Below are 57671 nucleotides of genomic sequence, written 5' to 3'. Positions count from 1 at the left end.
GTATTTTTCCAAAGTAAAAAAGCATCATGCGCATTTTCAATTGCTTGCTTTACCTCTGAGTCGCTTGCATCTGGGAACGTTACCAGAAGATCACCAGTGTAAGGATTGCGTGTTTCATATGTCATAATATTTACCTTTTTTGGGTAATGTACCAACAGGAGACGGGTATTTAACAACCGGCCCCCGGTGTTGTTTTGCAAAAGCTATCGCCCGAGGGCGAAGTCAGAACCATCAAGATGGTAAAATATTGACCTGTTACTTTTGACCAACATGGATTGTACGTTTGCCGAAGTTTTCGCCATTAAGAAGGCCTATAAATGCATGAGGAGCATTTTCGAGCCCTGTGATAATCTCTTCTCGGTATTTAATCTTGCCGCTTTTAACCCAACCAGTCATCTCGGCGGCGAAGTCGGGATACAGATGGCCAAAGTCATCAAAAATAATAAAACCTTGCAGCTTAATTTTCTTACGCAGGATCTGGCCCATCAGCCAGTTCATTCTATCTGGCCCTTCTGGCAATTCGGTTGCGTTATATTGTGACACCAGCCCGCAAAGTGGGATCCGAGCGTTCGGATTTAATAGCGGGATGACGGCATCAAGGACCTTACCACCGACACTTTCAAAATAGACATCGATGCCGTTTGAGTTCACCTTGGCAAGTTGGTCTGCAAAGTCAGCAACCTTATGGTCGATGCACGCGTCAAAGCCTAACTCATCTACTGCATAGGCACATTTTTCCGCGCCGCCTGCAATTCCAACCACACGACAGCCCAGCAGCTTGCCGATTTGGCCAACAGTGGCCCCGACCGGGCCGGTCGCAGCTGCCACAACAATGGTCTCGCCAGCTTTAGGGGCACCAATATGCTTCAGGCCAGCCCAAGCAGTAAAGCCAGGCATGCCTAAAATACCAAGCGCCCATGAAAGATGGGTCGAAGACTTACCGAGGTTAGTGAGCCCGGTGCCATCGGAAACAGCATAGTCTTGCCAACCATTAAAACTAAGCACGAAGTCGCCTGGAGCAAAGCCATCGATATTGGAATCAACAACTTGAGACACAGTACCGCCTATCATCACCGCGCCTATTTCGACAGGGTCTGCATAAGATGGTGCATCGCTCATCCGCCCGCGCATATAGGGGTCGAGCGAAAGGAATTCAGTCCGCAGTAGCATTTGTTTGTCGTTAGCAACAGGGATAGCGGTCTCAATCAAAGTTAACGTGTCTAGCGTAGGTTCGCCTTTAGGACGTTCTGCAAGAACCCATTGTCGATTAGTTGTGTTTGTTTGTGTCATATTCAATCTCCTTTAAAGTGACGCTTCAAGAATGCGACGGACATCAGTTGGGGTGATGTCTTTGTGTTCGCCAAGGGCTGTCATGCCATGTTCCTCCAAGGCGCGAACAATAAGTTCAATTTCTGCTGCGGCAATACCGTAGTCGCTCAATCGAGTCTTGATCCCTAATTGCTCGAAAAACGCCCGCGTGGCGTCTATTGCAGCGTCAATTCGCACAGCATCTGTGCCTTCGGTGATGCCCCAGACATTACTAGCATATTGGAGTAATTTTTCGTGCTTGTGGCCACGCTGATCATTCAATAGTGACGGTAACACGACAGCAAGAGTACGGGCGTGGTCTGTATCATTGAGCGCAGTAATCTCATGTCCGATCATGTGAGAAGCCCAATCTTGTGGCACTCCGGCACCGATTAAGCCATTCAAAGCCAGTGTGGCGGTCCACATCAGACTTGCACGAATGTCATAATCTTCTGGTGTCTTTAGCGCTTTAGGGCCAAGCTCAATAATGGTGCGTAGCAGAGACTCGGCAAAACCATCCTGCACGTGTGCGCCACTGGGGTAAGTTAGATACTGCTCGATAATATGGACAAAGGCATCTGCAGCGCCATTGGCAATCTGACGCGCAGGCAGCGTATAGGTAAGTTCAGGATCGAGGACCGAAAAAATTGGGTAGCAATGCGGACTTCTAAAAGGAAGCTTGGCTATCTTCTCAGGGTTGGTTATCACCCCACCATTGTTCATTTCAGATCCTGTAGCAGGCAATGTAAGCACCGTTCCGAACGGCATCGCCGCGGTCACTTTTTCCGTGCCGTCAGTAAGGATCTCCCAGGGGTCACCAGCATAAAGCGCCGCCATCGCGATAAATTTAGTCGCATCAATGACAGATCCGCCACCCACGGCAAGCAAAAAGGTGATGTTATTATCAGCGATTACTTTGACGGCATTAAGGGTCGTTGCATAACGAGGATTTGGTTCTATGCCACCAAACTCGACCAATGTGCGACCAGAAAGTGCTGTTCTCACTTGCCCTAATACACCGGTTCGTTCCGCGCTACCACCGCCATAGATAATCAATACTTTTGCATCTACTGGAATATGATCGTTAAGGTCTTCGATGCGGCCTTTACCAAAGAGGATTTTTGTCGGATTGTGCAAGTCAAAGTTGTTCATATTCTATGTTTCCTTCTGTTTCAATGTGAAGGCGTACGTTTATGCTGACATACGTCGATTTTTCTGTGTCTAGTATTCGAATATAGGCAGACCTGATGAACACATATACTGCGACAACTTGTAACTGCGGCGATAAAAAAGAGACTTAACAACAGCATCGCCAATATCGCTATTTTGCCGTTCATGGCAATTGCCTAGATGGAATAAAATGCGTTGATCATATTCACTTGCTTGATATCTACATTGTTATTCTTTACTAAATGGTCAACTATAATTAAATGAGTAAACCACCTAAAGTAACCACTTGAATATGTCAATACGATATTTAAATATAAAACTCGTTATTATCTCTGATTTAAGACATTTATATTTAGATATAATATTAAAATATATTTTCAGCTTGACGCTAACCATATTAAAACCAGATGATTAAAAAGAGATGATTAAAATCACTGTTAGTGCGGTGCTTTAAATAAACTAAATTATATTTTACTGTTTAGTTACACTAACATACCAATGTTAGCCTTTCCAATTAGACCAATAAATCTTAATAATTGTAAACAGTTCAGACTAAAATGATGTAATTGAGTACATCCTTTTAACAATACTAACGATTGGGATTAAGTTTTGTTTAAGTATAAAAATGATGATAGGGACTAACAATAATCAGCGTATGTTATTAGCCACATAAGATTAACTTAATAACAATTCTGAAATGTATAAATAGTTAGATAAATAGTTAGATAAATAGATAAGCATCTACGTTTTTAAATAAATCCTAACGCGCGTGACAATCAACAGTTTCAATACTGCTTATTTCATCATCCATACAGAAATGTGGGCAACCCAACACGCGGCCATGTTTCTCGATAGCTTCAACTAGTGTTTGTTGTATGTCGTCAAGGTAGGCTTTAAGTCGTTCTAAAGGTGGCCTAGTTAGTGAAAAAGGTGTTCATTTTCGGCTTTTTTATCTCCGATCCGTCGAGGATGGCCTCAGTAGTATGTTCTGATTTAGATTTGAAAAAATAGTAGCAGCCCTTCTTCACGCCGGCTCGCTCACATATAGCATCAATAGTGAGAGTGCCATAGCTGCTCTGCCACATTAAATCTAATGTTGCTTGTTGCAAACGTTCTTTACCATCACTGTTGGCCCATTTCCAGTACCTATTAATACGTTGACATTATTGACGTTAACATTATTGACGTTGACATTATTGAAATTGACTATTATCTATTCGTCTCGATACGCTAATTGGGGCTAACTAATTTAACTTAATCATCAGAAACCAAAAACAATATAGTAGCCCCTATTATCCCGGCTAATAATGAACCGAAAAGGATACCCAGCTTAGCTTGTTCGATTAAAGCGGGCTGCCCCTCAAATGCTAAGGCTGATATAAACAATGACATTGTAAAGCCTACACCCGCTAAAAATCCGATACCTATGATATGAGGAAATGTCACCCCATTAGGTAACCTTACCGCACCCACTTTTAACCCTAACCAAGCAAAAAGGCTAATACCAATGCCTTTTCCCAACACCAATGCGAGTATTATTGCTAGTGTGACCACAGTATCTTTAAATTCAGGAATCATTGTGGGTAACATTACACCTGCGTTCAAAAAAGCAAACAAAGGTAAAATAATAAGGCTAACGGGTTTGTCTAGTGTATAGCCCCAACGTAATATCGGCGCTGTACTTTGCTTGGCAATATCTTCGGCCTTTACAGCAAGTGCGTGTTGTTTTTCATTCTCAAGGATAGGAGTGTCTACACTGTCTACGTCCTTAAATTCTTGAATGACATTTTGCATTTTACGACGAAACCAAACTTTATTGGTATAAGGACGCGTCGGTACCATCATTGCAGCTAAAAGACCGGCCGTGGTTGCATGTACGCCTGATTGAAGAATAAACCACCAAAGAAAAAAACCGCCCATTAAATAGAAAATAGGTTTTCTTATGCCCAGAATGTTGATAAAAAATAACACTAATAACGTCAGAGCAGCCCACAATAATGACAGAACTTCGATTTGTTGAGTATAAAATAATCCAATAACAGCAACGGCTCCCATGTCATCTACAATGGCTAAACCCGTAAGAATAATGTAAGCAGCCCGAGGTGCTTTAGCGCCTAACAGTGTTAAAATACCTATAGCAAATGCCGTGTCTGTGGCCATAGGAACACCCCAACCTTGATACGCATTGGACGAGTCACTAATCCAAATAATGCTTGAATATATCAGTGCTGGGAGCACCATGCCCCCTAATGCCATAACAATAACTAATGCAGCATCTTTTAAATCGCTAAGAGCGCCGACCAAACATTCATATTTTATTTCTAACCCTAAAATGAAAAAAAACAACACCATCAAGCCATCATTGATCCAATAATGTAAGGAATGACTTATTGACCAATCGCCAAGAGAAATAGTTAATTTAAGTGTACTGAGTGCTTCATAACTGTGTTGCCATCCTAAGTTAACCATAAGAATTGCGGCTATTGCCGAAACCAGTAACACGATTCCAGCTACGATCTGGCTATCGATGAATGACTCTACAGGTAATGAAAACTTAAGAAAACCACGCTCTAACGGAGCATGATCACGATTTTCTTCCTTTATTTCGTAACCCATAACTTGTCTCCATCACGTTATTGCATGATTTTTAACCGAATAATGTATCCAGAACCCTTTAAAATCAATACATTAAACATCGAGTAAATACGATACCATCTTTGCTAACAAAACGGCTTTATATCCTGTCAATCGCGCTGAGATTTAATGCAAACCTAGCATCACGTTTGCCAAACCAGCGGAGCTAAGCGATTAACATTGCTGATAAACTGTCAAGACACGCCTGAGAATATGACTGTAATCGGTTTAATCAACTGACTATGTATTCTGGTCTGTTTCGGTATATTTACCATCACTATGATTGCAACATACACGGTTATATTGTTAGTGTGGTAACCCGCTATGACATAAATATCGAACAATTAACGGAGCGAAACTAATGGGATCTAACAATACTGATCAACATAAACACAGTATCGCGACTTTTGCAGCTTTGAAAACCGCCATTGCAAATGATGAAGAGCAGTTAGTAAAGGAATTATTGGCAGATGAACCGATGCAAGAGCTTGAGAAAAGCTACCTCCTTGACCTAGCCCATCTAAACAATAATCGTACTATCATAAAATTACTTGAAGATATTCCTGAAAAATAGCTAAACAAAGAAATATAGTGTGTTGATGTCCTCTCTATTTAGCTAGCCATTTTCCCTTAAGAGAATCGCCGCTTATAGCGGCGAATAAATACTTATCTAAGCGATACATAAAAACCATTGTTCACAAATGACTATATACTTTCCTCTTCTCTTTTTTCTATAGTAGCGCTTAATTTTTGATATATACCAAGTGCGACAATTAAGATAGCTGATACCATAATAAGTAAGGCTGGATAGAGCAAAAGGCTAAGGTCTTTCGTTCCTGCTTTAAATATAAAAACCAGTCCTTCAATGCTGACTGCTATAGTAATAATGACAATAATTTTTGTAATTGTTCGTCTTGCCTCTTTGGGATCTCGCAACTCTTTGTCCTTAAAAACCTCTTCTTCCATCATATACTGTGCTACATCAATAATGGCTGCTGCAATAATGATAGCAGCGACAGATTGAAGCATTAATGGAATAAATCCAGAATCATACTGTATGCCAGAAATGACCTCATAAATGGACCACAGCATAATTATCAAAGATAAGATGATAAGCACTACAGCTGCGAACAAATGAACTCCAGCGAAAATCTTATTAAACAGTTTTTTCATATTTTTTCCCTCTAAGAATTTATCAACCAACGTGGCCCATTCAGCTAATAATGTGTACACACATTTGAAGTGATGGTGTTCATCCAATATTGATACTTGCTTGTATCATTTAATGCATAAACTCATTAATGATTGGCCGCCATAATGTAGGGATACTATTAACTCGAGTTTCTATTATGTAGCATGCTTATTTGAATCTTGACGTCGCAGACTTAAATGCCGAACCAAGCGAATCCCAGGCGCTGTCAATACCGACTTTTATGTCTTCCCAAGCATCGTCACCGGCCTTTTTAAGCTCAGTAAGCTTTTTATTGGCAGTGTCCTTCATAGACTGAAGTTGCTCTATTTGTTTGTAGTATTCAAGCTGCTCATCAGCTGCGGCCGCATCAGCTTTTGCTTTAAGTTTGTCGATATCAGCGCTCCACTCGTCGAGCTGCGCTTGCAATTTCTTTTCGTATGCTTGTTTCTTACTCATAATGATTGTCCTTTTAAATACATTGGATACGCTATACATTTTAAGTGTTTCTAGTTTATTTGAATCACTGGGCCTCAGCATATTTGATTATTTACCGGCATAAATTTACCAGCCTAAATTTACGTTACCACGCAAGGCGGCATATTGCTCACTTCTGCCTCATTATTGCTTGTTCATGTAATATCGTTATGAAGATATGTTAATGGATCTATTTGCTACCTTTGCTCGTAAAAAAGCCTGCGATTAAAAAATTTAAGCTGTTATATGAGATACATGAGATACATGATGGTTATTTATCAAGGCAATTGACCACTGCGCAGTATCGAAATACAGTAGCTAGAAACAAACTAACATGAATAAATCATACTAGAGGTATATTGGTTTGATTTATTTAGCATTAATATCAATGAATTATAACCATAAAGCTAATGAGTCATTTACAAGCAAAAACACACTCAGATGCAATAATTTATGGCCTAGATATCATATAATGCAAATTGACGAACAATATCCCAGATGTAGCGTTAATTGGTGAAGCAGCCAATTTTGATTGATAAGGTTGCACTAGTTAGTGTTAAGGACTTTTAATGCATTTTACTAAAGAGCGCTTAGACGCGCTTGAAAAACACACCCGTAGCCATTTAATCAATTCACTGTCAGGATTTAAAAGCGCTAATTTAATAGGTACACAAGATTTACAGGGCAACACTAATTTGTCGATTGTCAGTTCGGTTATTCACCTAGGTGCCAATCCGCCGCTGGTTGGTATGATAATCCGCCCTCACAGTGTGCCGCGTCATACCTTTGAAAATATTTTACAAACCGGCTTGTATACTATTAATCAAGTCAATCAATCTATTTATGAGCAAGCTCATCAAACATCTGCTCGTTATGATAAAGATGAATCAGAGTTTGAAGCGACGGGATTAACGCCTGAATACCTATCAGACTTTAGCGCGCCTTTTGTAAAAGAAAGCCGCCTAAAATATTCAGTTAAGCTAGTAGAGCATCAACATTTAGCTATCAATGGTACCGAGTTTGTTATTGGTGAAATAGTTGACGTTTATGTAGATGATGATGCGGTTCAAACTGATGGGTTTATAGATTTACACACTATTGATACGGTAGCGATTAGCGGGCTCGATTGTTACTACACAGGCAATAAACTGGCTCGTTTGCCTTATGCTAAAAAATAGCGGTGACATAATTTTATCGTGCTTAAGCTAATTTATAGCATGTGCGGCTGCATAAAATAGCCAGAATACGAGTCGTATTTGATAAATCCCATTTAACTAAATGGGATTTATCAATATCAACGTATTTTACTTTTTAGTTAAAAAGCGTTCTTTAACGGCTTCTGCCATTAAATTGGGTGGAATTAAGCCTTGCTCTAACACAAAGTTATTAAATGCCAAGCGATCAAACTTATCGCCTAGGGCTATTTCGACGTCAGCCCTGATCTCCAATAATCGTGATAAGCCATAAAAGTAACTGCCAGCCTGACCAGGCATTCTCATGGTGTATCGATCCACTTCTTGTTTCACTGCCGCTTCTGAAAATACCACGTCATTGCGTAACAATGCATAGGCGTTTTCTTTTGTTGTTAGACCTAGGTTCAACATCGGATCTAACATGGCGCGAGCATTACGTAATAGTCGATGCTGAAGCGCTATAAGCTGTGCTTCAATAGGAAGATATGGCAACATTTCAGCTTCGGCATACAGTGCCCAACCTTCAACGTTTACGCTGTTAAAAGCATAATAAACACGAGCGAGTGACACGCCCTGCTCCAACATGACAGCAAATTGTAATTCATGGCCAGGTCTGCCTTCATGAGCACTTAATGTATAAGCAACGGCATTAAAATTAAAGTCATCGTAAGCAGCATCCCCGGTTAATGCAGGGTTACCGGTTGTCAGTACAAATTGCCCTTGTTCACCCGTATTACCAATAAACGGTGGCGGTAACATATGAGGCGCTGGACTGCCCGCAGCCTCTGCTTCGCTGGCCAATCGCATAATCATGTCGCGCTCAGGTAAATTGACCACTTTTTTCTGAGTGATTAACGCTTCAAGTTTTTTATTAATGGCTCGATAATGATCTTCAATCTTATCGTTGTCTAAAGAGTCTTTTTTAAGTGCTTTTATCACATCGCGATAATCACTTGATGGCATATTAAACTTTTGCGCAACCAACGGCGCTAACGCCTGCATGTTGGCTTTGGTTATCATATAGCTTGCTTTCGCGCGTTCAATTAACAACTCAGGTTCGATATCAATGCCAACTGTTTTGAGTTTTAAAGCGTAAATTTCTGACGGTAAGCGGAAGTCATCTCGGCTAGTTGGAATAACGGTTTTTTCTGCCCACTGACGGTAATCTGCAATTTGCTGCTTTAGTAGCGACAGATTATCATCGGCTTTTATGAATTCATTTTTCTCAAACAACTGCTGCAAACCTTGCAATAAGGTATCGATTCTTGCCAGGGCTTGGTTTACTTCTTCTTTTGTTGGCCCCATTAATTTTTTGTTGGCTAATGCGGCTTCATACAAGGTTTTTGCTTGTTCAGTTAACGCAGGTTGACCCGTTTTACCGACATAACACGCTAAACGAGTATTAGCCGCTTGTTTACGTGTATCTGACATTTGATCATCTAATAATGCCGACACGCCTCTAAATATAATTAACGGCACGTCCACCCAAGGCAACATGTATTTGTCTTCTAATTTACCCGAGGCAATGGTCTGATCAATATTGTTGATAATAATGTTGAGGTCTTGACGAACCTGCAATGACTTTTCAGTATTAAGCGCTTGTAACAACGACTTTTTACTGGTTTCAAGAGTACGAATATACTTATCTTGTTGTGCCTTAGTAATGCTGCTGCATTGACTATCGGTTTCAGTAATGCCAATTGAACTTGCCATTTCAGGTTGAAATTGACTCGTTACCTGAATTTGCTTGTTGGTGTATGCATTACTGACATCAACCCAGGATTCCGCTGATGATGTCAACGGAATAAGAGCAAGTAGTGGAATCACAGACGTGAGTATTTTGCCTGACATCGGCTTAGTCCTTTTTTTATGATGAAGTGATTACTATAACCGAATAAAGATCTAAAGTGATGAGCGCTGAATTAACTAATCTGTAACGAATAGTGATCAACAAATCAGGTTATAAAGTAGACCCTTTTAAAGTAATGATTAGAAAAACAGTCAGTGCATGAGTTACATCTGTATTGTTACTTCGCAGCCAATAAAAAACCGCAGCGATTGACGCTGCGGCTTGTTCTATCGAGAATATAATCGATTTTAGCGGATGAGATAATTGCTCAATTAAAAAGCAAAGTCTTCGCTATCAAGTGCCATCATAGAATCGACACCATTGGCAATACATGCCGCATGACCTTTAGCCCTTGGCAGCATGCGCTGCATAAAGAACTGAGCTGTTTTGATTTTAGCCTCATAGAACGCTGGCTCGGTGGTGCCTGCAGCCAATTTATCTTGCGCCACTTTCGCCATTTTCGCCCAGAAGAAAGCGAGTGTGACGTAACCGGCATACATCAAGTAATCCACAGACGCCCCGCCGATTTCATCCGGGTTCTTCATCGCCTTGCCACCAATTAACACGGTCAGTTCATGCCACTCTTTAGCATAAGCCATAATCGGTTTAATAAACTCAGCCATGGCTGGGTTATCCATGTTTTGTTGGCAGAATACGGTAACGTCTTTAGAGAAAGGCTTTAATACTTCACCCTGAGTACCAATAATTTTACGAGCCAGTAAGTCTAATGCCTGAATACCGGTAGTACCTTCATATAAACAGCTAATCTTGGTATCGCGCATTAACTGTTCCATGCCCCACTCTTTGATAAAGCCATGACCACCAAAAATTTGCACACCGTGGCTGGTACATTCAAAACCCAGCTCTGAAAGGAATGCTTTAGCAATCGGCGTTAATAAGGCTAACTTTGTTTCAGCATCAGCTTTAATGGCTTCGTCTTTTTCGGCATGGCCAATATCAACTAGCTGGGCAAGATACGAAATTAACGCACGGCCACCTTCAGCAATCGATTTCTGAGTTAACAGCATTCTACGAACATCTGGATGAACAATGATTGGGTCAGCTGGGCCGTTAGGATTTTTAACCCCGCTGATTGAACGCATTTGTAGACGATCTTTTGCGTATGCCAAAGCCCCCTGGAATGACGCTTCAGCAGCCGCAACACCTTCACTAGCAACGCCAATACGGGCAGCATTCATAAAGGTGAACATGCACTTAAGGCCGCGATTCGGTTCACCAATCAAATGCCCAGTTGCACCATCAAAATTAATTACACAGGTCGCGTTACCATTAATGCCCATTTTGTGTTCAATAGAACCACAACTCACGCCGTTTCTATCTGAAATGGTGCCATCTTCATTAACGTTGAATTTAGGTACGATAAATAACGAGATACCTTTATTACCTTCTGGCGCGCCAGGAATACGGGCAATAACGATATGGACAATGTTATCTGACAGGTCGTGTTCACCTGCCGAAATAAAGATTTTAGTGCCGCTCAATGAATAACTGCCATCGGCCTGTAACTCAGCCTTGGTACGCAACATACCTAAATCGGTACCACAATGCGGCTCAGTTAAACACATTGTGCCAGTCCACTTACCTTCAACTAACTTTGGCATAAATTGTTGTTTTTGAGATTCTGTGCCGTGTGCTTCAATGGTGGCTAATGCGCCATGACTTAGCCCTGGATACATGGCAAAACTATGGTTAGCACTGGAAAACATCTCAGCAATACTGATATTTAATGAATGAGGTAATCCTTGGCCACCAAACTCTTCAGACTGAGATAACGTTGGCCAACCACCTTCTACATATTGAGCGTACGCCTCTTTAAAACCATCTGGTGTGGTCACCACACCGTCGTTCCATGTACAACCTTGCTGATCGCCTATTTGGTTTAATGGTGCAACAACCTGTTCGGTTAATTTTGCCGCTTCAGCAATAATCGCATCAACCATATCGATACTGGCATCCTGGTAACCCAAACGCTGATAGTGCCCTTCACAATCTAGCAGTTCTTGCATAACAAATTTTACGTCACGAATGGGGGCTTTATATTCAGGCATTGTTACTCTCCATGTCATTATCAATCTATATCTAGTTAGTGATTATTTGGATGAATTTTTCCATGCAAATAATATTTGTTACTACCGATGCTAAGTTAACTACAAGTATTATCCAAATGCATAATAATTATATGTATACATTCGTTTGAATTATAGTTTGTCGGTATTGTTAGACTTTCAGCAACAACTTCGCAACAAAACCGCCTCAGCCCTCGACGATTATTCATCCTACGCATAACTAAAAACACTCAGACGGTGAAATTTCTCAGTGCATTATTCGTTATATGAATAGTTGCTTATCAAAATAATTGATTTGTTTAATTATAAAACACCCCCTAGCATGATTTGGCGGTTAATTGTTCACTAAAGTGGTAATGACGTATTTTCAGGATAAATTTTCAACATAGAAAATTAAGCTGATTGATCCCCCCTTGATGTTATTGAATAACGCTAATTTTACAACGCTATATATTTACAGGTTACAAATAAGAACGCTTAAGCGTCATACATATCTTTTGTAAATCAATGTATTGGCAAGCTTGTTTAATAACGATTAGTCATCGTCTGGGGAAATAAATGAATAATAATAAATCAACATATTTTAAGCATTCTTTACTCGCATTTGCGATTATGGGAGTAATGAGCTCAGCTGCAAATGCTGAAGATGAAAAACCAAAAGCACAAAAAAGTGCAGACGATATAGAAAGAATCGTCGTAACGGCATCTAAACGTGCCAAAGGATTACAGGAATCTCCTGTGGCCATTACGGTAGTGAGTAGCAAAGCAATAGAGCAAGCTAAAGTAATGGACATAACAGACTTACAAACTCTGGTACCAACTCTACGCGTCACCCCACTACAACGTTCAACTAACACCAACTTCTCAATTCGTGGCTTTGGTAATGGCACCAACAATACGGGTATTGAACCTTCTGTTGGGGTATTTATTGATGGTGTGTATCGCTCTCGTGCGGCATCTCAAATAGGTGACTTACCAAGACTGCAGCAAATTGAAGTGCTAAGTGGACCACAAAGTACCTTGTTTGGTAAAAATGCTTCCGCTGGGGTCATTAGCGTCACCACGCGAGAACCCGCTTATTATCAAGAAGGTAAAATTGAAGTTGGCGTAGGTAATTTCAACCAAAAAGAAATTAAAGGTTATTACACCAATGGCATAACCGATAATTTAGCATTCAGTGTTTCTGGTGGATTGAACAAACGAGATGGTTACACTGAAAGTGTGGTGGGATTAGACGATATTAACGACCGTGACCGTTGGAATATTCGAGGTCAGGCACTGTACGAACCAACTGAAGACGTAAAACTTCGATTAATTGCTGACTATAGTAAAATTGAAGAAGCATGCTGTACCGTAGAGAATTCAATTAATGGCCCTACTACTGGCGCTGTGCGTGCGCTCGGGGGCATGGACCTTGATGAAACAGATTCATTTGCTTATCAATCTACTCTTAATTCCAATCCCGATAACAACGTCAAAGATGGTGGAGTATCACTGCAGCTAGATGTTGATTTTGATGGTTATTCATTTACCTCAATCAGTGCACTTCGTACCAACGATTCTGATTTTATGAATGATGTCGATTACACTTCTCTCGATATTTTGAACGAAGGCGGCTACACCGATATCGAAACAATTACCCAAGAGTTTCGCTTAACCTCTACCGGTGAACGTCAGCTCGAATGGATGTTTGGCGCATTCATTTTTCATGAAGAAGTGACCACTGGCGATACCTTGTATTATGGTAACGACATTAGAAATTACTTTGATGTGTTGATGGCGGCTGGTGGTGCTCCGGGTTTATTAGCGGGTGTTGAAGGAGTATATGGCTTGGATCCCGGCACATTTTTCTCAGGTGACTCGGCAGTAAGTTCTGAGTTTGAACAAGAAAATGATGCTTACTCGATATTTGCCAGTTTTGATTACCATATCAGCGACGATTTTACCGCCATATTTGGCGTGAGTTACACCAATGACCAAAAAGAAATCAACATCACTCAACAACATTCCGATGTCCTTTCTGCACTCGATTTAGACACAGTGCCAACATTGTATGGCGTGCCTATTGGCAGTATTCCTCAGTTGGCACCTGCGGTACCAGTGATTAAAAGTTTGCAGTTTTTACCCCCTATGCTGGGGTTGGCAAATGCTGTTGAAAACAATCAATCAGATGATAGTAAAACCACGTGGTCACTACGCTTAGCTTACGAAATTAATGACAATGTCAATATATTCGCTACAGCAGCAACAGGTTTTAAAGCAACGTCTTGGAACTTATCGCGTTATTCAAGCCCTTTCGCAGCGGATCAATCTGCATTAGAAACGGCAGGCTTAGCACTTCCCAATCAGGTTTATGGCGGCCGTTATGCCTCACCTGAAGAAGCAATGGTGTACGAGCTGGGCATTAAGACTCAATTCGAACACGGATCATTTAGCGCAACCATATTTGATCAAACCATTGAAGGGTTTCAGTCATCTATTTTCATTGGCACAGGTTATGTACTGGCCAATGCGGGTAAACAAAGTACCCAAGGTATTGAGTTTGACTCTAATTATAACCTCACTGAAGATTGGTCATTTACCTTAGCGGGTACCTTCCTCGACCCTGTTTACGACTCGTTTGTTGGTGCATCAGGTTTAAACGGACCGGTTGATTTATCTGGCGAGAAACCGGCTGGTATTCATGAAGTTAGTATCACTGCCGGTATTGTGTATAACTTTGAAGTATTTAATGGTGCCGATGGCTATGTTCGTACCGATTACCTTTTCGAAAGTGATACTAAGCTGGCTGAAAACACCCCTGAATCATTATCTCGCGAGGTAAACACCTTCAACGCAAGTACGGGACTGGCATTTGATAATGGCGTCAGTTTACAGCTTTGGGTGCGTAACTTAACCAATGATGAATATCTGTTGTCGGCATTCCCACCTCCAATTCAAGCGGGCAGTTTTAATGGTTATCCAAATCAACCACGTACCTTTGGAGCCAATATTTCGTACCAATTTTAACTAGCTAAACAGTCTGCAGTGACGGTAATAGCGCTTTACTGCCACTGTAGGATTTTTTATTAACATCAAGATTAAGCAACTGATTTATATCGCCAATAACGCTATAAACTCACTATCAATAAAACAATAAGAGTGTCCTATATGTCTATAGAATCAATATTAAAAAACCGTTACTCAGCACGCGCCTTTCTCGACAAACCGGTTGCCAAGGAAACCTTGGATTTGATTTTTGCCCATGCACAGCTTTCTCCTTCCAATTGTAATGTGCAGCCATGGCAAACTTGTGTGGTTTCGGGTCAGACAAAAGACACATTGAAACAAAAGTTTATGGAAACACTCATGAGCGGCGCCTCGCCAAATCCTGACTTTAATTGGCTACCGCAATATCAAGGTATTCATCGTGATCGTCAATTTGGCTCAGCGAATGCGTTGTATAGTGCAATCGGTGTAGCACGAGAAGACAAAAAAGCCCGTCAAATGGCGATGGTACGTAACTGGCAGTTCTTTGATGCGCCACATGCGGTGTTTTTCACTATGGATAAATACTTAGACATTATGGGCGCTGTTGATTTAGGTATATATGCTCAAACACTGTCATTGATTATGGCAGATCACGGCATATCAAATTGCATGCAAGGTGCATTAGGGCAATTCCCCGACCCAGTAAGAGAAATATTAAACCTCCCTGCCGAGCGCGGTATTTTATTTGGGATGTCTTTTGGTTACGCCGATGACAGTGCAGCGGTAAACAATACCCGTACCGATCGTGAATCCATTGAAAACGCTGTGGCATATTTCGATTAACCAGTCATGACTAATGAGATTGAATATGAAACTAGAGCATAAAAATATTTTAGTGGATAACGTCAATATTCATTATGTTGAATCAGGGCAATCTACCGAAGCAAATAACGTATTTGCTGTAGCTGACATCACTGCACTCAAACCGACAATAATATTTTTGCATGGATTTCCTGAATATTGGGGTACATGGTCAGCTCAACTGAGTTTTTTCTCACCACATTATCGTGTTATCGCACCCGATTTGCCGGGATATAATCTAAGCGATAAACCAGACGATGTTAGTTTTTATGCGGTACCCAATCTTATCGGCTTTATGGCCAAGTTTATTGCTGCAATTAGCCCTACTCAGCCTGTTATTTTAGTCGCCCATGATTGGGGCGGCGCTATTGCTTGGCCATTAGCAGCGTTTCATGCTCAGTTAATCAGTAAGCTGATAATTGTTAATGCGGCTCACCCAAGTACCTTCACTCGAGAAATGATTAACAATCCACTACAACGCAAAAAAAGTGCTTATATACATCAATTAATCAGCGAATTGGGGGAGTCATTATTAACGCAAGATGATTATCGCTATTTAAGCGAAGACATCATGGTTAGTACCAACCCAAGCGTGTTTACCGCCGCTGTAAAAGCGCAATATAAACAAGTTTGGAGCCAAGCAGGCGCAATTAATGGCATGTTGCAATATTATCGCGCTATGCCCCAACTGGCAGAAAATGACACAGATAATCAACGTTGTAATTCAACAACGGCATCATCCCTAGACACAACATCGACTCAAAATGACACAACTAAATCGAGTCCCGTTAAACAAGCATCGCAGCTTAAAGTACCCAATATACGGATCAATGTTCCCACATTGATTTTATGGGGCGAACAAGACCTTGCCTTCGTTAATGAGAATCTCGATAACATTCATCACTATGTGCCTAACTGCACCATAAAGCGTTTTCAAGACACCAGTCATTGGCTACAACATGAAAGGCCAGACGAAGTGAATGTCGCCATTAATAATTTTATAAACGATTAATATTAATTTAAATACATTTGAAAACAAAAAGTTAATTGCATCCTTAGTTAAAGGCTTGTTGTAAAACAAACTCAATATAGTGCGCTAAATAACAAACGAAATAATAATAACGATAAAGGGATTTTATGACGATATTAACATCACAAGCTCAGCCGACACTTGTATTTGAAGTGGCTAAAAATGACTTGTCACAAACACGTGTTGTTGAGCTGAATATTGAGCAGCCATTGGCTGACAATGAAGTATTGCTTAAGGTGAGTAAGTTCGCGTTAACCGCAAATAACATCAGCTATGGCATCACTGGGGATGCATTAGGTTATTGGCAATTCTTTCCTGTTAACAATGTCCCTTCAGATACAGCTTCAAATTCGATTACGTCTACGTCTACAACGAATACTGCTCAACAAACTCAATGGGGACGATTACCTGTCATGGGGTTTGCCGATGTGGTGTCGTCAAATAACAAAGATATCAACGTCGGTGAACGAGTGTGGGGATTTATGCCAATGGCGACCCATCTCAAAATCATTGCTGGTAAAGTTAACCCAAGCGGGTTTTCAGATATCAATCCATGCAGAGAAGGCTTATCTCCGGTTTATGCGCGCTTTGATCGGGTTAGCACCAATCCTTTTTATCAGCTAAAAAATGAAGACTACGACATCTTATTACGCGGACTGTTCACCACATCTTGGTTAGTGGATGACTTTATGTTCGACAATAATTATTTCGATGCCACGCAATATCTGATTACCAGTGCATCCAGTAAAACCAGTATCGCCCTCGCCTTTGCCATCAAGCAAAGAGGCCAACGTAGCACGGTTGGCATTACCTCAATGGCCAATCTCAGTTTTGTTGAATCATTAGGTTGTTACGATCACGTTATTAGCTATAACGACATCACCACCCTAGATGCCAATGTGGCATCCATCTTAGTAGACATGGCCGGAGGTAAAAAAACCTTAGCCGCCATTCATCATCACTTTACCCAACAACTGCGTTATTCATGCCGGATCGGTGCAACCCACCATGGTGATATCGACATAACAGACACACAAAGTGACAGCCTGTTACCTGGTGCACCTCCAACATTCTTCTTTGCGCCAACACAATTGAAAAAACGCAGTCTTGAATGGGGGGTTGGCGAAACCATGAAACAAATGAATCAATCGTTACTCCATTATATAGACTTTTGTAGATCCATTATCACCATTTCCCACACCCATGATCTTCACCACGTTAATGATATTTACCAACAGGTTTTAGCCGGAACAGCTGATGCATCTGTTGGACAAATCATATCGTTAGACCCAAATACACTCCAACCAAGTAAGCAATAGGCAAACTCTCAATCAACAAGCTCGTGTTTAAAAATAAAAATGGACGTTATCGGCCCAATAAAGGTCATATCTGAATGAGGTTATTATGGAAGATATTGAATTAGTGACATTTGTTAATTCGCAAGTTATCCCAGTGTGCATCTTTTTAATTATGATGGGCATGGGGCTATCTTTAGTGACAGACGATTTTAAACGCGTGCTTAAATACCCTAAAGCAGTGGCAATTGGATTAACTAACCAGCTACTTTTGTTACCTATTATTGGCTTTGCATTAGCCAATATCATGCCATTAGAACCAGAATACGCAGTAGGAGTCATGTTACTGGTACTGTGTCCAGGTGGCACAACATCCAATATGTTTTCTCATTTAGCGAAAGGTGATGTGGCACTGTCGGTCACCATGACGGCGGTGGCCAGTTTAATCACAGTGTTTACTATTCCCGTGGTGCTTAATTACTCATTAATTCACTTCATGGGGCAAGGCAATGAATTCCAGTTACCAATACTGGCAACCATGTTCAGCTTAATGAAGCTGACCATTGTGCCTATTTTGCTGGGCATGTTGATCAGACGTTACGCTCCCAAAATTGCTGAAAGTACTCAAGTCCATGTATCACGCTTTGGCATATTGTTTTTGACGTTGTTAATTATATTTTTAACGTATATTCAGCAAGATATTGTTATCCCTGCACTTATCGCCGCAGGACCGGTATCGATTATTCTTAATATTTCAACCATGCTACTTGGATATTATTCAAGTAAATGGTTTGGATTAAATCTTGCTCAAAGAACGTCCATTACCATTGAAGTCGGCTTACAAAACAGTACCTTATCCATGTTTATGGCGTTAACATTATTGGCTAATTACAAGATGTCATTCACGCCGGCGATTTACACTCTCACAATGCTCTTTACCGCAGGGATTCTAGCGGGTATGTTAAATTCCAAGTATTTTAAATCGAAAAATAATGGCGAAGTGATTGCCGATAACGCCTAGACGAAAACTAATCATTAAAATAACAAAGGTAAACAATGGAACTGATCACCGTAGTAATTGAAAACAATGTGCATGTTATTACCCTTAGCAATGGCAAAGTTAACGCAATATCGCCTGAAGTCATCGCCCAAATCAACAGTGCATTGGACCATGCAGAGCAGCAAAATGCAGTGGTAATAATAACTGGCCAACCCGGAATTCTATCTGGCGGCTATGACCTTAAAACCATGAAGCAAAGCGCTGAAGCGGCAATTGCTTTGGTCTCTGCAGGCTCAACGTTAGCCCGCAGAATGCTCGCATTCCCAACGCCTATTATCGGTGCCTGTTCAGGCCATGCAATCGCCAAAGGCGCATTTTTACTACTCAGCTGCGACTACCGTATTGGCAGCGCAGGTCCGTTTAAAATTGGCCTTAACGAAGTGGCTATTGGCATGACTATGCATCAGGCAGGCATTGAAATCGCGCGTAATCGTATTCCGCAAAATTATCTGTCGCGCGCGGTAATCAATGCTGAGTTATTTACACCAGAACAAGCAGTAATGGCAGGTTTTCTCGATCAAGTGGTTGAGCCAGAACAACTCATGGACACTGCACATACCGTGGCTAAACACATGCAAACGCTGAATATGGCTGCGCATTTAGGCACAAAATTGAAAGAGCGTAAGACTATTCTCGCCTCATTGGATGCAGCCATCGAGCAAGATAAGCAAATTTCATTGAAATTATAAGGATATAAATATGATATCGCAAAAGACCTATCAAACGCTCACTGTCAACATTACCGATAAAGTGGCTCACATTATCCTTAATCGTCCTGATGCGTTAAATTCAATGAACGTCGACTTTTGGCATGAATTTCCAAGCGTAATACACGATATCAATAATCAATCGGCGGCTCGCGCCATTGTCATTTCTTCAACTGGCAAGCATTTTAGTGCCGGTATGGACTTAGCCGTATTCAGTGCGAGTAACCGCGACGAGAATATCGAATTAGGCCGTAAACACGACCAATTACGCCGCTTGGTGCTCAAGCTACAAGATTGCTTTAACGTGCTTGAGACGGCACGTATGCCTGTACTCATGGCCATTCAAGGTGGCTGTATTGGTGGTGCTGTAGATATGGTCACCGCGGCAGATTGCCGTTATTGCACCAGCGACGCTTTTTTTAGCATCGAAGAAACCAAACTCGGCATGACTGCCGACGTGGGTACGTTACAGCGTTTACCTAAATTGATTTCAATCGGATTAGTTAAAGAGTTAGCCTACACGGGCCGAAGAATGCCTGCAGCAGAAGCCAAAGCAGCCGGATTAGTCAATCATGTATATGAAGACCAAGCATCAATGCTAACTGCTGTATTAGGCATTGCTGCAGACATTGCCGCCCGCTCGCCTTTAGCCGTTACCGGTTGCAAAGAGATGATCAACTATGCACGTGACCACAGTGTCGCCGACAGTTTACATTACATGTCGGTATGGCAAAGCGGCATGTTCCAACCCCAAAACGACATGATGGAAATCTTCAAAGCAAAAGCGCAAAACCGTGAACCAGAATTTGAAGAGTTAACTCAAATTGATCCTTTAAAAATATTCTAAGCATTGGGCATCATTGCACTATTTGCTATAGACCAAAATTATGAGTGAAATAATTTAATCACAAATAGTGCTAACCCTTTAGAGTGAACTATGACAAAACCTTTGATAAACCTCGTGCATGCCAATGGCTTCCCCGCTGGCAGCTATAAAACATTTCTACATGAATTTGATAACGACTACCGTACCGTTGCCCACAATCAATTTGGCCATAATGTTCTGTATCCAATACACAATAACTGGCAACACCTTGTTACTGAACTTGTTGAATTTATTAAGAAGCAAGATGAGAAAGTGATTTGCGTGGGGCATTCGTTCGGCGGCGTAATTTCATTTATTGCCGCTTGCCAACATCCTGAGCTTTTTCGGGGTTTGGTGATGTTAGATCCGCCAGTTGTCACCGGTGCGTTCTCGCATTTACTGAGATTTATTAAGCGAACACCTTATATTGATAAGCTTTCTCCTGCAGGAAAAGCCAACACACGCCAAAATAATTGGCCACAAAATACTAACTTAGTTGATTATTTTTCACAGAAAACATTGTTTAAAAACTTTGATTCTCGTTGCTTACAAGACTATGCCACCTCTGCCGTAATACAGCGCAATAAGCGTTTAGAGCTCACTTTCTCACCCGCCGTAGAAGCCGATATCTTTAGGCACTTACCGACTAATTTAATAAAGTATAAAAACAAGTTAACCATACCGGCTAAACTGGTTTACGGTGAAAATACCAATATATTCCCGATTAAACATTTTGTTCGATTTGCAAAGCTGAATGACATTGAGTTAATGACACTCCCCAATGGCGGACACATGTTTCCATTAGAACAACCAGAAAACACCGCCAATATGGTCAAACAGATCATTAAAGACTGGTAATGACCTTAGTACTGGCTCAACAATAGCTAGTAATAAATCTACATAAGAGGCACCAATATGATGAAACCAATTAGTTTATGTTCAACCTTAATCATAGCTATGGGTGTCTCTTATCCATCATTTGCATTACCACTGGATAAGATCCAATTACCAGCAGGGTTTACCATTGATGTGTATGCCGAAAATGTTGAAAATGCGCGCCAGATGGCACTTGGTGACAACGGAACTGTTTTTGTAGGCAGTCGTAAAGCAGGCAATGTTTATGCGCTTATAGACAGTGATAATGATTTTAAAGCCGATAAGAAAATCATTATCGCAACGGATTTGTTTATGCCATCCGGTCTTGCTTACCATAATGGCAGTTTGTATGTCGCTGAAGTCGATAAAATCTGGCGTTATCCTGATATTGAACAATCATTACCCAAGATCCCTAAACCAGAATTGGTGTACGACAAGTTACCTAACAAATCCCATCACGGCTGGAAATTTATCTCTTTTGGCCCAGATGGAAAACTGTACATTCCCGTCGGCGCACCTTGTAATGTGTGTGAAAGTGAGCAGCCCTTTGCCAGTATTTTACAATTAGATCTTGAAACAAAACAAACCACTATCGTCGCTCAAGGTGTACGCAACAGTGTCGGATTTGATTTCCACCCACAAACAGGTGAGTTATGGTTTACCGATAATGGCCGCGACATGATGGGCGATGATTTACCCGATGATGAACTTAATCGTGTGAGCAAAATAGGCCAACACTTTGGTTTTCCTTATATTCACAACACAGATATTGCCGATGCAGATTTTACTAACCCCAAAATCGCCAAACTCAACACGCCTCCGGTATTAGCTTTGGGTCCACATGTTGCTGCATTAGGCATGGAGTTTTATCAAGGTAGTCAATTCCCAGCGGCTTATAAGCAATCAATCTTAATTGCCCAGCACGGCTCGTGGAACCGCACTAACAAAGTGGGTTATCGCATTATGCAGGTGGCACTTGAAGGGAATAAGGTGATTGACTATAAGCCCTTTGCCACAGGTTGGCTTGAAGGTGAACAAAGCTGGGGCCGCCCTGTTGATGTGATGACCCTGGCAGATGGTTCTATCTTGGTATCAGATGACTTTGCCAATGCCGTGTACCGGATTAGTTATACCAAGTAATCAAAGCCATGCGTTATTCATTAACTCTACGACCATGGTAACGTTTGATAATTTTTCAGAGAATGTGTGTCTTTTTTGATAATCAATTTTGTTCATATCAAACTCACTATTGTACAAAACTTGTTAACCCCCCTTCTCGTCGTCGCAACTCTCACGTCATCCCGGTAATGCTTTTGAGCCGGGATCCAGGTGTTTGTTTTGTATTGTACTTATGGTATTTATGGCCTGCGGCCACTAACGTCTTGGCGCGTCGCCCACACCAGACCAAAGGGGTAAAGTGCATTCTTGTTTATGAATCAGCCTTTGCAAACCCTCAGCGTTCCGGCAACATTTTCGCATTTTTACCAAACAACAACAGCGAAAAATTGCGACGGAAATGAATCCAGCTTTTGACTTCATCTGTAACCGTCTTCGGCCCATCTTGTAATAAAGAGTTAAAATTCTATCGCTTCCGATGGGAATCTGATGTGAATGGATTCACGAATGTCGTGATGGCAAGGTCAATGATGTTCCCGACATCATAATGACATTCCCCATATCCATATGGGTCAGATGCCAAAGAACGACCTTTACCGCGAAAGCTAGCCTGACGTCCTGTCAGGCTCACGCATTCTTGTATAAAAAGTCTTCAGCGGCCTCAAGTTCAGAGTTGAGTTCACACCATTTTCAAGTAAGGCTAACGAGTAATTGGACAGGGCTGAGTTCAATAAATAAAGATTCCTGAAAGGATAAGTCGCGCAATAAAGTGAGCTGAATGGCCAACTAGATACTCTTAAAAAGAGAAGCGATCATCACCGTGAATGATGTGAAAAGTGAAGCAATGACTTCTGACCATCATCACTATGCCAAGTGCTATTTAAGCTACATCGACTGCACTTGATTTTACAAAGAATGACACCTTATTGGTGCGCATTAATAAATACAATCAACAAAGTCGTTTACACTCTAAATGAGCCTAAAACTAACTGTGCAAAAAGCACCTCTGACTTGAATAGTGCCATCTTAGGGTTAACCGATAAATGTCTCGGCTTTAGCCTCCTGCGCCGCTCTTACTCCGAAATCCATTTAGTCGTAGTGCCCCTGACATGTCAAAGGAATGAAAAGTGTCAGGCAGCATTCTTTATTTTTAAAGAAATCGCACTAAGAGAGCCTCTATAAGTGTTTGCATGCTGTTGTTGCTAAAAGCACGATGATTTGACAGCTAAATGACAGACGAAGTAGATGAATTTGTTGATTGACCATCTTGGATACTAAAGGTATTTGACTGCAAAAGCAGTCAAATACCTTCCCGTAGCAAAAGGGCTCGCCTATTGACTGGCGGAAGGCTCATATGTGTTATGCAGATTCGTCGTCGAAATACATGTCCCAACTGATGTTAAGACCAAACTGCACTAATTTTCTCATTAAATTAACATCCATTGACGGACCACCTTGTCCTGTTGAATTCCAAAAACAAAATATATCTACTGAGCATTTCAACTTAACCAAGGAATCCATTTGTTCTTGCTTACCGTAAAGTTTATTAAGAATAATGTCTATGTGTTCTTTATTGTCAGTTGAATTAGATAATTCTTTTGTAGAAAAAGCCCAATAATTGAACTCACGTCTATGTCTGTATTTTGAATCTGGCTCAATTCTCCTTATCAATGTCGGACTAATACCAATAACTTCTGTGATCTTATCAGGTGACATTTCAACTGACGATATTCTCAATGTTGCGTAAGTTAAATTACATGCCATAGGTGGATTCGATTTATCTGCATAACGCTTTAAATATGGGGCGCGTGCTGTTTGCGCGTCCCAGCCCAGCTTGCTGGGCGAACATAATTGACTTGTTAGCTTTAAACACACTTAGCAATTGTAGATAAAGCATCTTTCCAACCCGCTCCAGAATCAAAGTTTTCCACCAAACCATCTTTAGTGCTTTGACCAGTAAATGCCCCCATACCATGTTGAATCATATAGGTTGGCTTATAAGCTGGCGCTCCTAATTTTGTTAGGCTTTTACAAATAGCAGTATTGTCAGAATTTATGTTAGTAAGCGCCGCTTGCAATTTATCCAAGACTTCTTGTGGTTGCGCAGCAAATAAATTCATACGCAGCACACTAATCGCTTGATGTGCAGTTATATCGGATACACGTTTAGTGTCAAAAAAGCCATAAGACATACCAGCAAAATATAGCTCGGCAGCATTCGAGTAGTTGTTTTTGGTCAAGCAGGCATTCAGTCCAGTAAATATATCGACTGGGTTCTGCTTATTCGATAACCCGCCTACAGATACACATCCAACAGGATTGGGAGATTCTAAATTCCCAGCCGTCTCATAGTTTGTGACATTACTTGTAGGTGTGGAATTGCAGGCTGACAGTAGCAAAGCTAAGACGGTTGCCAATATTATTTTTCTATCCATGAGCTCGAAGCCCTCCTTTAAAGCTAACGCTTTAAATATGGGCCGCGTGCTGTTTGCGCGTCCCGGCCCAGCTTGCTGGGCGAACATAATTTACTTGTTAGTACGATATGCTGCACCAACGCCTAATGGGTCTATTTCAATCTGAGACGTAAACCTTACGTCTGCTATTTTAACTACACCGTGCTTTACAAACTGGGCTACTATTTCGAAAGCTTCAGAAGCTTTCGAAATAGTGACATTGATTGAACTTTGATATATCACAACGATGTCGGATTGAATGGTATCTTCAAAGAGTTTACTAAACTTCATCTCGTCCAGTTCTTCACTATCATTAAAAACTCGCACCCAATTACCACAAGGCCCTATTCTGCCGTGTGATAGTTTGTGCATGAGTGTGATAATTTCTCGATTCGTCATTTATCGTACTAACGCCTGCATTTACGGCAGTTTTGTAACGAGGAACGAGCGTAAAAACTGTCCAAGCCACGAAGTGGCTGATGCAACATGCACTTGTTACATGTTGGTGAGCGATGAGTCATGCCATACATCCTCATAATCATCAGCTATTAAAAATCTATACCCTGGGGGTAATGCTAAATATTGTTCTATTTCTGGTAAGTATTCTTTTATATGGCTCACGTGTAGCGGTTTGAAAAATTCAGTTTCTTGGCTCATTTCTTCACCGCACCAAATATACCAACCGCACGTTCCATTCTCTGATTTATGACGTAATCCATTAATTGGGAGTTTGCCTAGCGTCTCGATAGCAAGCCCAAGCTTCTCTGCTTCAGAACAAGGTATAAAGTCGGCTTTGTATTTTTCGCATACTTCCTTTTGACTAGCCACGATATTCCTTAAGACATGTAACGCCGCCATAAACGGCTAAGTAATAGTTGGCTAAAATGTGAAGCGAAGCGGAACCGAGCCAACTGTTGCGTGTCCGCCTTTAATGGCCTTGTTATAACTCCACTACGGCAATTCAAAATTTTGCCTATGCCTATTAATTTTCACTAGCTTTCCAGATTCAAATTTTAAGTCTATTGAGTTAAAGAACTCATATTTACCGTCGAGAAGTATATTCCATTTGTCATATTCGTATATTTGAGACTTCGACTTAAGAACAGCAGGAATTGAGAAGTTATCTCCTGCTCTATTACCGTAACGTATATAAATATGGGATTCAGGATATTTAACTCTTAAAGATTGAAAATCGACTATAACTTCTTCCTTGGTACTACCAATCGTAAAACCATATGCGCTGCCTGCAACTATATCTTCGTCGATGTACGTCAACCACCAATAAGCTGATAGCCCGCCAATGAATAAAGTCGGTATCAGAATAATTATTGCTAAGACTTTAAGGCCAAATTTCAACGCAAATCCTTTTGGAGTTATAACAGCTTATTGAAGGGCAAAAAAAATTAAAGTCGCCCTTTTAAGTTATTGATTAATATCATCCTACATTTACTATCTTCTTGATGTAAAGTAGTTTTATTTAACGCCACTGACAAATAAAAGCGAGGTAGCGCGTTAAAAGTGGACTCAATATTCAACAGGAAATAAAAACACATTTATTTCAATGCATTACAAAATATACAAATTGTTTATCGTACTACTTTAGTTTACTTATTAGCCGATTTAACTTAAAAAACACTAAAAAACCATTACAACTGTTTTTGTATACAGTACACACAACATAAAGGTGGGAAATATGGCTTACACAGGATACTTATCCGATATTTATAAGCCAGATACTGATGAAGTGTTAAGCAGTACGATCCCCATCGAAAATTATGGACTTTTTAGTATTTTTCGTCTGGGATGATGTGGCCACAAGTTCATATTTTAAACAAACTTTGGGGCAAAGACGTGTTTCAAGGTGGCCTAGTGAATGACCGTAAATTGCACAGAATTACTAAATCTCTACTATGTTCTGCCCTGATAATGTTAAAATCTCCGTATCAGAATTACCGAGAAACTCAATGTTTATCCATCATGTTAACGGCATCGACTGGCTAGTTATCACAGGTTTTGAAGAACTGAAAACGATGTTTATCGAAGAAGCAGGTACGATACCCTCTTGCTTCTCTACCGCCAGCGAATTGAACCTGGTTGATCAGGCAAAGCGAACTTATAGATATTTGCCTACTCTCAGCGGCGTAATCACCGATATCGGTACATATCAAAGACAGGGTAACGAAGAAGATTTGGACCCACAGCTTGCCTGCTTAGTTGAGGGGCATGGTCGGGTATTTATCTATCACGGCGGCTTTGTAGCTTTTGTGGATGACGAGCAAACCTTTATTACCCGAATAGACTGAAAATTATTCAGTAAGTTGAAATTGACGAATTGGCATCCCTAGCAAGGAATGTGGCATAAATTAGTCAGACGGCCATAATTTAAAATGGACGGGTTTAACTATGAACTTGAGGACGTTGAAGACTCTTTATACAAGAATGCGTGATGCTCACATGGCCTTTCTCGCACATCTGACCGATAAGGATATTGGAAATGTCATTAGGATGTAGGGAACATCATTGACCATGTGCTACAAGGCATTCAGGCATCCTGCCTATCAGATGTGAGCTTAGCTTTCGCGGTACAGGTCGTTCTTTGGCATCTGACCCATATGGATATGGGGAATGTCATTATGATGTCGGGAACATCATTGACCTTGCCATCACGACATTCGTGAATCCATTCACATCAGATTCCCATCGGAAGCGTTAGCATTTTCACTCCTTATTACAGATGGACCAAAGCAGTCTACAAACGAAGTTCAAAGCTAGATAAATCCCATGGCGATCTTTTCGCAGCTGTTGTTTTGTAAATAGAGAAAATGTTGCGGTGCGGCTGGGCCAATTCTTTTATAAAGAGTAAAAAGGGAACAGCCGTTGGTTTCCTCTTGGTCTGGTGTGGGTGAAGCGCCACGACGTTAGTGGCCGCAGGCCATATATCCGACTCATAATAGGCAGCAACACATGAGAAAATACCTATTTTATTCAATACCGTCAGATTTAATACCACCAACTATTTGCTCTACCACTAACTTTGCCCATGCATTATAAATCGGTGCACCTGGGTGAAACCCATCGGTAGCCATCACTTGGCGCATAAACTCCAGCATAGTGATATCAGGTTGTGGGTTTTCTAATGGTAATTTAATTAATCTGAAACTTGTGGATTGGTCGACTTGTTGATTTAATTTAATAAGTAATTGCTGTAATTGGCGATTAAATTGATTTGCTCGCTGGCCTAAACTCCAACGAAGTGGATGTGGCAATGCAGGAAATAGCCCCAAAGGCGGTAACGCTGTGACCAATATCAATTTGGGCCTGTATCGCTTTGTAATCAGTTCAAATAACGTTTTTTGTTGCCGCAACCACTTCTCGCAACTGATTGATGAGGTAATGTCGTTCACCCCTAACGATGTCACGATGACATCATAATGCGTTTGCCCGAGTATGGGATGTGCGTTATCAATCTGCTGTTGTAAGGCTTGTAAGGTGGTATATGTAGTCGAGCCTGTTTTAGCAAATAAGCCATAACTAAACTCAAGTTGAGGACTTAATTGCTCAATAACCTGCCCTAACAAAGCATGCTGTTGAAATGCCACTCCAACGCCAGCCGCCGCTGAGTCACCTAAAATAAGCAAACTCAACGCAGGATTGGGCCCAGTTTGCCCGACACGCTCGCCCTCGGGTTCCGGTAATCTTGGCGTAGTGCGGCGAACCTTAAGCCCCTGAAACACCAACAACGGGGCTAACATGAGTGACACTCCTTGATACAGCATGGTTATCCTTTATTCACTATTAAACGAATCCTAATATTGTCACTCAGCACGGCTTAATCATTAATGCAAAATAGACCCTTAACGATTATCAGCAATAAAGTTGACTACAACGTCGGCTAATATTTCGCCTTTTTCCTCTTGCAAAAAGTGCCCTGCAGCGATGATAGTGGTGTGCTTTTGCCCTTTTGTTCCTGGAATGAGTTTTTGCATCAAGGCATCACCACCCGCAGTAATCGGATCTGAATCGCTAAACGCGGTTAAAAATGGCTTTTGCCATTGGCACAATACTATCCACGCGGCGCGGTTTTTATCTGCAGCAGGATCGTCAGGCGTTATTGGCACTAATAACGGGAATTGACGTGCGCCCTCTTTGTAGCGCTCATCTGGAAACGGCGCATCGTACGCAGCAATAACCTCAGCACGTAAAGTCGATACACAAGCGCTGTTAATTAAGTTGCCCGTTGGGAATATCTCAACGTCTTGTGAGAACTGACGCCATTTTTTAAATGCTTCACCTGGCTCATGGTCACCAGTGGGTAACATAGTGTTGGCACAAACAACCCGTGCAAATCGCTCGCTTTCTTCGGCGGCTAAACGTAAACCGATTAATCCGCCCCAATCCTGACAAACCAAGGTAATGTTAGTGAGATTAAGTTGCAGCATCAGTGATTTAATCCAATCGACATGACGTTGATAAGTATAGTCGTTACGGTTTGTCGGTTTATCTGAGCGACCAAAACCAATAAGATCAGGAGCAATAACACGATGACCGGCTTTAACAAGAATGGGGATCATTTTGCGGTACAAAAAGCCCCAGGTCGGCTCACCATGTAATAACAATATTGGTGCGGCATCCTTAGGGCCTTCATCAAGATAATGGACTCTCAGTTCACCACCCTCAGTGTCATCAACGGTTAAGTAATTCGCAGTAAAATGGTAATCAGGTAAATTGGCGAAACAACTGTCGTCGGTGCGTAAAAAATCCATATTAATTCCCTTCCTTATTGTGTTTTCTATCAATATTGTCTGAGTAATGTAACCTCGCGCTAAATAAGCCACATTGCTGACTGTCACTGAACCTTGAATGTTGACGTCACGGCGTCAGTTTATTGCACGCAACGAACTGACATTAACTCAGATCCTTAATCGCCCGTCCTATTCCATCAACCGTTAACGGATACATTTTATTGTTCAGCAACTGTTGAATAATGGAAATAGAATGATGTATTGGCCAGCGATTTTCCGGTTGTGGATTAAGCCATGCCACTTTATTGAAATGCCCCAGCAATCGATTCATGTATTCAATGCCGGGCTTTTCATTCCAATGTTCAACACTGCCGCCTTTAGCGATAATCTCGTAAGGCCCCATGGTCGCATCACCGACAAAAATGACTTTATAATCGGCACCAAATGTTCTGATGATCTCTTCTAAATTAATCACTTTATCAAAGCGGCGGTTATTATCTTGCCAGAGATTTTCGTACACACAGTTATGAAAATAAAAGAATTTTAAATGCTTAAACTCACTGTGCGCCGCAGAAAAAAGCTCTTCACATGTATGAATATAATCATCCATCGAGCCGCCAATATCGAAAAACATCAACACTTTAACGGCATTGTGACGTTCCGGTTCCATGTGAACATCTAACATTCCGCCGTTCTTGGCGGTTGAACTGATAGTGGTATTAATATCCAGTTTTTCACTGGCCCCAGTGCGGGCAAATTTTCTGAGTTTTTTAAGTGCCAATTTAATATTTCGAGTACCCAGTTCACGGTCTTGGTCGAAGTTTTTAAACTCGCGCTTATCCCACACTTTCACGGCACTGTTATTACGGTTTTTATCTTGGCCGACTCTAATCCCTTCAGGGTTATAGCCATAAGCACCAAACGGAGATGTGCCGCCTGTACCAACCCATTTATTGCCGCCTGCATGACGTTTTTTCTGTTCTTCTAGACGTTCTTTTAACGCCTTCATTAATGCTTCAAGCCCGCCTAAAGATTTAAGCTTGTCTTTTTCTTCTTGAGAAAGGTGCTTTTCAAACTCCTTTCTTAGCCAATCTTCGGGCAAAATTTTATCAAATACATCAATACTTTCGATGCCTTTAAAATACTCAGCAAAGGCGTTATCGTACTTGTCGTAGTGGATTTCATCTTTAACCATGACAATTTTGGCAAGGTTATAAAACTCTTCCACATCGGCAAACACCACCCCAGCTTTTAGTAACGCAATCAAATCTAATAGCTCACGTAAGCTACAAGGCACTTTGTGCTTTTTTAGGATCAGAAAAAAATCAATAAACACGATGCACTACCTGTTTCTGCGGCTCATAAAAGCAAGCTTTTCAATCAATGAAACGTCTTGTTCATTTTTAAGCAATGCACCAAACAAAGGAATGATGTCTGATTGTTTATTTAGCAAAGTGCTTTGAGAAATATCATCCGATATTAATAACTTAAGCCAATCGATCAATTCAGATGTTGAGGGTTTTTTCTTAATACCGTTGACATCTCGTAAATCGAAAAACACCTCTAATGCTTGCTGTAACAAGTCTTGCTTAACATTAGGATGATGCACGTCGATAATTTTTGCCATTTCATCTTTGGTGGGAAATTTAATGTAATGGAAAAAACACCGTCTTAAAAACGCATCTGGTAGCTCTTTTTCGTTGTTAGAGGTAATGATGATAATGGGACGTTGTTTAGCTTTGATAACCTGTTGAGTTTCGTACACATAAAACTCCATTTTATCGAGTTCTTGTAGCAAGTCGTTAGGAAACTCGATGTCCGCTTTATCAATTTCATCAATCAGCAATATCGGTCTTTGTTCTTCTTCAAACGCATGCCATAGCTTACCTTTAACGATATAGTTACCGATGTCGTGTACACGCGCATCACCTAACTGACTGTCACGTAGACGGGACACAGCATCATATTCGTATAAACCTTGTTGCGCCTTGGTGGTCGACTTAATGTGCCATTGATACAGTTTACAATTAAGAGAACGAGCAAGTTCTTCTGCTAACTGGGTTTTACCCGTGCCCGGTTCGCCCTTAATTAATAACGGTTTCTCTAAAGCAATAGCGGCATTTACCGCTAAAGTAAGCTCGTTTGAGGCAATGTAGTTCTGTGTACTTTTAAACATGGTCAACCTTTTCATTTATGTCATTTTGCCGTAGCAAAGTTTTTTCATGTATTTGTTTGGGCATATATCTGGCTTTAAGCCACGTTAATGGCAACCGGCGTGCCATTGAATGCTGCATTTCCTGTTAGCATATCAACTCTAGCGGCATCCGTTAAATCATTAATGCTCACGCCTGGCTGCGCAGAGGCTACTGACATGTTAGTGCCTTGCTGATTGTGGCCCCACCCTTGCGGCATACTCACAACACCTTGTTGAATATCGTCAGTAATAACCACTTCGATTTCAATTTGGCCAACGGCTGAACTGACACACACAATTTGCCCCAGTGTTATCCCGAGTCGTTTAGCATCTTCAGAATGCACTTCTAAAGTGCAAGGGTTTTTACCTTTAGTTAAGCGCTGCGAGTTTTGTGTCCAGGTGTTATGACTTTTCACTAAACGACGACCGATTAAATCAAATGGATAAGCCTTGTCGCGTGCAGTTGGTGTCATCATCGCGTCTAAACGTGGCAAGTCATCAAGATACACTTGTGGGAATAAATTGACCTTACCGTCTGCGGTTTTAATACGTTGTTCAATACAGGGCATTAACGGGCCAAGGTCGATACCATGCGGATTGTCTATTAACTTTTGCAAGCTGATGCCTTGTTCACCATACGGACCATTTTTGAGTTCCATGTCCAGTATCATCTCTGGGGTGACTTTTTGCATTGGGTCATCGGCAGGCAGGTTTAGCATTCTGGCTGAAATCTCTTTTAGAATTTGCCAATCGCTGCGTTGTTCTGGCAGTTTTTCAAATAATGGTGCAGAGTATTTCACCGTGTTTCGCACCGAAAATGAATTAAAGAAAATATCAAAGTGGGAGTTCTCTACTCCTGTAGTGCCCGGTAAAATAATGTCTGCGTATTTGGTAGTTTCATTTAAATAGATATCTACCGACACCATGTATTCAAGCCCAGCAAAGGCTTGTGCCAATTTATGACCACTGGGCGCTGACAATACAGGATTGCCCGCGACGGTAATGAGGCTTTTAATCTGCCCTTCACCCTCGGTTTGTATTTCTTCTGCTAAGGTTGCCACCGGGAATTCGCCATTAAAGAATGGCAATTGACGAACACGAGTGTGATGCTGACCAAATGAGCTTTTATGGCCTCGTTTATGATTACGTAATAAATCAAACGCAGGTTGTGGAAACATGGCCCCACCGGCGCGGTCAAAGTTGCCAGTAATAATATTGAGTACATTGGTGAGCCATAAACATAAGCCACCGAACGTTTGAGTCGAGGCGCCCATGCGGCTATAACAGACCGCAGATTCGGCCGCCGTCATGTCATCTGCAAGCGTGCGAATACTAGCGGCATCAATACCGACAAACTCTGCTAGCGCTTCAGGCGAATAGCCTTTGGCAAGCTTAGCTACATCGTCCAATCCTTCAACCATGTTCTCTAAATGGCGTAAATTGACCTTATCATTGGCAAACACACAGTGAATTAATGCCAGTAATAACAGGGCATCTTTTTCAGGTCGAATAAATAAGTGCTGGTCAGCAATGTTAGCGGTGCGGGTTTTGCGCGGATCGACTACGACAATTTTTCCACCACGCTTTTGAATCGCTTTCATTCGCCCTATCACATTGGGCGCGGTCATCATGCTGCCGTTTGATACCACCGGATTAGCGCCAATGATCAACATAAAGTCAGTTCTATCAATATCAGGAACCGGAATTAACATGCCTGCACCAAACATAAAGTTAGACGCAACATGATGAGGTAATTGATCAGCCGAAGCTGAGCTAAAGCGATTGACCGTACCTAGTGACTTCATAAAAGGTTTAAGCACTAATGCATTGCCTAAGCTGTGGGCGTTAGGATTACCTAAATACACCGCTAAAGCATTGTTGCCATGTTGCTGTTGAATACTTTTAAACTTAGCGGTGATTTCACTAAATGCGTCATCCCAACTAATGGCTTGCCAACCTGAATCGGTACGTTTGATTGGGGTTTTTAAGCGATCTTTGTCGGTATAAAAATCTTCCAGCGCCAATGCTTTAGGGCAGTTGTAACCTTGGCTAAAGGGATCGAGCTGATCGCCTTTGATCGACAAAATTTGTTTGTCTTGATATTTTATTTCCAAGCCACACATGGCTTCACAAATATTGCAATTTCTATAATGGGTTTTTATGTCGCTCATATATATCGCCTGACTTGGAAAATGAATGTAAATGTAACTGAAACGCCAACGTTAACTCACCTAATAACTCAGCTAATAACGCACCTAATAACACACCTAATAACACAATGCTGACGGTGCTATTAGGCTTTATTTGGCGAGGTTATGTGGTTGCTAAGCTCCGTTATGCCCCATTAATAACTAAGGCTTATCGATTGCTGATAGCCATAACACTTACAGTTTGACGATTAACTTGCCTTTGTTTTTACCAGTGAAAAACAAATTCAAGCCAGTCATTGCAGACTCGAGTCCATTTAATACGTGGGCACGATGCTTAATTTGCCCTTTCATCACATAAGGGGTTAATTTTTCAAGTAATGCAGGCACATCACCGAAATGATCAGGCATGGTGAAACCTTGGATAATCAAGCGCTTTTTAATCACTTGGATCCAATTAGGACCTAAATCAGGCACTGCTTTCGGGTAATCCGCAATCATGCCGCATACCACAATACGCCCATGGGCGTTCATTCTGGCAAACACATGATGTTGAATTGGGCCGCCAGTATTTTCAAAATACACATCAACGCCATCTGGGGTTAACTCGGCAAGCTTTGCTGCAATATCATCGGTTTTGTAATTAACTGCGCCGTCAAAACCAAGCTCATTTACGATCCAATCTGCTTTTTCGTCACTGCCGACAACGCCAATCACTCTTAGTCCGTCTGCTTTAGCAAGCTGCCCCACAATAGAGCCAACAGAACCTGCCGCGCCAGAAACCACAATAGTTTCACCTTTTTGTGGTTTACCTACGTTGAAAAGTCCCTGTGTTGCAGTTAAGCCCGGTAAGGCGAATACCGATAAAATAGCTTCGTCTGGTAATGGCGCGGTGACTTTATTTAACCCTGCACCGTTACTTAAAAAGTATTCTTGCCAGCCCATCATGCCCATTACGCGGTCGCCCACGTTAAAATCAGGGTGATTGCTTTCAACAATATCACCAATGCCTGAGCTGCGCATCACATCACCTAACTCAACTGGTGGTATATAGCTTTCGGTGTCTGCGCTCATCCAACCAAACATGGCAGGATCCAGTGACATATGATTCTGTTTTACCAAAAATTGCCCTTGTGCCACTTTCGGCATGTCTTTATGGACCACTTCGAATAATTCAGGACCGACTGGGCCACCGGTTGGACGGGCGATTAAGTTAATTGCTTTGTATGTGGTCATGTTCAAATCCTTTTTTAATGAGTTAACGTCAACATAGTAATGACGCGTTTTTAATTGATATCCAAAAATGAAATCTTATTGCCGTTAAGCCAGTAACTGCTCAATACTTTTAATGCTGTGAATATTTTGCTGTTGATAAAAATGCTTAAAATGCTCGGCTAGCTTTTCACTTTCCACAAACACTTGCTGCCAATACTCTAAGCGCTGCGTCGGTTTCATTTCGACAAAATCACTACGGTCGGGGATTTTGCTAAACGGCAATGATGCGACAAATTCAGCGGATGGGCACAGGAGCACAGTTTTGTCGTAGTGTTGTACACGCACTTTGCGAGACAGGCTTTTATCAAACCAACCCGGCTTTAATGTCGAGCTGAAATGTGGATACAGAGTTAAGCCTTCATTTTGAATATTAAAATCAAAATGATAGTCAATAATTCCGCCATCTCGGTACATACCTTGAGGGCAATCAGCAATGTCTTTTATGCCTTGCATCACCATAGGAATCGAGCCAGACGCCAATAGCGCTGCTTTGATATTACGCTGGCTTAATGCCATAGACGTTGTGGCGATATTGTCAGGATCATAAATCGCCAAATCGCTTTGACCATGTTGAAAGATGTAGCGTTCGTACTGACTGTTCAGCAGAGGTCTGCTGATGGAATTTCTGACAAAACTGTTGAATAAGCCAGCCCCTTGCAGCAGTTTATTTTCTGACGCAACCAGTCCTTTGCATTTAGCCACAATAAAATGGGCTTTAAAGACTTTGTTATTGATAATCTCATCTGCACCGCTGTCACCAAATAACTCATCGAGTAATTCAACTGCTTTAGCTGTAATTTCATCCGGTTGCGGTTTAGTGTCATTAGAATAAACGGTTTCACTGTAATTTTTGGCTAAGCGTTCTATCGCCGCGACAGGGTCATTTTGGGCAAAGCACGCGGCGCGAAATGCACCGGCACTTGAACCAATCAGGTTTAAAGGTTGTTGTCTGCCTTTAAAGAATTCCCCAAAAAGGTATTTGTCTAATCCCAGCAAGGTGAACCATTTAGGTCCACCACTTGCACCAAGGAAAGAACTGAATAAATCTGGAGAAAAACCCTGTTGTTGTATCGATTTTAAAGCCGTTTCACCAGCGTATATTTCTAACATATGACTCTTATTATTGGACTGTCGCAATACATGCCGACAGCAGCTCTTGTTATTTTACGCTTGTGACTGATTACGAAGATCTTTACGCAATACTTTACCGACATTGCTTTTAGGCAATTCATTCATAAACTCAATGATTTTAGGGCGTTTATAGTTAGTGAGCATTTTATTGCAGTGATCAAAAATATCTTGTTCTGTTAATGTTGGGTCCTTACGCACAATGTACACTTTGACGCGCTCGCCAGTAATGTCGCAAGACACGCCCACAGCGGCGGCTTCCAATACCCCTTCGTGCGACACAATTACTTCTTCAATTTCGTTAGGGAACACGTTAAAACCAGACACGTTAATCATGTCTTTTTTGCGATCCACAATTTTAAAGAAACCATTCTCGTCCATGGTGGCAATGTCACCGGTGGCTAGCCAACCATCGATTAACACTTCGTCAGTGGCTTTTTGGCGATTGTAATATCCCTTCATCACTTGTGGGCCTTTAACCCACATCTCACCTGGTTTACCTAATGCCACATCTTCACCATCTGCACCGACTAAACGAATATCGGTTGATGATGCCGGTAAACCAATCGAGCCATTATAGCTTTTTTGGTTATAAGGACTCATTGTCACTAAAGGCGCACATTCCGTTAAACCATAGCCTTCAAGTAAACGGCTTTTAGTGACTCGCTCCCAATGTTCTGCAACTGGTCGCTGAACTGACATTCCGCCACCAAAGCCCATCTTTAATGCACTGAAATCGAGTTGATCAAATCCTGGAGTATTCAATAATCCGTTAAACAAGGTGTTTACACCTGTAATCACGGTAAAACGATATTTAGCCAGTTCTTTGACAAAGCCGGCCATGTCTCTTGGATTGGTGATTAATAAGTTGGTGCCGCCAAAAGGTAAAAAGGCTAAGCAATTAGAGGTTAACGCGTAGATATGATAAAGCGGCAATGCAGTGATAATCAGCTCTTTGCCTATTTCATAAACGTTCTTGGTAACCGCATTTGACTGTTCAAGGTTAGCAACCATATTACGATGAGTTAGCATGGCACCTTTTGATGGACCTGTAGTGCCGCCAGTATATTGCAAAAAGGCTAAGTCAGAACCGATAACGTCAACCGGTATAAAGGTTTTTTTACTGCCTTTTGCCATGGCGTCATTAAATTTAACCGCATTGGGTAAATCGAACGCTGGCACCAATTTCTTCACGTGCTTAATCGCGCCGTTGACTAATGCACCTTTAATAAGACCTAATCGGTCACCCACCCCAGTGGTGATAACATGTTTAACATCGGTTTTATCAATGACAGCCTGTAATACATGAGCAAAGTTTTCTAAAATTAATATGCCTTTCGTGCCTGAGTCTTTTAATTGATGTTCTAACTCACGGGCGGTATAGAGTGGATTGACATTCACCACAGTTAAGCCTGCGATAAGTGCACCAAATAATGCGATCGGATATTGCAGTGTATTGGGGATCATGATGGCAAACTTATCGCCTTTCACTAAACCTAAGTCTTGCTGTAAATAGGTTGCAAAGTCAGTTACTTGCTGGGCAAGCTGCGTATAAGTAATGCTAACATCCATGTTGATAAATGCCGTATTCGTGGCATATAACTTGGTATATTTTAAAAACAAATCTGCCAATGAGTTGTATTTATCTGGATCGATTTCAAACTCAACCCCAGGCGGATAACTCTTTTCTAACCAAATCCTTTCCATAATACTGTCCCCAATTATTACAAAATTATCAGCAGCCTACATTACCGGCTGCTGTGATTATTATTGTTATTTTTAACCTACATCCAGCTTTACAACACTTCAAATAAACCTGCAGCACCTTGACCGCCACCAATACACATGCTGATCACGACGTATTTAACACCACGACGTTTACCTTCAATTAACGCGTGCATCACCATACGAGTACCGCTCATGCCATAAGGATGACCAATAGAAATTGCGCCCCCGTCGACGTTTAAACGATCATATGGAATGCCCAATTTTTCGGCACAGTAAATGACCTGAACCGCAAACGCTTCATTGATTTCCCACAAACCAATGTCATCAATATTCAAACTATGACGTTCAAGCAACTTAGGAATAGCAAAAATTGGACCTATGCCCATTTCATCTGGCTCACAACCTACAACCACCATGCCTCGGTAAACACCTAACGGCTTAAGACCGCGTTGCTCAGCGAGTTCTCGTTCCATTACCACAACAGCGGCAGCACCGTCAGACAGTTGCGATGCGTTACCGCCAGTAATTGAGCCGTTATCTTTTACCGCTTTTAAACCCGCTAAGCCTTCAATATTGGTTGAAGGACGATTACCTTCATCTTGAGTTAAGGTGACTTGTTCTTTAGTGATATCACTGCTGGCTTTATCCATCACCAATTTTGTACACGTAACAGGCACAATTTCGTCATCAAATTTACCTGCAGCTTGTGCATCAGCAGTGCGTTGTTGCGAGATTAATGCATAAGCATCTTGTGCTTCACGCGAGATGCCATAACGATTAGCAACCACTTCGGCGGTATCAAGCATCGGCATATAAATCGCTGGACGATAAGCTTTAACACTTGGGTCGACCGCTCGGTGCATGTTCATTTTATCGTTTTGAACCAAGCTGATTGAGTCACAACCGCCAGCAACTACCACGTTGGCGCCATCACAAACAATATAATTGGCAGCGATAGCAATAGACATTAACCCTGATGAACATTGACGGTCGACAGTCATACCTGGCACAGACACAGGCAGTTTTGCCGCCATTGCCACTTGACGACCAAAGTTCATCCCTTGGTTACCTTGAGTTAGTGCAGCACCAAAAATACAATCTTCAATTTCATTTGGGTCAATACCCGCACGCTCAACGGCTGCATTAACAGCAACTGCAGCTACTGTTGGAGCAGATAAATCATTAAACGCACCGCGGTACGCCTTACCAATGGGGGTTCTCGCTACAGATACAATGACGGCTTCTCTCATAATAATTCCTTGTTTATATGTCTTCTAAGACATGTATTTAATCAGGTTTTGAGGTTGAGCTAAGTATTAGTCATAATCACAAGAACAGTTAACGAAACAGCTCAACCTACATTAGAATCATTTACTGTTGCTGCGATTTCATAAATGCCATCGCCTTGATCACAAACTTCTCGCCTTGTTGAGCACCAGATTTCAACGCTTTTTGATTATCTTGCGCAGTGAGTTTCTCCCAGTTGTCACGCACCGTTTCTGGGGTTTGTGATGCTTTAGGGATAAAACAACCTTCTGTTTCAAAGATACTGGCACTTGAATAACCACCCGCTCCGGCACATAAAATAAAGCGGTTTGGCGCGTGTTCATCACACAAGGTCAACATCCCCGCAGTTACCGCTTCTGGCGCGAAGGCTTTAACGATTTCTTCAGGCATTAAATCTTCAGTCATACGCGTCCCCGCAGTGGGAGCTAGCGCATTGATGTGGATATTATTTTTTGCACCTTCAAGCACTAAGGTATTCATTAACCCAAGCACGGCCATTTTGGCTGCACCATAATTAGACTGACCAAAATTACCGTACATGCCGCTTGACGATGTGGTCATCACAATACGACCATAATTTTGCTGCTTCATGATTTCCCACACTGCTTTGGTGCAGTTAACCGAGCCCATCACGTGGACATCCATGACTAACTTAAAGTCATCTAAGGTCATTTTAGAAAACGACTTATCGCGCAAAATTCCAGCATTATTGATTAAAATATCAACGCGGCCCCACTTGTCCATGGTTTGTTGCACCATGTCTTGCACTTCGTCAAAATTAGCGACGTTTGCACCATGACTAATGGCTTCACCGCCCATTTCTTCGATTAAACGAACCACATCTTGCGATGCTGAAGAAGATGCGCCGCTTCCATCACGTGCGCCACCTAAATCATTTACCACCACTTTAGCACCACGTCTGGCGAGTTCCAACGCATGAGAGCGACCTAAACCATTACCGGCACCTGTGACTATGGCTACTTGTCCTGCAAAACTGATCGTCATAATGTTTCCTTAACGCTTTTTTTGATTTTTTATTGTTGTTTTATGTTCATGTGAAGGTGACAAATGATAGAAATCTACTTAACCATTTGCACAGAAATCCACTCAGCCACTAATGCCGGAGTATCAACACCTTCAATTTCAATGGTCACTTCGGTTGATAAACGGAACTGCCCTGGTTTCTTTTCTTCAATTGAAAGGGTTTTAGCGTGTGCTCTAATGCGACTGTTAACGGTAACCGGCTGTAAAAATCTCACTTTATCGAAACCGGCATTCAAGCCCATATAAAAACCGTCAATGATGACACTAAATTCTTCAGCAAAATGTGACAGCATGGAAAGTGACAGGAAGCCATGGGCAATGGTCGAGCCAAAAGGCGTCGCTTTGGCTTTTTCTTCATCTACGTGAATAAACTGATGATCCAGTGTGCAATCCGCAAACTGATTAATCTGATCTTGAGTGATTTGATACCAGCTTGTTGGCTCGGCTTGGAAGCCAATATAGTTTGTGATGTCGTTACGATTGATGACTGTCGGCATTGTTCCCTTTCCTCTTGTACGTTCAGGTACTGTCCATGAATGAAATTTAAGCGATATCTCATGCTAGTTGGGGTGGGCACATTAAACAAATGAATAGTTTTAATACCAAGACATTCGCAATATGAATAGTCTAGCGTGTTGAAAGGAAGTAATACGTCAGGGAGATTATAACAAAAACGCATTACCCAATTAATGAGTAATGCGTTAATAATAAAGGATTTATACTAGCTAGAATTGAGAAATTACCTCGCGAATCAAAATCCAACTATAGGCAAAGTCTGACTGGTAATACTCATCTAGGGAATCGACCTACGTATAAATAACTCAGCTCAGTCAGTGATAACCTATGATGACTATGACCAACTTGGACATCATTCAATTTAGGTTAAAACCAGTCGGCTTGCATGTCAAAACTGGTACTGTCAGTACTCATCAACAGAGATGACCACACCGCAATTTTGGGTAATTCAAAGCGATAGAAATACTGCGATGCCTGTAACTTACCTTTATAGAAAAACTCATCTGCTTGATGCGGTTGCTGTGCTAAGGCTTTGGTGGCAACCATACTTTGCTTAAGCCATAACCACGCAATAATCACATGGCCAAACAACTCTAAATACTTAACTGAGTTGGCTAAGGCTAAGTCGATGTTCTTCGTCGCCATGCCGTTGAGTACCGCTTCAGTTGTCAGCGTTAACGTCTCTACCGCTTCGCTTAGCTTCTGGGTATATTCGCTCAAGCTGTCGTATTGTTTGGCTTGCTCAATGGTTTGGGCAATTTCATGCAGGGTAGCTTTATAACCCTGCATCTTATTCATCGGCACTTTACGGGTAATCAAATCTAATGATTGTATTCCCGTGGTGCCTTCATGAATCGGATTTAAACGGTTATCACGATAGAACATCTCAACTGGATGCTCATTGATGTAACCATGCCCGCCCATAACTTGAATAGCATAAGAGTTAGCTTTAGGGCCATATTCAGATGGCCAGGTTTTAATGATTGGGGTTAAAAAATCTAATAAGGTATGGGCATGCTCACGTTGTTCAACTGTGTCTGCAGTACGCTCGTCATCACTTAATTGAGTCCCATACAACACTAACGCCATTGCCCCTTCGGCATAAGCTTTTTGTGCTAATAACATGCGTTTTACATCAGCATGTTCAATGATGTTGACCATTGGGGATTGCGGGTCTTTACACGAGGGAAGTCGACCCTGCGGACGGTTTTTAGCGTAATCGACTGAATATTGATAACCGGCCACAGCCAATACCGCACCACTGGTACCCACCATAATGCGAGCTTCATTCATCATGTGGAACATGTACTTTAAACCGCAATGTTCTTCACCGACTAAATAACCAATTGAACCATTTTTCTCACCAAAACTCAGTGCAGTAGACGTTTGCGCGCGGCCACCCATTTTATGAAATAGCCCAGCGAGAGCCACTTCATTGTCTTCACCGACGGAACCATCTTGATTAAGCAAAAACTTAGGTACCACAAATAACGAAATACCTTTAACACCTTTTGGTGCGCCTTGAATTCGTGCTAACACCAAATGAACGATATTCTCGCTTAAATCATGGTCTCCGCCTGAAATATAAATTTTATTGCCAGTAATGCGATAAGTACCGTCGTCCGACTTTACCGCTTTGGTAATTAAGTCGCCTAACGCTGAGCCACTGCCCGGTTCCGTCATGGCCATGGTGCCCATAAAACGGCCTTCACGCATGGGTTTAACCCAAGTGTTAATCAGTGCTTGACTGCCATGTGCTTGCAACAAGTTGGCGTTGGCTGTGGTTAACATGTTGTAACCCATACCCACACCGCCAGCCACACTCAAAAATGAGGCTGCTGCACTGGCGATAATCGGGGGTAATTGCATACCACCCAAATCATAATCAGCTGTTGCAGCACCAATACCAGACTCGTTAACCGCATCGATTGCGGTTTTAAGCTCTGGGATGATATGCACTTTTTTACCATCAAATGTTGGTTGATGAGTATCAAGTTTTTGACGGATAGGAAGAAAGTATTTTTCTGCGATCGCTTTAGCCGTGGTGACGACTTCATTGAAGGTCTGGCGATCGTGATCTTGATAACGCGCTCGGCTCGTTAACGCTTCACTGTCAAACAGTTCGTAAAGCATAAATTCAAGATCGCGTTCATTCATTAACGTTGCAGGCATAATAGTCTCTTCTTATCTTGTTACTGAGCAAATGTCATGACATCTGCTCACAATGTATTGTTAAATGGATAGTGACAAATATTTGCTGACTGCCCACTGAGGCTTAAAACGCTGACACGCCGCCATCAACCGCAATGCATTGTCCTGTCATATAGGTGTTGGCGGGTGATAACATCATTAACATCACCGCGACGATTTCTTTTGGCTCACCTAAACGATTCATTGGCGCGCCACGGGCCATTTTCTTTTGCTTTTCTTCGTCAGCAAAGTTGGTCACCATCGGCGTTAGGGTAAAGAATGGGCATATTGCATTAATACGAATATTCTCGCGGCCGTATTCAACTGCACCCGTCTTGGTTAAGCCAATAACAGCATGTTTTGCCATAGAATAAGCACTGCCTCGAGCAGCGCCACCTAAACCGGCCATTGAACTGACATTGAGAATAGCGCCCTCGCCTTGTTTAAGCATTTGTTGTATTTGATGACGCATGCCAAATTGCACACCTTTGACGTTGACAGCAAATTGGCTGTCCATAATGGATTCTTCAATGTGATGCAGCGGCATAAACTCGTGCGCGATACCGGCATTATTGACGCCAATATCCACTCGACCAAAATATTCAATCGCGGTATCGACCATCGCTTTACAAGATTCATTTTTGGACACATCGCATTTCATTGCGACCACTTCAGCACCGGTCGCGGCAATAGAATCTGCCACTTGATGCACGCCAGCTTCGTTAATGTCACTGATGACTAACTTAGCGCCACGTTTGGCTAACTCTTCGGCCAATAATTTACCAAAACCTTGTGCGGCGCCTGTAATAACGGCGACTTTGCCCGTAAAGTCTAATAATGGATCCATGCGAGTAACTCCTGTAATTGATGGTCTTATTGTTATATTGAGTGTCTGTTTATCAATTTTTTATCATTTTGTTTTTAGCTTAAATCTTAAGTATTAAGTATTAAGTATTAAAGATTAAAATGAGTGTTAACGTCGCGTTATCACGGTAGATGTCGTTGATAGAACGCTGTTATTTCTCTTGTGCGACAACCTGCAACGCCATTTGTGCCAGCGGTTCAACGAACGATCCGACTTTATTAGCATGTTCATTTGATGCATTGCCTTCTGCAGCGCGTTTTGCCACTCCTTGGGCAATTGCCGCTAAACGGAAGAAACTAAACGCAAGATAAAACACCCAGTTTTCAATCCGTTCAATGCCCATGCGGTGGCAATATAAATCGACATATTCTTGTTCAGTCGGAATGCCTAAGCTGCCACGGTCGACGTCTTTTAAACCGTCAATACTGCCCATTCCTGCTGGCATACGTAATTGCATGCATTGATAAGCAAGGTCGGCATATGGATGACCTAATGTCGATAATTCCCAGTCGAGCAACGCAATAACCTGTGGCTCATCTTTGGCAAACATCATGTTGTCTAATCTAAAGTCGCCATGGACTAAACACACTCGGCCATCATCTTCGGGTAAATTATCTTCAAGCCACTGGCTTAGCTGGTCCATCGCGGGTATTTTTTTTAGCTCGGTCAACCGATACTGTGATGTCCAGCGAGTTAATTGACGCTCAAAATAATTTCCTGCTTTACCATAATCAGTTAAGCCAACCGCATTCACATCAACACTGTGCAATGCAGCTAATACTCGGTTCATTTCGTTATACATGGCTGAGCGGCGCTCATTGGTGCCAATCTCAGCTAACGATGCGCTCCAATAAACGGTGCCATCGCAATATTCCATTAAGTAAAACATCGAACCGATAACAGAGATGTCTTCACACAGATGGAATACTTTTGCGACCGGAACTTCGCTGTCTTTTAATGCATTAAGAACCCGATACTCTCGGTCAACCGCATGAGCAGACTTTAATAACTTGCCTGAAGGTTGACGGCGTAATACATACACACCCGATTTTGCGGTGACTTTAAATGTTGGATTAGACTGACCGCCGGCAAACTTTTCTAAGGTAATCGGGCCTTCAAAACCCTCAACTTGATTTTCTAAGTAAGCAGTCAGCTGTTCATTATTAATTGATAATACTTGGGGCATTTAGCAATACTCTTGTTGTTATTCTTAGTCATTAGATTGCAGTCATTGGATCGCAGTCATTAAAATTAGTCAGCTTGAATCAGTGTTTACGATCCAATTTTTATGACTCAATGTTTAGCAATCAATGCTCATAAATGATTGCCATCTGATCGGTGACACGGCATTTAGATTGAAACGCAGTTATGCGTTTCAATATGTTGCTGATATCTGCGACTTATTGAATTACTCTGCAATCTTTTTCACTAAATCACGGCCTAACTGCATCATATGCACTTGGTCTGGACCATCGGCTAAACGCAAAGTACGTTGTCCAGCCCATGCGTGTGCTAAGAAGGTGTCTTGACTCACACCCACAGCACCATGGCACTGAATAGCACGGTCAATCACATCAAGTGACATATTCGGCGCGACAATTTTGATCATTGCAATCAGTTCTTTGGCGGCTTTATTGCCGTCGGTATCCATTTTTTGCGCCGCTTTTAAGGTCATTAAGCGGGCTTGTTCAATCTGGCAGGCAGATTTAGCAATGTCTTCACGAACCGACTGTTGCTTGATCATCGGTTGACCAAACACAATACGTTCTCCAACGCGTTTACACATTAAATCTAATGCGCGCTGAGCGATACCAACTGAACGCATGCAGTGATGAATACGTCCAGGTCCAAGGCGGCCTTGGGCAATTTCAAAACCTTTACCTTCAGCAACAATAATATTTTCAACCGGCACGCGGACATTGGTAAATGTCACTTCGCCATGACCTTCAGGCGCATCGTTATAACCAAACACTTTCATTGGCCGCACTAACGTCACGCCTGGGGTGTTCATTGGCACAAGCACTTGTGATTGTTGAATGTAACGATTGCTGTTGGTTGGGTCTGTTTTGCCCATCACAATCATAATTTCGCATTGCTTACGACACGCGCCACTGATGTAAAACTTGCGGCCATTAATGACATACTCGTCACCATCACGTTCAATGCTTAACTCAATATTAGTCGCATCACTTGAGGCAACTTCTGGTTCTGTCATCGCAAATGCGGATCGAATTTTGCCTTCCAGCAATGGCTCTAGCCATTGTTTTTTCTGTGCTTCATTACCGTATTTAGCCAATACTTCCATATTGCCGGTATCGGGTGCCGCACAGTTAAACACTTCAGATGCCCACATCACTTTGCCCATAATTTCAGCCAGTGGTGCATATTCTAAATTGGTCAATCCTGCACTGTATTTGCCGTACGCCACAGGCAGAAATAAATTCCACAATCCTTCTGCTTTCGCTTTGGCTTTTAATTCTTCCATTAACGAAGGCGTTGACCAAGGATCAAGCTCTACCTGTCGGTGCATTTCTTCTTCAACCGGAAACACGTTCAAATCCATAAAATCGGTTACACGTTTGATTAATGCTTGAACTTTTTCACTGTATTCAAAATTCATGTTCTACCCTTCTATTGGTCATTACGGTGTAATAACAGTGCTAGAGTGAGGCTTAATATTTCAATTAAGACTCAAGCACATCAGCAAACGTTAACTGAGTGACGTTAATGATTTTTTGTTAAACGGTTTAATCTCCGCGATGGCTTTGTGTTTAATTTTATTGACCCACTGCGGATCGACTAACAAGGCTCGGCCAACTGCGACTAAATCAAATTCGTCATTATTTAAACGCACTAATAACTCATCAATGCCAGTTGGATTAGACGTGCCAGATAAATCGGCATTGCCTTCACCAATAAAGTCAGCGTCTAACCCCACATTGCCAACGGTAATGACGGGCTTATTAGTGAGCTTTTTGGTCCAACCTGCTAAGTTAAGATCTGAACCTTCAAACTCTGGTACCCAGAATCGGCGTGTACTTGCATGAAAAATATCGACGCCAGCATCGCTTAGCAAACCTAAAAAGGTGGCTAACTCTTCAGGGGTTTGACACAGTTTTGCACTGTAATCTTGTTGTTTCCACTGTGAAAAGCGGAAGATAATCGTAAACTCCTCACCCACTGCGGCGCGAATGGCTTTAACAATTTCAACGCCAAAGCGAGTTCGATTTTCTAACGAACCACCGTATTGGTCATCACGTTGGTTAGTGCCTTCCCAAAAGAACTGATCCACTAAGTAACCGTGCGCGCCGTGTACTTCAATGGCATCAAAGCCAATGTTTTTGGCATCTAATGCGGCTTGTGCAAAAGAGGCAACCACTTCATTAATATCATCCTGGGTCATTGCGACGCCGTTTTTAGCACCGGGTTTATATAAACCTGATGGGCTATAGGCTGGTGCTTCTTTATCTGGTCCAATTCCAGGTTTTCTTACTGAACCCACATGCCAAAGCTGTGGAGCAATTTTGCCACCTGCGGCGTGCACTTCATCCACTACGTGTTTCCAGCCTGCTAATGCTGCTTCGCCAAAAATTGCAGGTACATTTTCATAACCGTTGGCCGCTTTATGAGAAATAAAGGTGCCTTCGGTGATAATTAATCCCACGTCACCCTCAGCACGTCTGCGGTAATATGCTGCAACATCTTTATTAGGAACATAGTTTGGTGAAAACGCACGTGTCATTGGTGCCATAACGGTTTTGTTTTTGAGTGACAGCGATTTAGTGTTAAATGATTCAAATAACTTATCGATGCTGGTATTTTTGTCACTGTTCATGTGGATGTCCTAGCGTGTTATAGTTTTTTATCTATTTTTTTCTTATACTAATCAATCTATTACCCAATCAGATAACCGCCGTCGACATTGATGGCGGTACCTGTGGTGTAACTTGATGCGTTAGATGCGAGATACAACACAGTGCCGGCCATTTCATCTGGCTGAGCCACACGCTTCATAGGCACGTGGTGCATCATTTGTTTCAAAATGGCTGGGTTATCAACTAACGCAGAAGCAAACTTGGTATCTGTTCCGCCGGGTAATAGAGCATTCACGCGGATATTGAATTGGGCACATTCTTTAGCGAATGCTTGTGTCATTGAAATAACAGCCGCTTTAGTAATAGAGTAAATACCTTGGAAATCTCCTGGGATAACACCATTAACAGACGCCACGTTAATGATTGAACCACCGCCACTGTCTTTCATTAATTTTGCGCCTTTAGTCGACATAAAGAAGTAACCACGAATGTTAACGTCGACGGTTTTTTGAAAGGCGATTAAGTCTGTATCAATAATGTGACCAAAATATGGGTTAGCCGCAGCGTTATTGACCAGAATATCTAGTTTGCCATGTTGCTCTGTAATGGCTGCAAAAATAGCATCAATTTGATCCATGTCGCCAATGTGACACGCGATGGCTTGTGCACTGCCGCCGGCTTTAACAATCTCATCAACCACTATCTGGCAAGCTTCAATTTTTCGACTTGATACAATCACATGAGCACCGTACTGAGCTAATAGTTTGGCAACACTTTCGCCAATACCACGACTTGCACCAGTCACTAAGGCAACCTTCCCTGTTAAATCAAACAAATTGACATTGTTCATGTTTTTTCCTTTATATTTTTGATTAATGGTTCAAAGCGCTAAAGAGCCTCGTGATTACCTAAAGGTTACCCAGTCGTCGCCAGCCTGCTCTAAGTGACTGTAGTTATTAAAATAATCAACACTCAACATGTTTTCAGAAAATAACAGTTTAGTGACACCTGTATTTCTAGCCTGCTGATTCAAGGCTAATGTTTGCTGATCGTTCAATTGTAAAATGTGTTGCACGATTGCTGAAATAGTCCCTCCTGAAGTAAACACTAAAATGTCTTTTGATTTTTTTGTGTTATTTCCAGCAGTAGTAATCTCACGCTTTTTTGCTAATTCTTGTTCAATAATATTGTGCAGAGCCCGAATACAACGCGCTTTAAATTGTGGCCAACTCTCTTTGTATTCATGATCTTTATCACCAGCAATCCAACGACTGAGTGCTTGAGAAAATTCTTTTTGTAGCGTTTTATTCGGTTCATTACGTTGACTAATTTCTAGACTCATTTCTGCAAAGTTTTGCCACTGGTCATTGTACTTTTTTAAAATATCTACATGGTCAAATTCATTAAAGCCAGAATGGATAATCATGGGTGTTGATTCACCTTGGTATCCTTTTACAAAGCTGGTTAACGTTTGGCCATGACGCAATAAATCACCACTATAAAACTTGCTGGGGATAGCCCTAGCGCGCCAGTACTGACCTAATATTGTCGCTTGCTGGCTACCTTTATCTGACAGTTGATCGTAATCAGTGCTTCCAAAAGATGCCTGCCCGTGTCGAATCAAATAAATTGCTGCCATATTAGGTCTCTAACTGATTAAAATGATGGTTCAATACAAAAGTAAAAAATTAACTCACTGTTTAACTCATTGTTTAGATTGTCGTTAATCTAGGTTTAACAACCTTGAAAGCAATATTGAATTATTTTCGAATATCTGTAGTAGATGTTAATAATGAATACTTTTAGCGTATATTTAGCTATTTTTTGTACTGCACCGAATCTACTTGACTATGCTAATAGCAACATCTAAATTGAACAAATGAATAGTTCTAATACCCTACTATTTATAATTTAAATAGTAGATGTTAGATCAAAAATAGCAGATATGAGTTGAGGTGCTCTCAACGTACACCGTGAGATCACTGGAGTGAGTATGAAAATTGATTTGAATTTGTTTGTGGTTTTCGATGCGATTTATTGTGAAGGAAACATAACCAAAGCAGCGTCAGTGCTAAATTTATCGCAACCAGCAGTGAGTCATTCATTAGGTAAATTACGCACTCATTTTGATGATGCTTTGTTTATCAGGCAAGGCAATGAAATGCGGCCAACACCGGTGGCAAAGAATGTCATTGATGACGTGCGCGAAGCATTACATCAACTACAGGTGTGTTTAGTACAATCGCGGCAGTTTGAACCCTTAACCTCACGTAAGAGTTTTTCACTGTCATTACATGGCTCGTTAGAACCCTACTATTTACCGATATTGCAGCAAAGTTTGTCGTTAGAGTCTCCGGCAATCAATTTACGCAGTAATAAAAGGGTCAGACGAACGGAACTCGAAAACAAACTTGCCAGCGGTGATATTGATTTGGCAATTGATACCCTAATCCCTGTCAGCAATAACATTATGCACACCCAATTAGAAGTAGACCAACTGGTTGTTGTTGCTCGTAAAAACCACCCAGCTATTACACCAGAACTTGATTTAGATACTTACCTTCGGTTAGATCACGTGCTAGTTTCATCTCGCTCAACGGGCCCTAGCTTGGAAGATTTTGAACTTTCTCGCATTGGTTTGCATCGTAAAATCTCATTACGTTGCCAGCATGCTTTATCAGCGTGCCAAGTCATCTTAAATAACGATATGTTGCTCACATTACCTAAAACCGCCGCAGCTATGTATAGCAAGATGCTTGATATTGCTATTTACCCTATGCCAGTGGAATTACCTGATATTGGCGTGCATTTATATTGGCATGTTAACGTCGACAAAGAACCGGCTAACAAATGGCTTAGAAACAAAATGATTATTGCGGCAACAAATACTCGCATAGAGAAAAATTGACATTCATATAGGTAATGATTGAGCTTAAATGCCAACTATATTTTTTCACGCAATATATAAGGGCATGCCCCTTATATATTGCCGTTTAATTAACACTGCAGGTAATTATCCATCAAACTGTGTTCTTGCAGTAAATTGATATGTTCACCTAATAAACCTAAATACTGTTCAATCAATTTTATACACTAAGAGTTGCTGATCCATTGCCTAATATCGACATCGACAACTAAATTTAACAGCTCATTTTTTGACGGTTCATCGAGTTGATGAGTTAATGATAAATTGACAACATACAAAATTAATCCCAGAGTATTCACGTTTAATCCAGTGGTATTAAAATCCGGTTTATCTTGCATTAAAATCAGTTCACATAGATCAAGTGGGTAACCCCAAAGTGTCAAGATATAAACCGTCAAGACAGTCGCATCTGCAAGCATGATATGAGTGTCATTTGAATCAAAATCAACATGCTCGTTTGTTTCAGACATTAGCACTAAATGACCAATACCACTGAGTAAAGCAGCTATAAAAACAACATCTTGCTGCTCAACGCTAAATCCCATCGACTTACTTAACTGACGACATAATCGAGAATAATTAAATGACCATTCATTAATTTTTTTATGTGCTTTTTCTGGCACTCTTAAGGCTAATGCTTGATCAACAACCATACTAACAACGATCGTTTCAGTCATTTTAAGACCTAAACGTTTTACGGCCTCTTCCAAACTCACAGTCTTGCGGCTGTAGCCTAAGAAAGCTGAGTTTGCGATTTGTATCAGCTTGGCAGCGATAACACTTTCTTGGTGAATTATGTCCGCGGCATGAGAGATATCAACTTCTTCATTGGCGAACATAGACTGAATTTGTCTCGCGATATCTGGTAATGCAAAAAAGTACCCGATACGACCCAGTTTATTTCGTAAAGGTTGTTCTATATCTAGGGTATTTAAGTGTTCTAATGAGCAAAAAACATCATTTATGTCTTGTTGTGTAAAAGGTTTTTTCAACACAAAATGGGCAATTTCTGTTACTTTAGACACAACATCCTCGGCGGTGTCACCGGTTAATAACACCCGTAATGCCGACGGCATTATTTGAGAAACCTGTTTTAGCAGCTCATCACCATTAATATCTGGCATTAAGTAATCACAAATCACGGTATCGACAATGGCCCCATCAGGCAAAGCCTGCTGCCAATGAAGTGGATCACTGCATAAATAAAATTGCCAATGTGGTTTGAGACGACTTGCGACTCTATTTAGCGCTTTAAGCATAAAAATATCGTCATCAATAAACAGTACAGTTAATGTTTTCATAAATCACCCATTAATCTGGCAACTGAAAAATTAGGATCAGAAATTAAAGAAATAAACTGCTCCTCTATTTGAGGGCGAGCAATAACATAGCCTTGGATAATGTCACAATTCAGCCGTTCAAGAATTGGAATTTGGTCAAAATACTCTACTCCTTCAACCACCACTTTCATACCTAAATCATGGGCCATACGAGTAATGTTAGCGATCATGCTTTGAGTGTTTAAATTACTGGCAATGTCGATGATTAAAGACCGATCTATTTTAAGCACATCGATTGGCAATTTTGATAAATAAGACAAAGATGAATAGCCCGTACCGAAATCATCAATCGCAATACTGATCCCTGCTTTTTTAAGTCTAGCCAGTTTCTCTGCACTTTCTTCAATATTATCAACCAACCATGACTCTGTTAATTCAAACTCGAGAATTGACATGTCGATATCGAAACCTTTCAATAACGCTTCGACTCTTGGTATAAAATCGGGTTCAGATAATTGCTTTCCAGAAATATTAACAGCAACATGATCGAGAACGATTCCGTTTTTAAGCCAATTTGAAATCGCTAAACAGGTTTTTTCAATTACCCAGTAGCCTATTTCAATAATTTGCCCTTCTTGCTCCGCTATTGGAATAAATACGTCTGGAGAGACCATTCCTAACTCTGGACTATTCCAGCGTAACAGTACTTCACAACTAGCAATTTTACGTAATCTTAAATCGTACTTAGGTTGAAAGTTTAAAAATAACTCTTGATTTTCAATGGCATGATATAAGGCTTTACTTGTAAATAATTGTTTGCGTTTCTGCTCGATGATTGAGTTGTCAAAACGCATGTAAAAATGAGGATTTCCATTAATATGCAGTCTGTTACTGACCAATGCATTGCTGAATAACTGCTGTGCACTTGCGCCATCGTTTGGAGCAATGCAATAGCTAATCGTAAATTCAATGCGTACGGTTTTTTCAACATATTTGTTGCCAGTAAACGATGATAAAATATTATCTAGTTGACTGTGTAATTCAATCTCAGATTCATAGTTAGCAATAAGGATTACAAAATATTCATTCGGTAATACAGATATTCGGTGATTAAACCTTTCACATTCCATTATTAATGTTGTGTGTATCTCATTAAATAATGCAACAGAATCAATATCGCCAAGCATATCAGCCCAATAGCCATAATTTTTTAGATGTATAGCCACCAAAGCAAATGATTTATCTGTCTCAAGTAATGTTTGTGCATTGCTTAATAATCTTATTTGATCGATTAGCGTTTTTGACTCACAAAGGACATTATTATCACAGTCTGACGCCATTGAAATGGAAAAAAATCTAGAATTATCGGTCACATGCTTAAGGCTAAACATGACATTTTCGCCTTGAGTTGTTTGTAATATCGGGGGTTCATCGTTGGGGGTAAATAAATAGTCAATGCAACGATCAGTACAATACGGAAACAGGTCATTTAATAATGTATTTTCGTTTTTTATTGCAAGTATCTTTTTAGATAAGCCATTGAACCTACCTATTTGACCATGTGGAAAAAGCTCGATTACAGCTTCATCACTGCTGGCGAGTAGATCGGCAATAATACTTCTCTGTTGTTTACTGTTGTATTGACAAAAGGCCTCCTCAACCTCAATAACAAGTGCATTGTCGTCCCATGGTTTTTGTAAAAAACGAAATACAGTACGAGAGTTAAGCAGTGTTAATATAGAATTAAAATCAGACGAACCACTAAGCACCATACACACCGTATTAGGTTGCATAGATTTTATTGCTAGCAGTAAATCAGACCCATTCATCATAGGCATACGATAATCTGAAATAACGACAGGACATGCTTCTTTAGACATGATCTCTAAGGCTTCTTTACCGTTATCAGCAATAAATACTTGATAACCTACACGCGTGAACAATCTTTTTAACGCTCGTAATATGGACTGTTCATCATCAACAATGAGTAGCTTTTGCTTCATAATTTTACCCATTAATTAAAAGACTGTTGACTAAAGATCGCAGCTTGTCGTTATCAAACGGTTTTGATAATACCGCATCAGCACCTAAATCTAAGGCTTTTTGCAATTCATGTTCAGAGAATCCAGACAACACAAGGATTTTTAATTCCGCTAATTCTGGCTGTTGACGGATAAATTGCAATACTTCAAAACCATCTAAACTAGGCATTGCAAGGTCAAGTGTAATCAAATCAGGTTTATCACTGAGTAATTTAACTCCCGCGTGAAATCCATCTGCGGCAAAAGAGAAATAATAACCGCTTGATGATAAAACTCGGCGTATTGCATTTCTAATTTCAGTTTCATCATCAATAATTAAGATACGTTTTGGTGATGCAGAACCTGAGTCGGAATTAGTCTCTATATCCTCACAGTAACTCATTAATTCTTCAGGCATTGGCATTTTTTGTTGTTGTAAAAACAAAATAAAATCGTCCAGTAGCACTCGGTAATTACCCCTACCCGGCAATTTATGTCCTTTTAACCGACCTTGCGAAATCCAACGACTAACAGTCCTATGATGCACATCACAATACTGCGCAATGACACTGGGTCGTAACGTTTTCATATTTTATCACTCATCATAAAACTTGATTAGTTGTCATTTATAGCATAACTTAATCAATGAGACAAATGAGACATTGAAGACATCGGAAATTTAGGAACATATGAAACAATTAGAAACTGCAGATTTACCTGTAATTTTATGTGTAGACGATGAGACCAGTATTTTAAAGTCTTTACAACGTGTGTTTTTTTCATCAAATGTTCAACTATTACAAGCGTCTAGTGGTAAACAAGCACTAGAAATAATGCAACAACACAAAGTGAACCTGATCATTTCTGATATGCGAATGCCAAATATGACAGGTGCAGAGTTTCTTGCACAAGCAGCCGTAATGCAGCCTGACAGTTATCGTATTTTGATGACTGGATACTCGGATATTCAATCTACTGTTACGGCCATTAATATCGGTAAAATTCATCGTTATATTCAAAAGCCTTGGGATAATACTGAACTACTTGCACAAGTTAATGAGGGGCTAGAGACTTATCGCCTAATTAAAAAAAATAAAGAACTGACAAAGAAAATTGCAGTTCAAAATAAACAACTAAAACAATTGAATACCAATCTAGAAGACACGGTACAGCAACGAACCCAACAACTAAAACAAAGTTTACAACAATATAAAACCTTGGCCAATAATCGAGGTAATGAACAGAAAGCCACATTAGAAGTGCTTTATAATTTAATTAGTATCAATCCGGAAATAAACGGTCAGTTTGCACTTAAAATCAGTGAAACCTGCAATAACATCGCTAACCTATTAGGCATCACTCCACCTGGAGTCGAAATTATTACAAAAGCAGGATTATATTCCGAGCTAGGCAAATTAGGGTTACCTTCTTATTGCCTGAATAAGCCATATGATGAACTGACTAGTGCTGACCAAAAACATTTTATGCGTCATCCTCAATTTGCAGAAGAGATTTTAACACCTGCCGTTCATTTATCTGTAATGAGTGAAATTATTGCTAGTCAATATGAACAATATAATGGTACCGGAGAGCCTTTACAGAGAGCGGGCAAAAATATTCACATAGGATCGCGAATTTTATCCGTTGCTAGAGATTTTTGGCATGAATTTCTGCCTAAAAAAAATATTCAAGAGCCGACAAAAGAACAAGTATATAAACTGATAATGCTTCAACAAGGTATTTTATACGACCCAAAAGTGGTTGAAGCATTGGGTAAGTTAATATTTAGTAATGAAAATAATAAAGAAAATATTCATTATTCTGAAGAAGAGTTCTCAAATGGCATACACATAGGAGAAATATCTATTGGTATGCGACTTAGTCAAAATCTCTATAATCGTAAGCATATGCTATTACTACCAAAGGGACATGTCTTTTGTACTAAAACAATCAATAACTTACAGAGTTATGAAAAGAGACACAAAGAAACGTTACTGATAAAAGCAGAGAAAGTTGAAAAGTGACCTGATCAGGCAGAACAAAAGAATGTATAACTCGATAATCGCATCTACATTGTTACTATTTATCCACATATGTTTTAACGGTGAATTATTATGAAAAACATGTTAATAAAACTGTTTTTCTCAAAGGCATTTTCTACAAGGCGCATGTGGTTTTTTATCTACGCCACATCACTTGGCTTGATTGCTAATACCATGGCAATTGACATTCCCATTGTTGTGCCGTTTCTTGTGGGTAATATTGCGTTTTCAATTATACTATTTCGATTAGGTTTCACTTGGTCGTTATTATCGTTAATCATTGTTTGCTTACCACTAGAAAGCCCATTAGTTATTGGTAATTGCGTTTTACAATTAATGTTTCTTATGTGGCTTAGGCTCAATCTTAAGCAGTCTTTATGGCCTATATTTTGTGTATATTCCATATCAATCTTTGCCCTTGATTACCTATTGGGTAATGATTCTTTAAAAAGTACAACGATGTTATGGATCATTGCCACCATGTTACATTGCTGTCTTTTTGCCCTGTGTACCAAAACCGCATTGATGCTTAATACCATCACCATCACCCCATTAAATCAAAAACAGCAAAGTTTGCGTCTTCAACTGAGTCACCGAATTGGACTATACAGTGCAGTGCCATGCACAATATTGATTGCATTTATTTTGCAAGCAGCAATCGGACTGCATTTATCATCGCAACTACAATTTTATCAAGATGAGCAAAATGTGTTTGTGTCAAAAATACAGCGGCATATAGAACGATATATCAGTAATACTGAGCTCGTTGCCAGCTTAGGACATAAAAATATAGATACACATACTCTACAAACACTTAACGGCCAGGAACCTGAATTTATCTCGACATTGGTGACCGATAAAAATGGCATCGTGACGCAATTTTACAAAGCTGGTGTATCGAAACTACCGATTAACAATGTGTCTGTTACTGACCGCAGTTATTTCAGTCAACCCAAAACAATTAATACCAGCTTTGTGAGTGAGAGTTTTAAAGGTAGAGCCCTCGGAGAAGACCTGCTTTTTGCCGTGAGTGCACCTATTTATCTAAACGGTATTTTTGATGGCGTGGTCGAAGTTTCGGTCGTTCTAGACACTCTCACCAAAACATTATCGTTTACTGATAACATCAGTCCAAACACGATTATACTTGATCGACAGTCAAAAAAGATATGGGGAAGCAATCACTTAGGGGAATTAGGCAATGTTTGGAATGAACACGCAATATTTGAACCATATCATCCCTCATTACTGCAACAGTTGTTTTTTAATACGGCAAAATCCATTGTTTTCACAACAGATGCTCATTACATTCTAGGGGCTGTTGATCTTTC

The 57671-nt window shown here is 41.0% G+C and carries 50 protein-coding genes (3 of these 50 cut by a window edge); 15 read left to right on the top strand and 35 right to left on the bottom strand.

The window, feature by feature from the left end; translation table 11 throughout:
• The 4 genes from HNW13_RS06895 to nhaA all read right to left on the bottom strand — a co-directional run.
• Positions 1 to 125 carry the beginning of an NAD-dependent succinate-semialdehyde dehydrogenase gene (locus HNW13_RS06895; protein WP_192114928.1) on the bottom strand. Its footprint begins 1258 nt before the window's first position, so the window shows 125 of its 1383 coding nt (coding positions 1–125); its start codon is at positions 123 to 125; its stop codon lies off the left edge, out of view.
• A gap of 130 nt (positions 126 to 255) precedes the next feature.
• The gene (locus HNW13_RS06890) at positions 256 to 1290 is read right to left on the bottom strand and encodes an NADP-dependent oxidoreductase (protein ID WP_101088262.1); all 1035 of its coding nucleotides are present in this window, start codon (positions 1288 to 1290) and stop codon (positions 256 to 258) included.
• A gap of 12 nt (positions 1291 to 1302) precedes the next feature.
• Entirely contained in the window at positions 1303 to 2460 is a 1158-nt protein-coding gene (locus tag HNW13_RS06885) for an iron-containing alcohol dehydrogenase (protein ID WP_162023131.1), read from the bottom strand.
• Between the two features lie 1272 nt (positions 2461 to 3732).
• Positions 3733 to 5094, bottom strand: a complete 1362-nt coding sequence (nhaA, locus tag HNW13_RS06875; protein WP_192114930.1) for a Na+/H+ antiporter NhaA — start codon at positions 5092 to 5094, stop codon at positions 3733 to 3735.
• Positions 5095 to 5473: 379 nt separating this feature from the next.
• Between nhaA and HNW13_RS06870 the strand changes: the two genes are divergently transcribed.
• The gene (locus tag HNW13_RS06870) at positions 5474 to 5686 is read left to right on the top strand and encodes a hypothetical protein (protein WP_011637494.1); all 213 of its coding nucleotides are present in this window, start codon (positions 5474 to 5476) and stop codon (positions 5684 to 5686) included.
• Positions 5687 to 5817: 131 nt separating this feature from the next.
• On the opposite strand, the gene HNW13_RS06865 is transcribed toward HNW13_RS06870, so the two are convergent.
• Positions 5818 to 6285, bottom strand: coding sequence for a hypothetical protein (locus HNW13_RS06865; RefSeq protein WP_101088258.1), 468 nt, complete (start codon positions 6283 to 6285; stop codon positions 5818 to 5820).
• Between the two features lie 187 nt (positions 6286 to 6472).
• Positions 6473 to 6760 carry a coiled coil domain-containing protein gene (locus HNW13_RS06860; RefSeq protein ID WP_162023137.1) on the bottom strand — a complete coding sequence of 96 codons (288 nt, stop codon included), beginning with the start codon at positions 6758 to 6760 and terminating at the stop codon, positions 6473 to 6475.
• A 587-nt stretch (positions 6761 to 7347) separates the two neighbouring features.
• Here HNW13_RS06860 and HNW13_RS06855 point away from each other — a divergent pair.
• Positions 7348 to 7956, top strand: a complete 609-nt coding sequence (locus tag HNW13_RS06855; protein WP_101088256.1) for a flavin reductase — start codon at positions 7348 to 7350, stop codon at positions 7954 to 7956.
• 126 nt (positions 7957 to 8082) lie between these two features.
• Here HNW13_RS06855 and HNW13_RS06850 read toward each other — a convergent pair whose 3' ends face one another.
• A complete protein-coding gene (locus HNW13_RS06850) occupies positions 8083 to 9822 on the bottom strand; it encodes a DUF885 domain-containing protein (RefSeq protein ID WP_192114931.1) in 1740 nt (579 codons plus the stop codon).
• Between the two features lie 270 nt (positions 9823 to 10092).
• On the bottom strand, positions 10093 to 11889 hold the full coding sequence (locus tag HNW13_RS06845) for an acyl-CoA dehydrogenase C-terminal domain-containing protein (RefSeq protein WP_101088254.1): 1797 nt from the start codon (positions 11887 to 11889) through the stop codon (positions 10093 to 10095).
• Positions 11890 to 12465: 576 nt separating this feature from the next.
• Between HNW13_RS06845 and HNW13_RS06840 the strand changes: the two genes are divergently transcribed.
• The 9 genes from HNW13_RS06840 to HNW13_RS06800 all read left to right on the top strand — a co-directional run bounded on the left by HNW13_RS06840 (position 12466) and on the right by HNW13_RS06800 (position 22711).
• The gene (locus tag HNW13_RS06840; protein WP_192114932.1) at positions 12466 to 14916 is read left to right on the top strand and encodes a TonB-dependent receptor; all 2451 of its coding nucleotides are present in this window, start codon (positions 12466 to 12468) and stop codon (positions 14914 to 14916) included.
• A 141-nt stretch (positions 14917 to 15057) separates the two neighbouring features.
• A complete protein-coding gene (locus tag HNW13_RS06835; RefSeq protein WP_192114933.1) occupies positions 15058 to 15720 on the top strand; it encodes a nitroreductase in 663 nt (220 codons plus the stop codon).
• A gap of 25 nt (positions 15721 to 15745) precedes the next feature.
• Positions 15746 to 16750 carry an alpha/beta hydrolase gene (locus HNW13_RS06830; RefSeq protein WP_243756180.1) on the top strand — a complete coding sequence of 335 codons (1005 nt, stop codon included), beginning with the start codon at positions 15746 to 15748 and terminating at the stop codon, positions 16748 to 16750.
• 125 nt (positions 16751 to 16875) lie between these two features.
• Positions 16876 to 18087: a DUF2855 family protein gene (locus HNW13_RS06825; protein WP_192114935.1), complete on the top strand. Its 1212-nt coding sequence runs from the start codon at positions 16876 to 16878 to the stop codon at positions 18085 to 18087.
• A gap of 85 nt (positions 18088 to 18172) precedes the next feature.
• The gene (locus HNW13_RS06820; RefSeq protein WP_192114936.1) at positions 18173 to 19084 is read left to right on the top strand and encodes a bile acid:sodium symporter family protein; all 912 of its coding nucleotides are present in this window, start codon (positions 18173 to 18175) and stop codon (positions 19082 to 19084) included.
• 35 nt (positions 19085 to 19119) lie between these two features.
• A complete protein-coding gene (locus HNW13_RS06815; protein WP_192114937.1) occupies positions 19120 to 19812 on the top strand; it encodes a crotonase/enoyl-CoA hydratase family protein in 693 nt (230 codons plus the stop codon).
• A 10-nt stretch (positions 19813 to 19822) separates the two neighbouring features.
• Complete coding sequence (locus HNW13_RS06810) at positions 19823 to 20677, top strand: crotonase/enoyl-CoA hydratase family protein (RefSeq protein WP_192114938.1); 855 nt, start codon at positions 19823 to 19825, stop codon at positions 20675 to 20677.
• Between the two features lie 90 nt (positions 20678 to 20767).
• Positions 20768 to 21553, top strand: coding sequence for an alpha/beta hydrolase (locus HNW13_RS06805; RefSeq protein ID WP_192114939.1), 786 nt, complete (start codon positions 20768 to 20770; stop codon positions 21551 to 21553).
• 57 nt (positions 21554 to 21610) lie between these two features.
• Positions 21611 to 22711 (top strand): PQQ-dependent sugar dehydrogenase, encoded by a 1101-nt coding sequence (locus HNW13_RS06800; protein WP_243756179.1) that lies wholly within the window; start codon positions 21611 to 21613, stop codon positions 22709 to 22711.
• Positions 22712 to 24046: 1335 nt separating this feature from the next.
• Here the strand turns inward: HNW13_RS06800 and HNW13_RS06795 are convergent.
• The 5 genes from HNW13_RS06795 to HNW13_RS06775 all read right to left on the bottom strand — a co-directional run bounded on the left by HNW13_RS06795 (position 24047) and on the right by HNW13_RS06775 (position 26496).
• On the bottom strand, positions 24047 to 24451 hold the full coding sequence (locus HNW13_RS06795; RefSeq protein WP_162024341.1) for a DUF4279 domain-containing protein: 405 nt from the start codon (positions 24449 to 24451) through the stop codon (positions 24047 to 24049).
• Between the two features lie 101 nt (positions 24452 to 24552).
• Complete coding sequence (locus HNW13_RS06790) at positions 24553 to 25122, bottom strand: hypothetical protein (protein ID WP_192114940.1); 570 nt, start codon at positions 25120 to 25122, stop codon at positions 24553 to 24555.
• A gap of 90 nt (positions 25123 to 25212) precedes the next feature.
• Positions 25213 to 25512 carry a hypothetical protein gene (locus HNW13_RS06785; RefSeq protein WP_243756178.1) on the bottom strand — a complete coding sequence of 100 codons (300 nt, stop codon included), beginning with the start codon at positions 25510 to 25512 and terminating at the stop codon, positions 25213 to 25215.
• 123 nt (positions 25513 to 25635) lie between these two features.
• Entirely contained in the window at positions 25636 to 25968 is a 333-nt protein-coding gene (locus HNW13_RS06780; RefSeq protein WP_162023151.1) for a hypothetical protein, read from the bottom strand.
• Between the two features lie 123 nt (positions 25969 to 26091).
• The gene (locus tag HNW13_RS06775) at positions 26092 to 26496 is read right to left on the bottom strand and encodes a hypothetical protein (protein ID WP_162023152.1); all 405 of its coding nucleotides are present in this window, start codon (positions 26494 to 26496) and stop codon (positions 26092 to 26094) included.
• A gap of 608 nt (positions 26497 to 27104) precedes the next feature.
• On the opposite strand from HNW13_RS06775, the gene HNW13_RS06770 reads away from it, so the two are divergent.
• Positions 27105 to 27443, top strand: coding sequence for a cytosolic protein (locus HNW13_RS06770; RefSeq protein ID WP_192114942.1), 339 nt, complete (start codon positions 27105 to 27107; stop codon positions 27441 to 27443).
• 678 nt (positions 27444 to 28121) lie between these two features.
• On the opposite strand, the gene HNW13_RS06765 is transcribed toward HNW13_RS06770, so the two are convergent.
• The 18 genes from HNW13_RS06765 to HNW13_RS06680 form a co-directional block, all read right to left on the bottom strand.
• Complete coding sequence (locus HNW13_RS06765) at positions 28122 to 28892, bottom strand: SGNH/GDSL hydrolase family protein (RefSeq protein WP_243756177.1); 771 nt, start codon at positions 28890 to 28892, stop codon at positions 28122 to 28124.
• Positions 28893 to 28994: 102 nt separating this feature from the next.
• Entirely contained in the window at positions 28995 to 29903 is a 909-nt protein-coding gene (locus HNW13_RS06760; protein ID WP_192114944.1) for a haloalkane dehalogenase, read from the bottom strand.
• A gap of 142 nt (positions 29904 to 30045) precedes the next feature.
• The gene (locus HNW13_RS06755; protein ID WP_101087185.1) at positions 30046 to 31218 is read right to left on the bottom strand and encodes a VWA domain-containing protein; all 1173 of its coding nucleotides are present in this window, start codon (positions 31216 to 31218) and stop codon (positions 30046 to 30048) included.
• A 6-nt stretch (positions 31219 to 31224) separates the two neighbouring features.
• Positions 31225 to 32058 (bottom strand): MoxR family ATPase, encoded by an 834-nt coding sequence (locus HNW13_RS06750; RefSeq protein ID WP_101087184.1) that lies wholly within the window; start codon positions 32056 to 32058, stop codon positions 31225 to 31227.
• A 74-nt stretch (positions 32059 to 32132) separates the two neighbouring features.
• Positions 32133 to 34247 carry a molybdopterin-dependent oxidoreductase gene (locus HNW13_RS06745; protein WP_192114945.1) on the bottom strand — a complete coding sequence of 705 codons (2115 nt, stop codon included), beginning with the start codon at positions 34245 to 34247 and terminating at the stop codon, positions 32133 to 32135.
• A gap of 213 nt (positions 34248 to 34460) precedes the next feature.
• The gene (locus tag HNW13_RS06740) at positions 34461 to 35459 is read right to left on the bottom strand and encodes an NADP-dependent oxidoreductase (protein WP_192114946.1); all 999 of its coding nucleotides are present in this window, start codon (positions 35457 to 35459) and stop codon (positions 34461 to 34463) included.
• Positions 35460 to 35543: 84 nt separating this feature from the next.
• Positions 35544 to 36608: a patatin-like phospholipase family protein gene (locus HNW13_RS06735; RefSeq protein ID WP_192114947.1), complete on the bottom strand. Its 1065-nt coding sequence runs from the start codon at positions 36606 to 36608 to the stop codon at positions 35544 to 35546.
• Positions 36609 to 36662: 54 nt separating this feature from the next.
• Entirely contained in the window at positions 36663 to 38333 is a 1671-nt protein-coding gene (locus HNW13_RS06730) for an AMP-binding protein (RefSeq protein WP_192114948.1), read from the bottom strand.
• 89 nt (positions 38334 to 38422) lie between these two features.
• The gene (locus HNW13_RS06725; protein WP_192114949.1) at positions 38423 to 39604 is read right to left on the bottom strand and encodes an acetyl-CoA C-acyltransferase; all 1182 of its coding nucleotides are present in this window, start codon (positions 39602 to 39604) and stop codon (positions 38423 to 38425) included.
• Positions 39605 to 39725: 121 nt separating this feature from the next.
• Positions 39726 to 40646, bottom strand: a complete 921-nt coding sequence (locus tag HNW13_RS06720; RefSeq protein WP_192114950.1) for an SDR family NAD(P)-dependent oxidoreductase — start codon at positions 40644 to 40646, stop codon at positions 39726 to 39728.
• 74 nt (positions 40647 to 40720) lie between these two features.
• Positions 40721 to 41182, bottom strand: a complete 462-nt coding sequence (locus tag HNW13_RS06715; RefSeq protein WP_059743536.1) for a MaoC family dehydratase — start codon at positions 41180 to 41182, stop codon at positions 40721 to 40723.
• A gap of 385 nt (positions 41183 to 41567) precedes the next feature.
• Positions 41568 to 43373 carry an acyl-CoA dehydrogenase gene (locus HNW13_RS06710; protein ID WP_101087177.1) on the bottom strand — a complete coding sequence of 602 codons (1806 nt, stop codon included), beginning with the start codon at positions 43371 to 43373 and terminating at the stop codon, positions 41568 to 41570.
• Positions 43374 to 43476: 103 nt separating this feature from the next.
• Positions 43477 to 44238 (bottom strand): SDR family oxidoreductase, encoded by a 762-nt coding sequence (locus tag HNW13_RS06705; RefSeq protein ID WP_182743440.1) that lies wholly within the window; start codon positions 44236 to 44238, stop codon positions 43477 to 43479.
• 169 nt (positions 44239 to 44407) lie between these two features.
• A complete protein-coding gene (locus tag HNW13_RS06700; protein ID WP_192114951.1) occupies positions 44408 to 45442 on the bottom strand; it encodes a phosphotransferase family protein in 1035 nt (344 codons plus the stop codon).
• A 222-nt stretch (positions 45443 to 45664) separates the two neighbouring features.
• On the bottom strand, positions 45665 to 46876 hold the full coding sequence (locus HNW13_RS06695) for an acyl-CoA dehydrogenase family protein (protein WP_192114952.1): 1212 nt from the start codon (positions 46874 to 46876) through the stop codon (positions 45665 to 45667).
• Between the two features lie 90 nt (positions 46877 to 46966).
• A complete protein-coding gene (locus HNW13_RS06690) occupies positions 46967 to 48091 on the bottom strand; it encodes an NADH:flavin oxidoreductase (protein ID WP_192114953.1) in 1125 nt (374 codons plus the stop codon).
• Positions 48092 to 48150: 59 nt separating this feature from the next.
• Complete coding sequence (locus HNW13_RS06685) at positions 48151 to 48921, bottom strand: SDR family oxidoreductase (protein ID WP_192114954.1); 771 nt, start codon at positions 48919 to 48921, stop codon at positions 48151 to 48153.
• Between the two features lie 54 nt (positions 48922 to 48975).
• Complete coding sequence (locus HNW13_RS06680) at positions 48976 to 49710, bottom strand: histidine phosphatase family protein (protein WP_101087171.1); 735 nt, start codon at positions 49708 to 49710, stop codon at positions 48976 to 48978.
• Between the two features lie 354 nt (positions 49711 to 50064).
• On the opposite strand from HNW13_RS06680, the gene HNW13_RS06675 reads away from it, so the two are divergent.
• Complete coding sequence (locus HNW13_RS06675; RefSeq protein ID WP_101087170.1) at positions 50065 to 50979, top strand: LysR family transcriptional regulator; 915 nt, start codon at positions 50065 to 50067, stop codon at positions 50977 to 50979.
• Between the two features lie 185 nt (positions 50980 to 51164).
• On the opposite strand, the gene HNW13_RS06670 is transcribed toward HNW13_RS06675, so the two are convergent.
• Genes HNW13_RS06670 through HNW13_RS06660 form a run of 3 tightly spaced genes read right to left on the bottom strand, consistent with a single transcriptional unit; the run spans position 51165 to position 54887 of the window.
• Entirely contained in the window at positions 51165 to 52298 is a 1134-nt protein-coding gene (locus HNW13_RS06670) for an HDOD domain-containing protein (protein WP_192114955.1), read from the bottom strand.
• On the bottom strand, positions 52295 to 54280 hold the full coding sequence (locus HNW13_RS06665) for an EAL domain-containing protein (protein ID WP_192114956.1): 1986 nt from the start codon (positions 54278 to 54280) through the stop codon (positions 52295 to 52297). The genes HNW13_RS06670 and HNW13_RS06665 overlap by 4 nt, the downstream gene beginning before the upstream one ends.
• Before the next feature lie 4 nt (positions 54281 to 54284).
• Positions 54285 to 54887, bottom strand: coding sequence for a response regulator (locus HNW13_RS06660; protein WP_192114957.1), 603 nt, complete (start codon positions 54885 to 54887; stop codon positions 54285 to 54287).
• A 100-nt stretch (positions 54888 to 54987) separates the two neighbouring features.
• On the opposite strand from HNW13_RS06660, the gene HNW13_RS06655 reads away from it, so the two are divergent.
• Together HNW13_RS06655 and HNW13_RS06650 are read left to right on the top strand one after the other, a co-directional pair.
• Entirely contained in the window at positions 54988 to 56322 is a 1335-nt protein-coding gene (locus HNW13_RS06655; protein ID WP_192114958.1) for an HD domain-containing phosphohydrolase, read from the top strand.
• Between the two features lie 90 nt (positions 56323 to 56412).
• Positions 56413 to 57671: the 5' portion of a hypothetical protein gene (locus tag HNW13_RS06650; protein ID WP_192114959.1), read on the top strand. 31 nt of this gene lie beyond the right edge of the window; 1259 of the gene's 1290 nt are visible here — the first part of the coding sequence; its start codon is at positions 56413 to 56415; its stop codon lies beyond the right edge, outside the window.
• Positions 57670 to 57671, bottom strand: a 2-nt sliver of a protein-coding gene (locus HNW13_RS06645; RefSeq protein WP_124011573.1) for an IS5 family transposase. Its footprint extends 748 nt past the window's final position; a 2-nt sliver of its 750-nt coding sequence is all that appears in the window; its start codon lies beyond the right edge, outside the window; its stop codon straddles the right edge of the window (only 2 of its three bases are visible, at positions 57670 to 57671). The genes HNW13_RS06650 and HNW13_RS06645 overlap by 33 nt on opposite strands.

This window comes from Shewanella sp. BF02_Schw, assembly GCF_014596695.2.
Taxonomy (GTDB): Bacteria; Pseudomonadota; Gammaproteobacteria; order Enterobacterales; family Shewanellaceae; genus Shewanella.
This window is presented reverse-complemented; position numbering and strand designations above follow the sequence as displayed.

Bases quoted from the DNA above. Each gene is read 5' to 3' on its own strand.
- HNW13_RS06655 (WP_192114958.1), top strand. From the start codon at position 54,988: ATGAAACAATTAGAAACTGCAGATTTACCTGTAATTTTATGTGTAGAC.
- HNW13_RS06745 (WP_192114945.1), bottom strand. From the start codon at position 34,247: ATGAGCGACATAAAAACCCATTATAGAAATTGCAATATTTGTGAAGCC.
- HNW13_RS06835 (WP_192114933.1), top strand. From the start codon at position 15,058: ATGTCTATAGAATCAATATTAAAAAACCGTTACTCAGCACGCGCCTTT.
- HNW13_RS06725 (WP_192114949.1), bottom strand. From the start codon at position 39,604: ATGAGAGAAGCCGTCATTGTATCTGTAGCGAGAACCCCCATTGGTAAG.
- HNW13_RS06825 (WP_192114935.1), top strand. From the start codon at position 16,876: ATGACGATATTAACATCACAAGCTCAGCCGACACTTGTATTTGAAGTG.
- HNW13_RS06845 (WP_101088254.1), bottom strand. From the start codon at position 11,889: ATGCCTGAATATAAAGCCCCCATTCGTGACGTAAAATTTGTTATGCAA.
- HNW13_RS06740 (WP_192114946.1), bottom strand. From the start codon at position 35,459: ATGACCACATACAAAGCAATTAACTTAATCGCCCGTCCAACCGGTGGC.
- nhaA (WP_192114930.1), bottom strand. From the start codon at position 5,094: ATGGGTTACGAAATAAAGGAAGAAAATCGTGATCATGCTCCGTTAGAG.
- HNW13_RS06760 (WP_192114944.1), bottom strand. From the start codon at position 29,903: ATGGATTTTTTACGCACCGACGACAGTTGTTTCGCCAATTTACCTGAT.
- HNW13_RS06885 (WP_162023131.1), bottom strand. From the start codon at position 2,460: ATGAACAACTTTGACTTGCACAATCCGACAAAAATCCTCTTTGGTAAA.
- HNW13_RS06660 (WP_192114957.1), bottom strand. From the start codon at position 54,887: ATGAAAACGTTACGACCCAGTGTCATTGCGCAGTATTGTGATGTGCAT.
- HNW13_RS06840 (WP_192114932.1), top strand. From the start codon at position 12,466: ATGAATAATAATAAATCAACATATTTTAAGCATTCTTTACTCGCATTT.
- HNW13_RS06790 (WP_192114940.1), bottom strand. From the start codon at position 25,122: ATGGATAGAAAAATAATATTGGCAACCGTCTTAGCTTTGCTACTGTCA.
- HNW13_RS06750 (WP_101087184.1), bottom strand. From the start codon at position 32,058: ATGTTTAAAAGTACACAGAACTACATTGCCTCAAACGAGCTTACTTTA.
- HNW13_RS06695 (WP_192114952.1), bottom strand. From the start codon at position 46,876: ATGAATTTTGAATACAGTGAAAAAGTTCAAGCATTAATCAAACGTGTA.
- HNW13_RS06685 (WP_192114954.1), bottom strand. From the start codon at position 48,921: ATGAACAATGTCAATTTGTTTGATTTAACAGGGAAGGTTGCCTTAGTG.
- HNW13_RS06765 (WP_243756177.1), bottom strand. From the start codon at position 28,892: ATGTTAGCCCCGTTGTTGGTGTTTCAGGGGCTTAAGGTTCGCCGCACT.
- HNW13_RS06830 (WP_243756180.1), top strand. From the start codon at position 15,746: ATGAAACTAGAGCATAAAAATATTTTAGTGGATAACGTCAATATTCAT.
- HNW13_RS06670 (WP_192114955.1), bottom strand. From the start codon at position 52,298: ATGAAAACATTAACTGTACTGTTTATTGATGACGATATTTTTATGCTT.
- HNW13_RS06865 (WP_101088258.1), bottom strand. From the start codon at position 6,285: ATGAAAAAACTGTTTAATAAGATTTTCGCTGGAGTTCATTTGTTCGCA.
- HNW13_RS06795 (WP_162024341.1), bottom strand. From the start codon at position 24,451: ATGGCATGTAATTTAACTTACGCAACATTGAGAATATCGTCAGTTGAA.
- HNW13_RS06860 (WP_162023137.1), bottom strand. From the start codon at position 6,760: ATGAGTAAGAAACAAGCATACGAAAAGAAATTGCAAGCGCAGCTCGAC.
- HNW13_RS06855 (WP_101088256.1), top strand. From the start codon at position 7,348: ATGCATTTTACTAAAGAGCGCTTAGACGCGCTTGAAAAACACACCCGT.
- HNW13_RS06665 (WP_192114956.1), bottom strand. From the start codon at position 54,280: ATGAAGCAAAAGCTACTCATTGTTGATGATGAACAGTCCATATTACGA.
- HNW13_RS06735 (WP_192114947.1), bottom strand. From the start codon at position 36,608: ATGTTAGAAATATACGCTGGTGAAACGGCTTTAAAATCGATACAACAA.
- HNW13_RS06770 (WP_192114942.1), top strand. From the start codon at position 27,105: ATGTTTATCCATCATGTTAACGGCATCGACTGGCTAGTTATCACAGGT.
- HNW13_RS06705 (WP_182743440.1), bottom strand. From the start codon at position 44,238: ATGGATCCATTATTAGACTTTACGGGCAAAGTCGCCGTTATTACAGGC.
- HNW13_RS06800 (WP_243756179.1), top strand. From the start codon at position 21,611: ATGATGAAACCAATTAGTTTATGTTCAACCTTAATCATAGCTATGGGT.
- HNW13_RS06675 (WP_101087170.1), top strand. From the start codon at position 50,065: ATGAAAATTGATTTGAATTTGTTTGTGGTTTTCGATGCGATTTATTGT.
- HNW13_RS06870 (WP_011637494.1), top strand. From the start codon at position 5,474: ATGGGATCTAACAATACTGATCAACATAAACACAGTATCGCGACTTTT.
- HNW13_RS06815 (WP_192114937.1), top strand. From the start codon at position 19,120: ATGGAACTGATCACCGTAGTAATTGAAAACAATGTGCATGTTATTACC.
- HNW13_RS06850 (WP_192114931.1), bottom strand. From the start codon at position 9,822: ATGTCAGGCAAAATACTCACGTCTGTGATTCCACTACTTGCTCTTATT.
- HNW13_RS06805 (WP_192114939.1), top strand. From the start codon at position 20,768: ATGACAAAACCTTTGATAAACCTCGTGCATGCCAATGGCTTCCCCGCT.
- HNW13_RS06715 (WP_059743536.1), bottom strand. From the start codon at position 41,182: ATGCCGACAGTCATCAATCGTAACGACATCACAAACTATATTGGCTTC.
- HNW13_RS06730 (WP_192114948.1), bottom strand. From the start codon at position 38,333: ATGGAAAGGATTTGGTTAGAAAAGAGTTATCCGCCTGGGGTTGAGTTT.
- HNW13_RS06720 (WP_192114950.1), bottom strand. From the start codon at position 40,646: ATGACGATCAGTTTTGCAGGACAAGTAGCCATAGTCACAGGTGCCGGT.
- HNW13_RS06785 (WP_243756178.1), bottom strand. From the start codon at position 25,512: ATGCACAAACTATCACACGGCAGAATAGGGCCTTGTGGTAATTGGGTG.
- HNW13_RS06820 (WP_192114936.1), top strand. From the start codon at position 18,173: ATGGAAGATATTGAATTAGTGACATTTGTTAATTCGCAAGTTATCCCA.
- HNW13_RS06700 (WP_192114951.1), bottom strand. From the start codon at position 45,442: ATGCCCCAAGTATTATCAATTAATAATGAACAGCTGACTGCTTACTTA.
- HNW13_RS06890 (WP_101088262.1), bottom strand. From the start codon at position 1,290: ATGACACAAACAAACACAACTAATCGACAATGGGTTCTTGCAGAACGT.
- HNW13_RS06690 (WP_192114953.1), bottom strand. From the start codon at position 48,091: ATGAACAGTGACAAAAATACCAGCATCGATAAGTTATTTGAATCATTT.
- HNW13_RS06810 (WP_192114938.1), top strand. From the start codon at position 19,823: ATGATATCGCAAAAGACCTATCAAACGCTCACTGTCAACATTACCGAT.
- HNW13_RS06680 (WP_101087171.1), bottom strand. From the start codon at position 49,710: ATGGCAGCAATTTATTTGATTCGACACGGGCAGGCATCTTTTGGAAGC.
- HNW13_RS06710 (WP_101087177.1), bottom strand. From the start codon at position 43,373: ATGCCTGCAACGTTAATGAATGAACGCGATCTTGAATTTATGCTTTAC.